Origin of the sequence: Vibrio satsumensis, assembly GCF_050337435.1 — a bacterium.
Classification (GTDB): domain Bacteria; phylum Pseudomonadota; class Gammaproteobacteria; order Enterobacterales; family Vibrionaceae; genus Vibrio; species Vibrio satsumensis.
Genome location: NZ_JAKJSX010000019.1, coordinates 1 through 57,671, shown reverse-complemented (window position 1 = coordinate 57,671; position 57,671 = coordinate 1). Strand labels below are relative to the sequence as shown.

Below are 57,671 nucleotides of genomic sequence, written 5' to 3'. Positions count from 1 at the left end.
TATTCCAAATTATTAGGTTAATAATTTGTTGCATGTTATTCCGTGTGGTGCTAGTTTGTATCGCATGAAAAGGTCGGAGTACCTTGCATTTTCACAAACTTGGGAGAGAAAGCGCATGAAAGATGTACCAGCGCTGGACATAAAGGATCTACACAAAACGTTTGGTCAAAATGAAGTTTTAAAGGGAATTTCACTTTCTGCGCATAAAGGCGATGTAGTATCGATTATCGGATCTTCAGGGTCGGGTAAAAGTACTTTCCTTAGATGTATCAACTTGTTAGAGACACCTACCGCAGGCGAGATTTGGGTTAATGGTGAATTAATTCAAATGAAAAACAACCGCCAGGGTGTTTCTGTGCCTGCCAATGAAAAACAAGTACAGCGAATCCGTTCTCGTCTGGCGATGGTTTTTCAGGGTTTCAATCTGTGGTCTCACCTGACCGTTCTCGAAAATGTTATCGAAGCGCCTGTTCACGTCTTAGGTGTACCTAAAGCACAAGCGATTGAAAATGCAGAGCTACTATTGAAGAAAGTAGGTCTGTATGAGCGTAAAGATTACTACCCGGGTCATTTGTCTGGCGGCCAACAACAGCGTGCTGCGATTGCGCGAGCGCTAGCGGTTGATCCTGAAGTGATGCTGTTTGATGAACCGACATCGGCATTAGACCCTGAGTTAGTAGGCGAAGTGCTTGGTGTAATGCGCGATCTAGCAGAAGAGGGAAGAACCATGCTTGTGGTAACTCACGAAATGGCTTTTGCTCGTGATGTATCTAACCATGTGATGTTCTTGCATCAAGGTCTAGTGGAAGAACAGGGTGATCCAGCTAAACTGTTTACGGAACCTGAATCTGAGCGATTACAGCAATTTATCTCATCGATTTACTAATCAGAATTGAAATACCGTCGCCAAGGTAAACAGTGACGGTGTTAACAATAAAACACAACAAGTAAGTTAATAAGTAACAACAAACACAATATTAAAACTAGCAAAACATAAAAACCTAAATCACAGGAGTAGGGATATGAAAAAGTGGTTATTAGTCGCGGCACTTGCTGCAACTGCTGCAACGGGCGTAGCTCAAGCAAAAGAATGGAAAACAGTACGTTTCGGTATTGAAGGTGCTTACCCTCCATTTAGCTGGACAGAAGCTGACGGTTCACTGAAAGGCTTCGATGTCGATATGGCTAACGCACTTTGTACTGAAATGCAGGTGAAGTGTAAGATCGTTGCACAAGACTGGGATGGCATTATTCCTTCTCTACTTGCTCGTAAATATGATGCGATCATCGCGGCAATGTCTATCACGGAAGAGCGTAAGAAAAAGATCGACTTCACTGGTAAATACGCACTTATCCCGAACAAGTTCATCGCTAAAAAAGGTGCAGGCCTTAATTTTGATGATCTAAGTGGTCAAAAAATTGCCGTTCAACGAGCAACAACTCACGATAAGTACCTAACAGATAACTACGGCGACACAGTAGAGATCGTTCGTTACGGTTCATTTGATGAAGCTTACCTTGATCTAGCTAACGGTCGTGTTGCTGCTGTACTGGGTGATGCATCTGCTCTAGAAGAAGGCGTACTAAACAAAGCTGGTGGTGAAGCTTACGAGTTTGTTGGTCCATCACTAACAGATCCTAAGTGGTTCGGTGAAGGTTTTGGTATTGCTCTACGTAAGCAAGATAAAGATCTGACTAAGCAATTGGATGCTGCAATCCTTTCACTACGTGAAAAAGGCATCTACCAAGATATCGCTGCTAAGTACTTTAACTACGACGTATACGGCCAGTAATCTCTAGCGTCACTTCTTAAGGGAGAGGTTCTCCTCTCCCTGTCTTACCAACTTTTTCGCAGTTCTGTTGGAATTCATTATGTTTGATTTACAAGGATATGAAGCTTCGATCCTGAAAGGGGCGGTGCTTACAATCGAAGTTGCCTTGCTGTCGCTAATTTTAGCTATGGTTCTTGGTATGCTAGGTGCCTTAGCAAAACTAGCGCCTTATCGCTGGGCTCGTGCTATTGCAACCCTCTATACAACTGTTATTCGAGGCATTCCTGATCTTGTCTTGATGATGCTGATTTTCTTTGGTGGACAAATCCTTTTAAACAACAGTTTGTATTCCATCAATGAGTGGCTCAATGAGTGGTTCTCATCCAGTGATCCTAATCACGAATGGACCTCTTACTTACCTGATTATATTGATGTCAGCCCATTTATTGCTGGTGTCTTAACCATTGGCTTTATCTTTGGCGCTTACATGGCTGAAACCTTCCGTGGTGCGATCATGGCAGTTGATAGCGGTGAAATGGAAGCGGCAAAGGCCTATGGCATGGGACCTGTTTTAGCGTTCCGTCGTATTTTATTACCGCAAATGATTCGTCACGCATTGCCAGGCTTTGGTAACAACTGGTTAGTTCTACTTAAGACTACCGCATTGGTTTCGATTATCGGCCTAGAAGACATGGTCCGTGTTAGCGCATTGGCGGCAGGTTCAACCAAAATGCCATTTACCTTCTATATGACGGTGGCACTTATCTTCTTATTCTTCACCAGTGTTTCGACAGGCTTACTTAAGCTGGTTGAACGTAAATTCAGTATCCACGCGAGGTAGTTATGGACTTTTCATTGATAATTGAAAGCCTGCCGATTTACCTTGGTGGTTTATGGACAACAGCTTGGATGGTTTGCGTCGCTTTGATTATTGGCTTATTCGTCGCCATACCATTAGCTATCGCTCGTAACAGTCCAAATATGATGATTAACGCTCCGGCTTGGTCGTTCATCTATTTCTTCCGTGGTACGCCGTTATTGGTGCAGTTGTACCTGATTTATTACGGTATGGATCAATTCTTCCCAGTGAAAGACACACTATGGGAAAACGCTTGGTTCTGTGCTCTGGTGGCATTCATTCTTAACACATCAGCATACACAGCAGAGATCATTCGCGGTGCGATTAACGGGTTACCGAAAGGTGAAGTTGAAGCAGCAAAAGCGTATGGCATGAGTACACCGAAGACTTACCGTCGTATCATTTTACCAAGTGCTTTACGTCGCGCACTACCAGCTTACAGTAATGAAGTCATCTTCATGCTTCACGGTTCAGCGGTAGCGGGTATCGTAACGATTATGGATCTGACGGGTGCAGCACGTTTGGTTAACTCACGTTACTACGCTCCATTTGAGTCTTTCTTAACGGCAGGCCTGTTCTACATGGCGCTAACGTTCATCATCATCGCGATTTTCAAATTCGCAGAGAAACGTTTCCTAGCTTATCTAAGACCGCTTAGCTAATAAGTACACAGCAACAATTTCAGTTAAACAAACGGCGCTTTCATAGCGCCGTTTTTTATATCGTCAAAACTACTGTTCTTTAATTTTTCGGCGGAAGAAAGAGCGCGTTAACTGAGGATTTTTAAAAATAGTTAACTTGCTTCAAATTGCATTCACATATTCATGAGATTAATTGCTTTAGATTTAGCGATAGATAGACTCAGCGAAATTTTGTTGTTGTATGGAATAATGATGAAAAAGAGTAAGTTACTATCCAATTTGGTGCTTTGTGCGATTGCCTTATCACTTTTAGGATGCGGAGGTGGCAGCGGCGGTGGAAGTGCCCAAACTGGTTCTGGTGGTTCTGGTGGTTCTGGTGGTTCTGGTGGTTCTGGTGGTTCTGGTGGTTCTGGTGGTTCTGGTGGTTCTGGTGGTTCTAGTGGTTCTGGTGGGGAAGGTAATGAAGGTGACGGAAATGGTGAGCCTGGCATTACTCCAACTCCACAAACCGCGGTGCAAAAGGCGTTGTCCACAGGTGACGCTTCTTATGTGACTGATTCCAAAGAGTTCATTGATGCAAGCCAAGCGTTAGTCGCTCAATACAACTCGGACTACAATCATATTAAGCAAGCTTTATCCCTAAACGCTGAAGGGGAACCTCTACGTAGTCTTCATTGGGATCCAACACATGATACGGCAATTATCTTACCTACCTATGGTTTTAACGATATCATCTTGAAAACCAATAAAGCGATGCAAGATGGTTATGCCGACCAAGAGCTTGTCATTGGTATTGCGGGTTATACATCAGACGACAGCCGCTATGCCGCATTAGCAAGCAACCCGTTTCGAACTAAGCAGCGCTTTCCAAGTTCTGTCAACGAAGAGATGGATACTTGGTTGAAGAACTTGGTTCGGTGGGCTTCTAGTAATGACTCGCCACAAAATGTTGTGTTAGCTCAGCTTGATCAATCTCATTACTTTCCTGATGACCAAGCGACACGAAACTGGTTAACCGACAATGTTAACGCTTCTATGGTTATCAACGCTGACAATACTTGTGATGGCAGTAAATTAAGCCAATGTCTTGAAGCCAATAACCCTGACTTGCTAGTTTTGTCTCAAAAGTTAAATGATGGCGATGACATTGAAGATGTGATTTCAGGTTTACGCTTGGCGTTCAGTAAAAATATTCCAGTGTTATACCTACATCTTGATGGCGGTATGACGGACTTAGGTAACGCACTATTTGCAGAAATGCACATGACGTACGTTGGCGATAACTATTGGCGCAAGCTAGGTTTGTCGAACTGGAATTCTACACAACTGATTGATCAAATACCGGGTAATATTGTCCAGCAACAAGCGCTTTTACAGCGATTGAAAGACAACAGTTTCACCGTTGACCTGAATTTGTGTGAGGACAAATCTTGCCCTGACGATTCCAATATGGATGAAGAGTTTTATACTGCGGCGAACAGTATTCGTTCACACCTAACGACTCTTGATAGTAAAAAAATAGACCTGTTTGCAACCGATGATTACGAATATGAAAAGTTGTTACTGTTACTTGCGGATCGTTATCGCCAAGATGTTCAGTACCCGATGGGTAAAGGTGTAACGGAGAGAATCGAGTTTCTTCGTTCTTACTATAGTGATTACGCCGCATACAACAGCCGTTTGTATAATGCGGCACAACCAAACTTAGGTAATTTTAGCACCAAGACTTTTGAGGATGCCTCTCTAGTAAGCCAAAATATAACCCTAGAGTCTAAGAGAAGTTTCCGTGCGGCAGGCGTGTATGCTTTGCCTGGTAAGACGATCAAAGTGACTCGTTTGGACAGCAATGAAGTAGCTACATCGATAGCATTTAATACGCTACGTAGTGGAGCTACTCACGAGTTTTCGGGCGATGATGGCTATGCTAGACCAAAGTTTTTAACCTCGGTAGCCTATCCTGTGAACCCGGGAGAGACGATTTATCTCACATCTGCTTATGGTGGGACGTTACAGGTTCATTTTGATACTAATGATATTGATGTGGAGCTGCGTTTTGAGAATGTCGCTCAGCATCCTGTCTGGCGCAGTGAAGCAGACAACGAAAGCTTTGTTGCACAGCTTGAAGAAGGAAAGTTTGATTGGGCTGAGCTCATTACTCCGGGGTTTGAGGTTCATTCTAAGTTGGACAAAATGAAGGAATCTATCAGTGCTGCTGACTGGGCTCAGCCTCATGATATGGCTCTCGCCACAGAGCGTTATGTACATAACTTTCCTCATGCACTTGCAGGCTTTAAAGGGCCGGGTATTGATGAAATTGCTGAAATACATCAATACGGAGAGGCAAAAGGTTGGGAAATTGCGACCATTGATATTGTAAAGCATATGAACGCAGACCAAGCTAACTGTGGCTATGGTTGTTCAGGAAACCCGTATGATGCCTACTGGTCGTTTCATCCATTAGGGCATGGTGATCTTCACGAGTTAGGGCATGGCTTAGAGCGTGGTCGATTTAGGTTTAGCGGTTGGGATGGGCACTCTACAACGAACTACTATTCGTATTTTAGTAAATCAAAATATTATAAAGACACAGGAAAAGTATCGTCTTGCCAAGGCTTAGATTTTAAAGGGCAGTATCAGCTTTTACAGCAGAGTCGGACTCAACCTGATCCAAGTGCTTTTATGGCGGCTCAAAATCAAACTGGTTGGAGTTGGGGAGCTCGTATCTACATTCAAATGATGATGCTTGCAGAGCAGCAGGGTGTATTGAATTCGGGTTGGCATTTATTAGGGCGCTTGCACTTGATTGAGAGAGAGTTTAATCGCTTGAAAGGCGGTGATGAACTTTGGAACGATCGAAAAGGCTCGATTGGTTTTTCAGATTATACGAGACAAGAAGCGGTAGATATTACAAACAATGATTGGTTGCTTATCGCATTGAGTTACGTTGCAGAACGGAATATGACGCAATACTTAGATATGTGGGGATTCAGTTTCAGTGATAAAGCGAAGCAACAAGTCACAGCTCTTAGTCTAAGTAACATGCCTTTGACATATTTTGCATCGTCTAATCAAGGATATTGTTTAGATGAGTTTGCTAAGACGCCGTTAGACGTTGACGGCACGACCATTTGGCCGCTTAACTAGGTATATGACAGATAGAGTCACGAATAAAAAGAGAGGAGATATTATCTCCTCTCTTTCGTTATTAGCTTCTGATCAGCGTTGTGAGTACTATTTGCTTGCTACTTGATCTGGCTAAGTTTTGTTACCTAAAAATGACTATTTAAACGTCGCCCAAATCGGAGCGTGGTCTGATGGTTTTTCGATACCACGTAGTTCGTAGTCGATGCCTGCTTCAGTACACTTATCAGCAAGCTTTTGAGTTGCTAGTACCACGTCAATACGAAGGCCACGGTTGTCCACGAAACCTTTTGAGCGGTAATCAAACCAAGAGTATTGATCGTTTACTTCAGGGTGCAGTAAACGGAAGCTATCCACAAAACCCCAATCCATCAATGTTTTCAACCATTCGCGCTCTTCTGGTTGGAAAGAACACTTACCGGTTTTCAGCCAACGTTTCGCATTAGGTTCACCAATGCCGATGTCAGCATCAATAGGGCTGATATTGATATCGCCCATTACGATCACTTGTTCATCTTTATTGTGGTAATCGTTTAGGTAAGTCATCAAGTCTTTGTAGAACTCACGCTTGTAAGGGTATTTGGTTTCATGTTTGATGTTATCCCCTTGAGGGAAGTAACCATTTAGTACTGTAACCTTTTCACCGTTTTCATCTTCAAACGTTGCCATGATCATACGTTTTTGATGGTCTTCATTGTCGGTTGGAAAACCTTTCTGAACAGAGATTGGCTCTTGCTTACACAGCATAGCCACACCGTAGTGTGCTTTTTGGCCGTGAAAGTAAACCTTATAGCCCATCGCCTCAACATCAGCAATAGGGAAGGCTTCATCGTGTACTTTTATCTCTTGCAGACCAATTACGTCCGGTTGGTGTTTGTCGATAATAGCTTGCAGTTGGTGAAGGCGGGCTCTTAGGCCGTTGATGTTGAAGCTAATTACTTTCATTTATTTTTATACCTCTCGTAAACCTTTGCCTATAGTGCAGCAAAGATTATTTGATTTGGTGAGTTTGATAGTTAATCGTATTTAACCATGCTTAATAATGTATGTCGCCATTTGTAGAGACAAAATGGCGACATAAAACGACGTGACGACTTACGTTGAATCTATTGAGTCTTGAGTAAATCTAAAAAGAACGCGTATTCGAGTGCGTCTTCTTTTAGTCGTTTAAATCTCCCAGATGCACCACCGTGACCAGCTTCCATGTCGGTTTTGAACACCAGTACATTGTTATCTGTTTTCATTTCACGCAGTTTCGCCACCCACTTCATTGGTTCAAAGTATTGTACTTGTGAATCATGTAGGCCTGTTGTCACCAACATGTTCGGGTAGTTTTGTACCTTAATGTTGTCGTACGGTGAGTAACTCAGCATGTAATCGTAGTAGGCTTTATTGTTAGGGTTGCCCCATTCGTCGTATTCGTTAGTCGTAAGAGGGATCGACTCGTCAAGCATGGTTGTTACTACGTCCACAAAAGGAACATGTGCTCCAATACCTTTATACAAATTAGGCGCTTGGTTGATGATCGCTCCCATTAGTAGACCACCAGCTGAACCGCCCACCGCGAATACTTTATCTTTAGCGCCGTAGCCTTCTTCAACTAGGCCCTTAGTTACATCGATAAAGTCATTGAACGTGTTTTGCTTGGTTAGCTTTTTGCCGTCTTCATACCAAGGACGCCCCAGCATTTCTGAACCGCGGATGTGAGTAATCGCAAAAACGAAGCCTCTATCGAGCAGGCTGAGACGAGTCGAGCTGAAGGTCGGCTCAATGGTAGTACCGTAAGATCCATAGCCGTATTGGTAAATTGGGTTAGTGCCGTCTTTCTTGAATAAATCTTTGCGATAGACCAAAGAGACAGGTACTTGCTTACCATCGCGAGCCGTAATCATGATTCGTTCTGATTGGTAGTTATCCGCGTCGAAATCACCTAATACAGGCGTTTGCTTCATGATTTCGAATTCACCTGTACTGAGGTCAAAATCATAGTAAGTGCCTGGAGTCGTTAAGCTGCTGTAATAGACTCGAACTTTTGAGTTATCTAATTCATAGTTACTCGTTAGGTAAGCGGCGAAAGCGGAGTCGTTAAATTCAAGTGGGAGCTCTTTACCTGTTGTGAGTTGGCGAACCTTGACTGTCGACAAGCCATTCGCACGTTGCTCGTAAACAAGATGGTCATCAAACAACTCGAAATCAACAAGCTGAGTGTTATCGTCTGCTGCAATGACATCGACCCATTTTGAGCGGTCATGCATGTCTGCAGCTGAGACTTTCATTAAACGAAAGTTGACCGCTTGGTAGTTGGTGTAGATGTAATACCAATCACCCAATTTAGCAATGCTGTACTCAATTCCAGTCTCTTTTGGGTAGAAAGCTTCGGCTTTAGCCTTTGGGTTGTTGGCATCGATGACTGACACACCACTGGTTTCTGTGCTCGAGTGCCAAATATAGACCTGTTCACCATCTTTGCTTTTACTCAATGAGGTGTAGTAAGCGCTGTCGGTTTCTTCGTAGATTAACTCATCGCTTGTTTGAGGTGTGCCTAAAACGTGGCGGTAAACTTGGTAACCTAGCAGTGTTTGTGGATCTTTCTTGATGTAGTAAAAGGCTTGGTTGTCGTTTTGCCACGCGATAGCACTCGAAGCACCTTCAATTTCGTCGTTTAGGTATTCACCTGTCATGAGGTCTTTAATCTTGATGGTGTAAATGCGGCGACTCAGGGTATCTTCGCCATAGGCCAACAAGTTTTCGTCTGGGCTGATCGTTAAGCCGCCAATACTGAAGAATTCATGTTCTTTTGCTAGTTCATTAACGTCTAAGATGACTTGCTTGTCTGTACCTAAAAAGTCTTTTTCTCGCAAGTGTACTGGGTATTCGTTGTCACCTGTGACTTTATTCGAGTAGTAGTAGCTGCCTTTACGCACCGGTACCGAATTGTCGTCCTTCGCGATTCGGCCTTTGATCTCTTCAAATAACTGTCTTTGTGTTGATTCGGTATGCTTCAGCACGGTCTCTGCGTAGTGGTTCTCTTGCTCAAGATGCTGCAAAATCTCTGGATCTTGGCGTTCATCATCACGCATCCAGTAGTAATTATCGATTCGAGTATCACCATGAATCGTCATTGCATGAGGGACTTTCTTAGCAACAGGAGCTTGTGTCTGCTGAGCGACGAGTTGCGATGGAGAGTAGTGTTTCATGGTTGTTATTCCTTGATTGCTGCATCCGGCGACAAGCGCGGCCGATACGGCTAATGTGGTTAAAGCGAAACGCATCTGTATATCCTTAGTGTGCACCTTACTCGTTTTAATGCCAGCATCCTTTTCTATCAGAGCCTAGGTATCTTGGTTTTCTTCCAGTGATATTATTTATAATTGGATTCTGGATATGCACTTTCAACGTAAGTGTCTGTTATTGTTTTCAAAAAATCAAAGTAATGTTAAATGAAATTGAGGTAGACGTGAGGTGAGGGAAAGCGTGCAACAAAAAAGGGACACACTTTTCAGTATGCCCCTTTTCTGTATTTGGGTAGGATTCGAGTGTTACTTTAGATAACCAGTGGCATTTCGTTTGAGTGGTCAGGCTTGCGATTAACCCAACGTAAACCAAGCATCACGATAAATGACATAGCAATCATCAGGCAACCGAGTGGCAGTTGGTCTTGAGCCGGGAAGAACGATGCCAATAGTGTTGCGATGCCAGCACCTAGGTTTTGCATACCACCTAAGATCGCGCCTCCTGTACCTGCATGGTATGGGAATGGCGATAGTGCCCCTGTTGTTGCTGCTGGGAATAAGATACCAGCACCCAAGAAGTAAATGGTTGCACCGCCAATCAAAGTTAGTGCTGTTGTTTGACCAAACAGACCCGGTATCAGTACCACGGCTGAACCGACTAAGATCGACACCAGGCCTACATTCAGTGCGCGGCGCTCTGAACGACGTTGTGCGATGTAGCTAGACAGGCCTGCACCCACTAAGTAGCCCGGGATAGGCAAAACAAACAACAAGCTTACTGTGGTTGCAGGTAATCCAAGTACGCCGCCAAGCAGTACACCAGCCGCTGCTTCAAATACTGCGACGCCCGCGAATGTTGCCACTAGTACTAGTAGGAAACCTTGGAAGCGTTTGTCAGACAGAACGAATTTGTAGCTGTTTACAACTGATTCGTTTTTGCGTCGCTCTTTTGGCAGAGTTTCCATCATGCTCGTCATCATGGTGATCACAACAGCGATACCAAATAGCGCGAGGAACAAGTAGCTGGAACGCCAACCGAAAGCTTCTGTTAGGTAACCACCTAAAACAGGCGCCATCAGTGGTGAGAAAATCACACACATGCTGATTAAGCTATTTGCACGGTGCAGCTCTGCTCCTTCAAAACAGTCACGAGTCAATGTACGAGACATTGCACCGCCACAACCTATGCCTAAACCTTGGATAAAGCTACCCACTAGGAACCATTGATATTCATGAGCGAACAATGCCACCAAAGTACCGATGATGTAGATGATCAAACCTGCAACGATGATAGGTTTACGACCTAGGCGATCAGAAAGCGGGCCGTAAACAAATTGCGACAGACCATAAGGGATCAAGTAGCACGCCATCACAGCTTGAAGTGAAGACGCAGAAACCAAGAACTCACCCGCCATATGACCGATAGAAGGCACGTACATCGTTTGAGTCATTTGACCTACGGCTGTCAGAATAGCGATTAAAAAGGTAAGTTTCGCTAATGGAAACGAGGCAGACATTTGCGTATCTCTCCAAAAATTAAAGACGTAAAAAGCCTTAGCGCTCCATTAAGGAGTGCCAAAAGAATAAAGTATTCAGGGAATCTAGGCGCGAGATATTAGAGCTTGATTGCCGACTTAGCAATCAAAAAATGTGAAGTTGATCAAGATAAAAATCTATAACTTGGATTAGAAAAAGTAATTCGAAATTACTGTGTTTTAAAGATGTAGGGAGAGTCAGCTTCTTTGAAATATCGATGCTAGATTATACCAAAAATGTTAGAGCAATAGACCTATTGGCAATGATTGTATGAGTAGATTATTTTGAAATCACAGAAGCAACAGGTAAAAGGCATTGCTTGTTAACATTTATGTAAACTTTCGTTTTATATGTAAGCGATTTGTGCTGTAATTATTCGCTAAGCTATTCGTCTAACTCATTTACATTGTGTACAGCAATTTGTTGTCGGTGTGATAGTTACGGTTATGGAAGTCTTTTGGCTTAAATAAGGATATTAAATGCGCTCTCTATCGGTACAGTGGAAAATAACCCTCTTAGCAGGTTGTTGTTTAATCATTACGTCACTGTCTCTTATTGGTTTCTCGATCTACAACGCGACGAGCAATCAACAAGTCATCAAATCTCAAAGCTCAGAATCAGTTATCAATAAAACTCAGCAGTTGTTGGCGTCTGTTTCTCAGCTTAATGCCCAAGAAACTCAACGTTATGTTGACGAAGCCATTTACCGCGCAGAAATGCTTGCGGCTAGCGCTCAGTTCTTAAAGAATAATGCGGATGAAAACTTTACACCAAGTGAAGAACTTCGTACTGCCTTGGATGAAATGATCCGTCGCTCGGTTTTAAACTTCGACTCTATTCAAGGTGCGTATCTAGTTTTCAAACCTGACTTGCTCGATGGGGAAGACGCAAACTATGTCGATGCCGACTATGTTGGTTCTAACGAAAGAGGGCGTTTCGCACCTTACTGGAAGGTGGCAGATAATGGTGAGAATGTACTTTCGAACGTACTTTCAGAATCAACATTGGATGACAACAGTAATAGCGAACGCTTTTACTGTCCTTTATCTTCTGGGCAAACCTGTATCAGCACACCTAGAGTCGTTAATAGTGGTGGTACAGCACTTCTGACATCTTCGATTTCAGTTCCAATTTTAGTTGATGATGTTGCAATTGGTTTTCTTGGGATTGACTTAAGACTCGATGGCTTAACGAGTGTGGTCACTCAATCTGATCAGAGCTTATTTGATGGTGCTGGTAAAGTTTATGTGGTTAGCCTAGATGGTTCAGTCATCGCTTCTGATGATTCAAGTATTGCAGTCGGTTCTACCTTCCAAAGTGATAACACCGACAGCGATCGAATGACCGATTTTATCTTCGGCGGCGAAGTAACAACGCAATGGAGTGAGAATGGCGAGTGGTTACTTGCGTTTGCACCTGTTGTTGCAGCTAATCAAACTTGGGGTGTGTTGTTTGAGATACCGAGAGAAAGTGTCGTCGCTGATGCAAACAAATTGGATTCCATCATTAGCACCAAGCTAAGTGAAGGTATCAGAACAGAAGTGATTGCCGGTATGGTCTTTATCGTTTTTGGTCTAGCCATTATCGCGTTTGCTTCATTGTCTATTGTGAAACCGATTCGTCAGGTAGTGGAGCGACTGAACGATATCGCTTCTGGTGAAGGCGATTTGACTCAGCGCTTAGAAGTGAAATCTCAAGATGAAATCGGCCAGCTAGCGAAAGGCTTTAATCTGTTTCTAGATAAGCTACAACACACGATCAAAGAAGTCATTCATACCACTGAGCAAGTGGCGAGTACGACAAGCCAGGCTAAAGCATCGGCATCAAGCACTCGAGAAAGCAGTGAGTCTCAATTTAAAGAAGTCGATCTGGTAGCAACAGCGGCAGAAGAGATGACTCAAACTGCGGGCTTAGTGGTACAAAATGCAGAAGTGGCCGTTGATGCAGCGTGCGAAGCGAATCGTTCAGCTCAGCAAGGGCAACAAGTTATTGAGCTTTCAGCCGGTGAAATGAGAAAGCTGGTGGAGCGTATGTCGAGCGCTGTACCTATTGTTGAAGAATTGGCTAAAAATAACGGTAACATCACTGAGATCTTAAGTGTTATCGAGGGGATCTCTGAACAGACAAACTTATTAGCGCTAAATGCTGCGATTGAAGCGGCAAGGGCGGGTGAGCAAGGTCGAGGTTTTGCGGTTGTTGCTGATGAAGTAAGAAACCTAGCAAGTCGTACGCAGTCATCAGTTGGTGAAATCAGAGCGGTGATCGATAAGGTCCATGCGGGTACGCAAGACGTGGTGGAAGCGATCCAAGAAGGTAATATTCTTGCCAATGATACAGCGCTACATGTTCAAAAAGCGGTTGAAGATCTGGGTTCGATCTTTACTTCTATTGAGGCGATCAGTGACATGAACAGTCAGATTGTTCGAGCAGCCGAAGAGCAACAATCGGTTTCCGGTGAAGTGAACCAAAGCGTGGTTAACATTCGCGACTTGAGTGCGAGGATCTTAGAGCAAGCTGCCGCTTCTGAACAAGTAGGCACGGAAATAGACCAATTATCCCAACAGCAGCAGAAATTGGTTAATCAGTTCAAGGTTTAGTTATTCAAGCTTATTACCTGTTGAATAGAAAAAGGACAAATGAAGATTTCATTTGTCCTTTTTTATTTTTCTCAAGTTCTAAGTCTCTTAGATTTTCGGGATTGATTATGTCCGACGAAACCTATTAGCGAAGTTAGTCTTCGATGAACCAGTAACCTTTGTTCACTAATTCAGTCACGACCGTTATGCCCGAAGGAGATAGAGCAGTAGCTGAAGTAATTAAGGTCTCATCGCAAAGTATGTTGAGTAGTGATGAATCTGCCTGTTCAACTTTAACGACTTCACCATTTATGTAAGCCGTGTTGCTTTCATTTTCATGGTAGAGCGCTTTTAAGCCAGATACGCGTTGGATTTCGCCCTCAGACTCTAAGTGTTGAGCAATCTCTTCTTCTGTCCATAATGGCTCAGGAGCGACGATATCAAGCTGGTGGCGTGATTGGCTTAGTAGACAACCCATGAATTCACTGATGGTTTCAGGTTGCTCTAGTGCAGATTTCAACATGTCAGTGAGATTGCTTAAATCCGATGAACGAATCTTGCCGTAGCCTTCTTGCGCTTTGAATTCTGGATCATGCAGATGAACGTCACCCATATCATGAGCAAGCACAAAATCGGCAAAGTTGCTGATTAGCTCTTGTTCTTTAGGGGAACGGTAGCCAATAGAGTAGCTCATCGACGGCTCTAATGTGTTCCCTTCATGTGGGAAACCTGGTGGGATATAAAGGATATCTCCTGGCTCTAAGGTTTCATCAATGATTGGCTCAAAGCCTTCTATTTGGCGTAGAGCAGACGCTTGAACGGTCTCTTTGTATTGACCAACATCTTTCGCACCCACTTTCCATTGACGTTTACCTTGGCCTTGAATGATGAATACATCGTATTGATCAATATGTGGGCCTACGCCGCCTTCAGGTGCTGAATAGCAGATCATGAGATCGTCGAATAACCAGTTTGGTAACGTTTGGAACGCCTCAGTCAGCTGATTTGCGCCTTGGTGCCAGTGGTTCGCTGCTTGAACGATCAACTGCCAGTGAGTTTCGGTTAATTCGCCAAATTTTTCTTCAGAGAATGGACCGTGTTCTGCAGTCCACTGATTGTCGAGGTTAGAGACAAAGCGAGAATCCACTTCTTCTTCCATCGATAAACCAGCAAGTTCTTCCGGCGAAATTGGGTCGATGAAGTTTTGGAAGCCACCTTTCAAGATGGTTGGTTTTTTATGCCAGTAGTTTTCAAGAAACTCGGGCATAGAAAAGCTAAGTTGGTACATGTGAATCCTGTATATTTTTATGCTAGATGCTAGATGCTAGATGCTAGATGCTAGATGCTAGTTTGGCTTGTAAATCTTGCTGGACAATTTTGATTGCTTCTAACGCGACTTTTGGATCGATTTCGTTACTTTCGATCAGATAGATCAGGTCGACAGCTAACTTAACTTCTTCTGGTGCGTTATCCAGTGGTGATGGTGTGTTATCAGTGTTCATTTCGCTTAGGGTTCTCTAAGTTAATCAGTCTCTCAATATTTTTCATTGAGTCTTCACAGCGTTCTAATCGTTCTTTTGCTAACTGCCAAGTCTCTTCCGCCTTTTTCTTACTGTGGCGAGGCGCAGAATCAAACGCTAACTTTCGTACTCGTACTAAATCGATTAATCGCTTTTGCCAATCTTGGTGCTGAGCGAGTTCGTTGTATAGGTCGTTAAGGGTTTTCCCTGACTTACTTTTTCGGTCTAAGCGTAAATCATGGTTAGCTAACTCTCTTTGGATTGCTGCAATCTGATTTGTCAGCTTTTCCGTCAGGTAGTTAGCTCTGGACGCGGTCAGTTGATTTGTGGTTTGTTCACGTACAATGGTGCGGTACGTTGCCTGAGTTTCAAGTGCATAAGGAAGCAAAACAGAGGCGCCGCACTTGAATAAGGCTCTATCGAATAGGGCTTGATGATAAGCACATCGGGATTTATCAACCTGAGAGCAATGGCCAATTAAGGTATCAATGACACTTTTGAGTTTTGAAAATTGATTCATTTCACTTCCCGTTGGCTACGGCCTATAAGTTAACAAACCAAGCTTCGTATGCCAGTTTAATTGCAAGTACGCTTACTACAGTAACAAACACAGGTCGTATAAATGTAGCACCAAAACGAATAGCAGAATGAGCACCAACAAACGCTCCGGCCATCAAACAAAGACCCATAGTTAAACCTAGAACCCAATCAATATGACCAAGAATCGCAAAGGTCACCAAAGAGGTAAAGTTACTGGTAAAGTTCATGGCTTTGGATAGACCAGAGGCAAGTAAGATATTTAAGCGATAAAGCGCCATAGAGCTTACCGTCCAAAACGCGCCAGTTCCTGGGCCGGCAACCCCATCATAAAATCCGAGAATGAACCCTTGATACTTTTGCTTTCTCTTAAGTACGGGGCAAGGCTTAGGTGACACGTTGTGATTGGCATTCGGTGTCTTATGAAAAATGGTATAGACCGCTGCGGCAAGAATGACTAACGGCAATACCTTCTCTAACCACTCCGTGCTAATAGCATCAACAGTAAGGGTGCCGATGGTTGCACCGATTAATGTGGCAATGAATGCATTGATCCAACACTCAGGTTTGAACAGCTTCTTACGGTAGTAAGTGAATGCAGCTGTAGATGAAGCGAAAGTCGCTGCAAGCTTGTTAGTGCCTAATGCAATGTGTGGGGGGAGGCCAAGTGACAGCAAAGCTGGAACAGTTAACATCCCCCCGCCACCTGCGACAGCATCAATAAAGCCTGCTGCAAATGCAACCAGAGCAAGTATGACCAACATGGTTGGCTCAATCATTTCCATAAATAGCTAGTGTTCTCGTTATCGGCTGATAGGGCAGCCACATGAAGAATCGATGGATTAGTCATGTTGGGTTGTGAATGCAAGGGCCTAGCGATGACAGGCCCATAACTACCTCAAGGGCAGGGAAATTAGTATTTTATTGTTCTTTTAAAAGGCGGTAGTGAATCGAGTAAGGACTTTCCATATCGCTTCGTTACTATGCGTCTATCAAGGATCGTGACTTTACCAGAATCTCGTTCTTTACGCAGCAGTCTACCCACAGATTGAATAAGCTTTTTACTCGCTTCTGGAACAGTAATCTGCATAAACGGATTACCACCACGTGATTCAATATATTCTGAATGTGCTTGTTCTACAGGAGAGGTAGGAACCCCAAAAGGAATCTTGGTAATAACCAGGTTTTCTAGAAGCTCTCCCGGTAGGTCAAGACCTTCAGAAAAGCTGCCTGTTCCAAAAAGAACGCTGGTTTTACCTTGGTCTATGAGTTTTTTATGTTTTTTTAGGATTTCAGTTCGTGAAGTATCACCTTGAACCTGCAATGCCCATGACTTTTTAACGAAATCTGTTGCTAAAGCCTCTGCAACTTTGTTCATTTGCCAGTAAGAAGAGAATAGAACGAGGTTGGCTTTTTTGTCTTCAATTACCTTAGGCAAAATTTCAATAAGATATTCGGTAAACTGAGGTGCTTGTGGTTCGTACTTCATTGCCGGCACTATCAGCTCAGCTTGCTTCTGGTAATCAAACGGTGATGCTAAAGCCAGAAATTGCACGCCATCTTCTTCTTTTTGACTGATCCCCGCTTGGTGACAGAAAAAGCTGAACGAGTTGAGTGCTCTCATGGTCGCAGAAACAAGCACCGCACCAACACAGCGGCTCCAGATCTGCTGATCCAGTTGCCAACCCACCTCTAGTGGAGAAACATTAACAACGAAATCGCCTTCGCTTTCTTTATTCAGTTCAAGCCAACGAGCCAAAGGAGCCCCTTTCTCGCGCTTAGGTTCGGCCATTAAGCGCCAAACCTGAGCAAGGTTTTCTGTTCTTTGTATATAGAAGCCAATCTCCGCAAGCGCAGGCTCTGCTAGCTTTGCTGAAAGCTCTCCGTCTTTAACTCGCTCTGCAATTAGGTCTGCAATCTTCGCAACGGCTTGGCTCGCCTTTTGTGTGAGTTGCTTGAGATCTTTAGATTCATTCTCTAGCCACTCAGGTAAGTCACCATGTTCGAAGCGGTACAGGCCGTCCTCAAAGTGGTTAGCGTCAAACTGTTTGCACATTTGAGTCAGAGTAGGGATCAGCTGTTGCACTGAGTCTTGCAGTTCATTTCTAAATCGATGGACGCGCTTCTCGTCTGCTAGGCCTGAAAGCTTAGTGATTGATTGATTCAAACGCTCTAACCATGAAGCGGCCCCTTTTAAGCTCGCAGCAGCGGAAGAATGATCTCTCGCGACATGCGGTAAGTGGTGAGCCTCATCGAATATATAGATGCTATTTTCTGGCTCGGGCAGTATTACACCGCCGCCTAGATCAGCATCTGCCATTACCAAACTGTGGTTAGCGATGATAACGTCTGCTTTATCTAGCTCTGAACGTGCCTTTTGGAAAGGGCAATCTCTGTGAGTTGGCATGCTGTTGTTACAACTATGCTTATCACTGACGATCATCTGCCAAATCATATTGTCGATAGGTTTTGGCCACGAATCGCGGTCACCATCCCATTTACCTTGAGTCAAGCTACGGTACATAGTTTGAAGTTGGTCGATATCTTTCTTTTTTGGCTTAGATTCGAACATAGCCATTTGACCACCATCAACTCCACAAGCAGCAGCTAGCTTTTCGGAACAACAATAACGCTGTCTGCCCTTAGCTAATATAAAAGAAAACTCTCTATCAGTCAGTCTTCTATATAGAGGGAGATCTTTGTTAACGAGCTGTTCTTGTAGCGCAACTGTCGCTGTTGAAATTACTATTTTTCGGTTATTGAGCACTGCTACTGGAATAGTAGCCATTAAATAAGCCAGCGATTTTCCAATCCCTGTTCCTGCCTCTGCAACAATCATGCGATTACTTTTGTGGTATTGACCACAAAGTGTCTTCGCTATTTCTGCAACAAGGTAATTTTGAGCACGTCGAGGTACAAAGTTGTCCAACTGATCTTGGAGGTTTTGATAACTGGTGCGAATAGATTTTTGAATTTTAGTAGTTAGCATACTGTGACCTACGTAACGGAGCGAGGATAGTAGCACATATCACTAGTCGGTACATTTACCGCAAAATAGCTTGCTTTTGAATCAAAGGTAGATCTTGTTCACAAAAAAAAACTGAACCATCAGGAACTTAACGTTTTTATTTATGTTGTGAAATATAAATTTTAAAAAACACTGACCTATAGGTGTTAAATTCTACTGATGGGCTGTTGTTTGAGTTGTTTTTGGAGTTTAATTCTATTTGTTACATTTTTTGGATTATTATATTTGCTGATAAAACTAAGGATAAGCTGCTCGTAAAATGATGAAAAAAAATGTAAGTGTTTGATTTTGATTGGTTTGTGTTTTTTTTAGGTTTGTTTTTAGTTTATTTGACACGCAGGATAATCTTTTGCAATCTAGACCTCGAAATTTAGTGACGGTGATTAACCAACAAAGAGTGGTAATGACCAGTCACAATAAATAAAAGGGAACCGGGCAAGGATCTCCCATTCTTAGAAAAGGCAGTGGATTTATTATGAAAAAGACTCTATTAGCGCTAGCTATCGCAGCAGTATCAACTTCTGCATTCGCAGTAGAAACTAGCTCTCAAAACTCTAAACCAGTTTTCGAATTTGAAGATATGCACAAAGACCAGTTCTCTGTGTCTGGTGCTTGGGGTGTTGGTGGTTACTACGATACAGGTACTAAAGCATTCTACGATGATTGGGCTACAGGTCTAACTCTTGCTATTAGCTACAAAAACAACCGTTGGGTAGGTTACTTTGAAACTGACCTAATGCTTAACTACAGCTCTGACGAGCAGAAGAAAGACATTCAGTCTGGCCCAGCAACAGACGTAGATAAAGCATGGTTAGGTTTCACTACTGACGCTGGTGTTATCTCTCTAGGTTGGGAAAACGATACAGCACTTGACAAAGTTGACGGTGCTGGCGACATGACTTACGAATTTGGTGCTTCAGCTGGCGATGCTTCTGATGGCTTCAACGTAGCTAAGTTCCAAGGCGCTACTTCTGGTATTGCTTACGGTATCTCTGTTTTCGATACTAGCGATGACCGTGACGAAGGCGAAATGGGTTACAACGGTTACGTTGGTGTAGAACAAGAAATGTTCAACATTTACGCTGGCTACGAAGCTCGTGAAGACTCTGACTACACAGTAACATCTCTATCTGGTAACGTAACTCTAGATAAACTAAAGCTAGGTCTTAACGCTTGGATTGATGATGGTAAAGTTGGTGTAGAAAAGAACACTACAGATCTTAAACTAACTGGTTTCTACGCTTCAGCTGGTTACGCTCTAACTGAGCAACTTACTCTAGCTGCTGGTTACGCAACTAACACAACTGAGTCTAACGTTGCATCTGATATTGATCAGTCTTACATGAACGTTGCTGCTATGTACACTCTTAGCGAGCGTGTTGACATGGGTATCGATATCAAACAAGAGCTAGACTCTGGTTTTGACAACGTTGATGAAGAAACTCACGTATTCGCAGCTGCTTACTACTACTTCTAATAGTTTAACTTTTAGTTAAGTAACGCTGTAAAAGCCAGTCTTATGACTGGCTTTTTTGTATCTATGATTTATCAGTAGATATAAAAAAGCCGCTCTATTAGCGGCAATTTAGATATTGTAGGCTGTGTGATTTTAGATTTCTTTCCATTCACCAGGCTGTAGCTGACCCACATTCATGTTGCCCATTGAATAGCGGATAAGACGCAGGGTAGGGAAGCCGATATTGGCTGTCATTCGTCTTACTTGGCGGTTACGCCCTTCAATGATTGTGATAGCTAGCCATGTTGTCGGTATCGCGGCTCTGAAGCGGACTGGAGGGTTTCTATCCCACACCTTAGGTTCTGCCATTGACTCCACCTTTGCTGGCAGCGTCATACCGTCTTTTAGCTCAACGCCTTTTCTCAATTTATCTAAATCTTCCTCAGAAGGTGCGCCTTCAACTTGTACCCAGTAAGTCTTTGGGGATTTTGAGTTTGGTTGAGTTAATTTGGCTTGGAAGATGCCATCGTTGGTCAATACCATTAAACCTTCGCTGTCGCGATCAAGTCGACCCGCAGCGTAAACATCTTTTACGGGAATAAAGTCCGCTAACGTTTTTCTCCCTTCACCATCAGTGAACTGGCTGAGAGTATCAAAAGGCTTATTGAACAGAATCACTTTGCGATCTTCGATTGCCACCTTAGGTTTTGTGTTGGTTGATTTACCTTTATATCGGTGCTTACTGGAGTGTTGCTTTATGTGCGAACTGCCAGTGTTATTTTTATCGCTGCTTCGGCTCTGTCTATTACCGCTTTGTTTTAATGTTGCACCAGAACGAGCCGGTTTGTCTGAACGAGATGCGCTGCGTGAGCGAGTAGACATGTTAACTACCTTGCAAAAATGTAAACGAAGTGTGCTGAAAAGTTTTCACTGAAACGGAATTGAGCTATCATTTGCGCGCCTAAATGACACAAAATAGAACAAGTTGATGGACTCTTAAGCTTGATTTGTTTAATTATACCTTCGTGTTTTATTATAACAACGCACTCACGGATTTGGTTCATGCTGTCATCAAGATTGCATGAAAAATAAGATAGAGTACGACTATCGAGTAAGCAGTTTTCACTCTTTGAGTGGCTTACTGGTCAATTTATAACACTCTCACTACTTAAGTGAGCTTGTAAGAACTATAGGGAAATTTCATGCCTACTGAAAAACCAACGATCATCTATACCATTACAGACGAAGCTCCGGCGCTAGCAACTTACTCTCTGCTGCCAATCATTCAATCTTTTACAGCTTCTTCTGGTATTAACGTTGATACTCGCGACATTTCACTTGCAGGGCGCATTATTGCCAACTTCCCTGATTATTTGAACGAAGAGCAACGCATTGGTGATGCATTAGCAGAACTAGGTGAATTGGCTAAGACACCAGAAGCGAACATTATCAAGCTTCCAAACATCTCTGCATCTGTGCCTCAGTTGCAAGCAACAATCAAAGAACTACAGTCAAAAGGCTACGCACTTCCAAACTACCCAGAAGAAGCAAACACCGACGAAGAGAAAGCCGTTAAAGCGACTTACGATAAAATCAAAGGCAGTGCAGTAAACCCTGTACTACGTGAAGGTAACTCGGATCGCCGCGCTCCACTTTCAGTAAAAAACTATGCGAAGAAAAACCCACATTCAATGGGTGCATGGTCTGCAGATTCTAAGTCGCACGTTTCAAGTATGGACGACAAAGACTTCTTCGGTAGCGAAAAATCAGTAACCATTGAAGGTGCTACGGAAGTTAGCATTGAATTCGTTGGCAAAGATGGCGCGAAGAAAACATTGAAGCCAGCTTTTGCACTGCAAGATAAAGAGATCATTGATGCGTCAGTGATGAACAAGGCCGCTTTGGTTGCGTTTTTCGAGAAAGAAATAGCGTCGGCTAAAGAGCAAGGTGTACTGCTTTCTCTTCATATGAAAGCGACGATGATGAAAGTATCTGACCCTGTGATCTTTGGTCATGCGGTTAAGGTTTACTATAAAGACGTATTCACTAAACACGGTCAGCTATTTGAAGAGCTTGGTGTGGATGTTAACAACGGCATCGGTGATGTATACGCGAAGATTGCATCGCTTCCTCAAGAGCAAAAACAGGCAATCGAAGCTGATCTACAAGCGGTATACGAGACTCAACCACCACTAGCGATGGTTGACTCGGATCGTGGTATTACTAACCTACACGTTCCAAGCGATATCATTGTTGATGCTTCTATGCCTGCAATGCTGCGTTCTTCTGGTCAAATGTGGGATCCAGAAGGTAAGCAAAAAGATACCAAAGCTATGATCCCAGATCGCAGCTACGCGAGCATTTACCAAGCGGTTATTGATTTCTGTAAAGAGAACGGCGCGTTCGATCCAACAACGATGGGTAGCGTACCAAACGTTGGCTTGATGGCTCAAAAAGCTGAAGAGTACGGTTCTCACGATAAGACTTTTATCCTTGAAGCTGCTGGTCAGGTTCAAGTTGTTGACGCTTCAGGCTCTGTGCTTCTAGAGCAAGACGTAGAGGAAGGCGACATCTTCCGTATGTGTCAGGTTAAAGATGCACCAATCCAAGACTGGGTTAAGCTTGCGGTAACTCGTGCTCGTGCATCGGGTGTCCCTGCGGTATTTTGGCTAGATGCGTCACGCGCGCATGATGCTCAGCTTATTAAGAAAGTTGAAGCGTACCTTCCTGAATACGATACTGATGGTCTTGAAATTAAGATCCTTGCTCCACTTGAAGCGACTCAATACTCACTGGTTCGTATCAAAGAAGGTCTAGATACTATTTCGGTTACAGGTAACGTATTACGTGATTACCTAACTGATTTGTTCCCAATTCTAGAGCTTGGTACGTCAGCTAAAATGCTGTCGATTGTTCCACTAATGAATGGCGGCGGTCTGTTTGAAACAGGTGCTGGCGGTTCAGCGCCTAAGCACGTGCAACAAGTAGAGAAAGAAAACCATCTGCGTTGGGATTCTTTAGGTGAATTCTTGGCATTAGCGGCATCTCTTGAGCACCTGAGCGTAGTAACGGGTAACGCTAAGGCACAAGTTCTAGCGGACGCGCTTGATAAAGCAACGGGTGAATTCCTAGACAACAACAAGTCCCCTTCACGCCGAGTAGGAGAGCTTGATAACCGTGGTAGCCACTACTACCTAGCGGCATACTGGGCTAAGGCGCTTGCTGAGCAAACGGCTGATGCTGATCTTGCTGCTGAGTTCGCAGGTGTGGCAAGTCAACTGGCTGAAAGTGAAGAAGCTATTGTTGCAGAGCTAAACAACGCTCAAGGTGTCGCTGGCGACTTAGGTGGTTACTACCTACTTGATGATGCACTGGTTTCAACACTAATGCGTCCAAGCTCAACACTAAACGCATTTATTGATGCATAGTGATTGGACTCATCGTTAGTCAGCCATGAACGTGATTTGCTAACGAGTTACTTGGCCTAACAGCTAAGTCATAGATAAAGTCAAAATGAAAGATGCTTTAACGATAACGTTAAAGCATCTTTTTTTCTTTCTAATACTTCCTAAGACCTAGTTTAATAGAATAGATTCTCGCACTGATTGTCCAGTGAGCAACTTTAGAGATCCCGGAACGAAAAAACCGCTCACGTAATCCTGTATTACAGGCATTAAATGAGCGGTTTCAATATTCTGTTTACCTGTCAGCCGTTAATGACGATTGATGGAGGTTAACATGAGTTGGCTTCGCCTATTTTGCGGCGCTGCCTTCTACAGGAACAACGGAGCTAGCGTGCGAGCCTTTAGGACCACTTTCTACTTCATAGTCGACCTGCTGACCAGCCTTTAGGGTTCGATAGCCTTCCATTTGTATTGTGGAGTAGTGCGCGAAAATATCGCCGTCTTCACCTTCTGGACAAATAAAGCCAAACCCTTTGGCATTGTTAAACCATTTTACTGTACCTGTAGCCATGCTATACATCCCTCATGCATTTTGTTACTAACGTTGTTATATCAATAGTTGTAAGTTCAATTGATATCATTCTTACCAGCTAAAGAATTTCAGCTGATAGCTTGAATCTCATACATTGCTTACGGAAATTAACGCTACCCTGCGTAATTATTCCTTATTGTTAATTTTTAAAGCGTGTTACTGGTTTTAAATCATGTTGCAAAAATGTATTAAAAAACCTTTTAGCTCCAATGTAGCTAATGATTGAGCACAGTCAATAGCAAATTGGTATAAAATTGATCAATTTTAATAACAAATCACATTCGAGATTAACTGCAAACTATTAACTAAATAGTAACTTAGCGGTGATCTTATCGTCAGTATCAATAGTTATGGTGTCTTTTTAATCAATCACATATGTTAATCCTGTTAATCGAGATCTTTTATTTGCAGCGATGGAAATGGTGGATTAGGCTCAGTATAGAGGAATATTTTTTGGTACTGTTTCTCGGTGCAGTTTCTTAGTACACCGTAAAGCGTGAATGTGGTAAATTTAAGTTAGGTAAACACTCACGACTTCCGAAAAATAACCCTTAGCAAAGCGATATGAGCAGAAACTTTGAATGGGCATCTCCAGGCTCAGATTTACTGGAGAAAGAAGCGACAAAAGTAAAGCCACCGGCAATGTATAACGTTGTATTAAATAACGATGATTACACGCCTATGGACTTTGTAATCGAGATCCTAGAGCGATTCTTCTCACTAGATATCGAAAAAGCAACGGAAGTGATGCTCAAGGTTCATTATGAAGGTAAAGCTATATGCGGTACGTACAGTGCTGAAATAGCGGAAACAAAGGTAGCGCAGGTCACGATGTACTCAAAGGAAAATGAGCATCCGCTACTATGTACAATGGAGCAAGTATAAATTGCTCGAACAACACTGTTGTTCCCTTAGGAGGTACTTATGCTAAATAAAGAATTAGAGACGAGTTTAAATGGCGCATTTGCTCGTGCGCGAGACAAGCGACATGAATTCATGACTGTCGAACACCTCCTACTAGCATTATTAGAAAATGATGCGGCCAAGGAAGCGCTCCAAGCTTGTCAGGCTGATCTCGATGCTCTTCGCAATGAGCTCGATATTTTTATCGATCAAACGACTCCACTTATCCCTGAAAGCGACGAGACTCGTGAAACCCAGCCTACGCTGAGTTTTCAACGAGTACTTCAGCGTGCTGTTTTTCATGTTCAATCTTCAGGTCGCAGCGAAGTAACAGGTGCTAACGTACTTGTGGCTATTTTTAGTGAGCAAGAATCTCACGCGGCATATCTTCTTAAGAAAAATGACATTAGCCGCTTAGATATTGTTAACTTCATCTCACACGGTATTACCAAAGCCAGCAATGAAGGAGACAGTCCTTCATCATCTGATTCATTTGGTGGTGCAGAAAATGCTGAAGAAGCGAATTCCGAAGACCGTTTAGAAAACTTTGCTACTAACCTTAACGAAGTAGCGAAGCAGGGCAATATTGACCCACTAATCGGTCGTGACAAAGAGCTAGAACGTACTATCCAAGTTCTGTGTCGTCGTCGTAAGAACAACCCTCTGTTAGTGGGTGAAGCGGGTGTAGGTAAAACTGCCATTGCGGAAGGCTTAGCATGGCGTATCGTTGAAGGGCAAGTGCCTGAAATCATTCAGAGCAGCGTGATTTATTCTCTGGATATTGGTTCGCTGCTAGCAGGAACGAAGTATCGTGGTGATTTTGAGAAACGTTTTAAAGCGATTCTTAAGCAACTAGAGAAAGAAGAAGATGCGATTCTGTTCATCGATGAGATCCACACCATTATTGGTGCTGGCGCTGCCTCTGGTGGTCAGGTTGATGCGGCAAACTTAATTAAACCACTACTAAGCAGTGGTAAATTACGTTGCATCGGCTCAACAACGTACCAAGAGTACAGCAGTATTTTTGAGAAGGAGCGTGCGCTAGCTCGTCGCTTCCAGAAAATCGATATTATTGAACCATCGCTAGATGACACTACCAAGATTCTGATTGGCTTGAAGCCAAAATACGAAGCTCACCACGAAGTGCGCTATACCAACAAAGCGTTGCGTGCAGCGGTGGAACTGTCAGCTAAATACATTAATGAACGTCACCTTCCCGATAAGGCCATTGACGTAATCGATGAAGCGGGCGCTCGTAGCCGTTTGGCACCAGCAAGCCGTCGTAAGAAGACGGTTAGCGTGGCGGACATTGAGTCAATGGTTGCGAAAATGGCTCGTATTCCAGAGAAGTCAGTATCGTCTTCAGACAAAGATACGCTACAGAAACTGGATGACCGCATGAAAATGTTGGTATTCGGACAAGATCCTGCAATCGATGTGTTGAGTGAAGCGATAAAGCTGACCCGTGCCGGATTGGGCGCAGACAATAAACCAGTTGGTTCATTCTTGTTTGCTGGTCCTACTGGCGTAGGTAAAACCGAGGTGACAGTTCAACTGTCTAAATTGATGGGCATTGAGCTTCTACGCTTTGATATGTCTGAGTACGGTGAGCGCCACTCTGTGAGCCGCTTGATTGGTGCTCCTCCTGGTTATGTTGGTTACGATCAAGGTGGTCTGCTAACTGACGCCGTAATCAAGAACCCGCACTCTGTTGTGTTACTTGATGAGATCGAAAAAGCTCACCCAGATATCTTTAACTTGTTGCTACAGGTTATGGATAACGGCACGCTAACTGATAACAATGGTCGTAAAGCGGATTTCCGTAACGTGATCTTAGTGATGACGACTAACGCTGGTGTAGCTGAAACGGAGAAGAAATCGATTGGCCTGATCCAACAAGATCATGCGCCAGATGCGATGGGCGAAATCAAGAAGGTATTTACTCCTGAGTTCCGTAACCGTCTCGATAATATCATTTGGTTCAACAGCCTTGATCCAACTGTGATTAGCCAAGTTGTTGATAAGTTTATTGTCGAGCTTCAGGTTCAACTGGATGCTCGTGGCGTATCTTTAGAGGTTTCTGAAGATGCTCGCCATTGGTTAGCAGACAAAGGTTACGATAAGACCATGGGTGCTCGTCCGATGGGACGTGTTATTCAAGACAAGCTTAAGAAGCCACTGGCAAATGAGTTATTGTTTGGTAGTTTAGTCGACGGAGGTACTGTGAAGGTATCCCTGAAGAAAGACGACCTAGACTTTGTTTATGTCGGTGCTAAAGAAGAGGTTATGCACTAACGAAGTGATTGATAACTCAAAAGTTTAAATATAAAACGCATGACTTCGGTTGTGCGTTTTTTTATGCTTGCGAGAGATGCGAGAGATGCGAGAGATGCGAGAGATGCGAGAGATGCGAGAGATGCGAGAGATGCGAGAGATGCGAGAGATGCGAGAGATGTTGGCGTGGTAAAAAATTTAGGCGATAAAAAACGGAGCATTAAGCTCCGCTTCTTATCGTAGTCGATAATTAAAAATTAACGAGCACGGAAGACGATGCGGCCTTTAGAAAGGTCGTATGGAGTCATCTCAACAGTTACTTTATCACCAGTAAGAATACGGATGTAGTTCTTACGCATTTTACCAGAGATGTGTGCTGTCACTACGTGACCGTTTTCAAGCTCAACACGGAACATTGTGTTTGGTAGAGTATCAAGGACAGTGCCTTGCATCTCGATTACGTCTTCTTTAGCCATCTAATCCTCTTTCGAAATTTGGCGGTTTTCAACGGCTTGATTGTGCCGTTAAAATCAAAATATGTAAAGTTGTCGCGTATTCTACCCTTGCCACCGCTGATTTACTAGCCTTTGATGACGTTGAAATCGTACTTTATAGTTCATCGCAGGGCATTCATCGATTTGATAACCCAAATATAACCATTGTTTTTGTTCTTTCTGGGCATGTTGGATCTGAAATAGAACGCCAAGTGTTCCCATCGAAATGTCGATATCAGGATCGAAGAAGGTATAAAATGCGCTTGTACAGTGAGTCATGATGTCGGTTACGGCGATAGCAACCAACTTGTTCTCATCATAGATATGCATGAACTTTGTAGTAAGCCACTCATTTTTAGAGAACTGTAGAAACTCTTCTTTCTTTGGTGGATACATGGTTCCCGAACGGTGACGAGCGGTGATATACCGACTGTATAAATCAAACCAGTTGTCATCCATCTCATCTTTCAGTTCCCAACGCAGTGATTTTCCCTTGTTAAGGATTCGTCGTTGGCTTTTGGAAAGCTTTACCTCAGGAATAGAAAGCCGAATCGCTTGGCATGCTGAGCAATTATCGCAATGTGGCTTATAAATGGTTGCTCCACTGCGGCGAAATCCATTCGCAAGCAGAACTTCATAGTTATCTGAGGTGTGCATGTGTTCATCAAGCGTGACCGCCACTCTCTCTTCGAGGTGAGATAAGTAGCTGCAAGCGTGATTGTCTGTTAATCCAATTCTGATTTGTTGTAAATCTGGATTCATTAAGGCATTTCCTTTAGCCATTGGGTTTTAAAGCATGCATCGTTAACGGAGAATTCTTTGAGTAATTGTAGGGAACCTAGGAATTCATCCCTATCAACCTCGATAGCGCCTAAGGATTCCAAGTGAGGGTTCATGACTTGGCAATCAATCATTTGTCCGCCGAATTGTGTAAAGTGTTCACAAAAGTACCACAGCGCAATTTTAGAGGCATTGCTCTTTAGGCTGAACATCGATTCACCGCAAAAGACTTGGCCTCTTTGTAAGCCATAAAGTCCGCCGATTAGCTCATCATCTTGCCAAACCTCAACCGAGTGGCAGAAACCTAATGAAGCGAGTTTGCGGTAGGCTGACTGCATGTCACTGTTTAGCCAGGTTTCTTCTTCGGGTCTTAGTGAAGAGCAATACCCAATTACTCTGTCCGTCGCTTGGTTGATGCTGACACGGTAATTGTGCTTTCTTTGAAACTTTTTAAGACTTTTTGACGGTTCGAATGTCTTAGGATTAAATACCGCTCGCGGTGCAGGGCTCCACCAAAGTATAGGCTCACCTGGGCCATACCATGGAAATATACCTTGGCTATAAGCGTTTAAAATTCGCATTGGTGATAAATCACCACCGAAGGCGAGCAGACCGTTGGGTTCATCAAGCGCGTCGAAAGGCGAAGGAAACTCTATACTAGTAGTATCAAGTTCGGTTAGGTATATAGTCATAAGTACCGCATTACAGATTAATCACTGACCAAGAGGTCTTTAGGAGTTTTACCATGAAGAAGTTGCTTTGGATTTTACTTGTTTTGCCCATGTTGGCAAATGCAGCTTACAACAGAAACCAAGCTCGACCAGTAAACGAGGTGGTTTATGGTGAGATTGATACGGTTAGATACATCACTCAGCAAGAGATCGTTGAATCGAAAGCGAATGGTTGGGAAACCTTGTTAGGTGCGGCGATTGGTGGCTTGATTGGTAACCAGTTTGGCGGCGGCACCGGTAAAGAAGTAGCGACAGCTGTCGGTGCAGTAGCAGGTGCGGGTATTGCTCGTAACCGCGGTAACACACAATATAAAGTAGAGTACAAACTGGTCGAGTTATTGGTCAAAACTAAAGACGATAAGTTGGTCAACATCATCCAAGATGTCGATAACTCGATGCTGTTTAACCGAGGCGATGATGTACGAATTCTCTATTTTTCAGATGGTGTTCGAGTTGATCTAGTGTACTAGTATATAAATACGATTGATTGGCTAATTAATCACCTGATTGAGTGGGATTAGCTCTGGAGTTCGTTGGAAAAGTTCGTTAGTCTGCAAGTACGAAGAATTATTCATCACCCGAAAATAAATACGCGCCAGTGACTTCGGGTGGTACAAGGACTATAAGATTTAATGGAAAGCCTTACGTTACAACCAATTCAAAAAGTGAACGGGGAAGTTAACCTACCTGGTTCAAAAAGCGTTTCCAACCGTGCACTTCTTTTGGCTGCACTTTCAACGGGAACCACTCGCCTAACAAACTTGCTAGACAGTGATGACATTCGCCATATGTTGAATGCCTTGACTCAACTAGGTGTTAATTATCAGCTGTCTGCAGACAAAACTGTTTGTGAAGTAACGGGTGTTGGTGGTGTATTCTCAAGTGATAAAGCCCTAGAGCTTTTTTTAGGTAACGCGGGTACGGCGATGCGTCCTCTGGCGGCTGCACTATGTTTAGGTCGCGGTGAATACGTTCTTACTGGTGAGCCGCGCATGAAAGAGCGCCCAATTGGCCATTTAGTAACTGCACTGCGAGCTGCTGGTGCCGACGTTGAATACTTAGAAAACGAAAACTACCCACCATTGAAGATCACAGGTACAGGTTTGAAGAGCGGTACGGTTTCTATCGACGGTTCTATCTCTAGCCAGTTTTTGACGGCATTTTTGATGGCTGCGCCCTTAGCTGAAGGTGAAGTGACCATTAAAATTGAAGGTGAATTAGTTTCTAAACCTTACATCGATATTACGCTGCACATCATGAAGCAATTTGGTGTGGACGTGATCAATAATGATTACCAAGAGTTTGTTATTCCCACTGGGCAATCTTACTCGGCACCGGGTGATTTCTTGGTTGAAGGTGATGCATCATCTGCGTCATATTTCCTTGCTGCGGCTGCGATTAAAGGTGGTGAGATTAAGGTTACTGGTATTGGTAAAAACAGTATCCAAGGTGATATCCAATTCGCTGATGCGCTTGAGAAAATGGGTGCCGAAATCGAATGGGGTGACGACTATGTTATTTCTCGTTGTGGTGAGCTGAAAGGCATTGATATGGACTATAACCATATTCCAGATGCTGCGATGACTATCGCGACGACCGCGTTGTTTGCTAAAGGTACAACGGCAATCCGTAATGTCTACAACTGGCGTGTGAAAGAGACAGACCGCTTGGCTGCAATGGCTACAGAGCTACGCAAAGTTGGTGCTGAAGTGGAAGAGGGTGAAGATTACATCATTGTTAACCCTGTAGCAGAACTGACTCACGCGGCGATTGATACTTACGATGATCACCGTATGGCGATGTGTTTCTCACTGGTTGCTTTGAGCGATACGCCTGTGACGATTAACGATCCAGGTTGTACGTCAAAGACATTCCCTGATTACTTCGATAAGTTGAAAATGCTGAGCCAGTAAAGGTTCAGGAACTGAAAAAGCTTGCCTAAATGGCAAGCTTTTTAATTATTGCTGAATTGTAAATTCTTTCGAAAGGTGGTGCGCTAAGTATTTAAACATGTTAAATACCGCGGTTGTATTCTCGGTCGGCATTCCATTGCTGTCTAAGAAGTATTCACCTTTGAAGACGAGTACATCGTCTTTTTCTACTACGCTGTTTGCGCGCATGCCTTCAATGTAGTCATCATGTGATTGGATAATTTGGTTTGCGATAAGCAGTAAATCAAATTCTGCTATTACTTTCTTTGTCATGAGTTTATCTCTGATAACTGAATATAACGTTGAGTTTATGGTGTCGAACTAGAAATTCAATGATTTCACAACCGATTAAGAGAGTCTTTTCAAACATCCACAATTTATTTTGTGATTTACGGCAAAAATAATTGAATGGGGCTCGCGTTAGATTCGCGGACAAGCTTAGTATGAGCCCGTTTAGACGTAATGCCTGATGAATAGGCTCTTGCAAGTATTCTTCGTGAGTACTTTATAGCTTCTTTATATTGTGACCCTTTTATCTGTGAGTCGTCGAATTGTCGAGCGATCAGATCCAATTTTGAAAAAAGCGGTTGATCTTCTAGTAATCTCGCACAATAGTAAAAAAAGAAGCAATGAATTTAGAATATCATGCGTAAAAGCCCACAAGCTAAATTGTTGGTGCTGAAGCATCGTGATTAAGGACGTTAGAGTCAATATGGGTAAATCGCTCGTTATAGTGGAGTCGCCAGCCAAGGCTAAAACTATCAATAAATATCTTGGCAAAGACTTTGTCGTTAAGTCGAGTGTAGGTCACGTACGTGATTTACCAACGGCGGGTCAAAGTACTGGTCAAAAGGCTGCAGCAGTTTCAACCAAGGGTATGAGCCCAGAAGATAAAGCTCGTATCAAGAAAGAAAAAGATCGCAAAGCTCTTATCAAAAAGATGGGTATCAACCCGTATAAAGAGTGGGAAGCGAACTACCAAATCCTACCTGGTAAAGAGAAAGTCGTCGCTGAATTGCAAAAACTGGCTGAGAACGCAGACCATGTTTATCTCGCAACCGATTTGGACCGCGAAGGAGAAGCTATCGCATGGCACCTTCGTGAGATCATCGGTGGCGATGAAACGCGATACAAGCGAGTGGTTTTTAACGAAATCACCAAGAATGCTATTCAACAAGCTTTCGAAACTCCAGGTGAGCTAAACATTGATGGCGTAAACGCACAACAAGCACGGCGTTTTATGGACCGTGTTGTTGGCTTTATGGTGTCACCTCTGCTTTGGAAAAAAGTAGCACGAGGCCTGTCCGCTGGCCGTGTTCAATCAGTAGCGGTAAAACTGCTGGTAGAGCGTGAGCGCGAGATCAACGCCTTTATCCCTGAAGAGTTCTGGGATGTGCATGCTGATACTAAAACAGCAGAGAAAACCGACTTTAGACTGCAAGTAGCGCAGAAAGACGGTGTTGCGTTTAAACCTGAAAATGAAGCGCAAACACAAGCTGCTGTTAGCGTTTTAGAAAAAGCGCAATATGAAGTATGTAAACGTGAAGACCGCCCAACAAAGAGTAAGCCGTCTGCACCTTACATCACGTCGACGCTGCAGCAAGCGGCGAGTACGCGTCTTGGTTATGGCGTAAAGAAAACCATGATGTTGGCTCAACGTCTGTATGAAGCGGGTTACATCACTTATATGCGTACTGACTCAACCAACTTGAGTTCAGAAGCTGTAGAAGCCGCTCGTGAATACATTGGTTCTGAGTACGGCGCGCAATACCTTCCACCTAAAGCACTTGTATACGGCAGCAAAGAGGGCGCTCAAGAGGCCCACGAAGCGATTCGTCCTTCAAGTGTAGATGTTAAGTCGGAAGATCTAAACGGCGTAGACGCAGACGCACACAAGCTTTATTCACTGATTTGGAATCAGTTCGTTGCGTGTCAAATGACACCAGCTCAATACGATTCAACGACAGTAAGCGTTAAAGCAGATGAGTACACGTTAAAAGCGAAAGGGCGTATTCTTAAATTTGATGGTTGGACTCGTGTTCAGCGTCCAATGGGTAAGAACGAAGATACAATCCTTCCAGCAGTTCAGATCGGCGATAAGCTTGATTTGATCGCCCTGGACCCTAAACAGCACTTTACTAAGCCACCTGCTCGTTTCACTGAAGCGGCGCTAGTTAAAGAGCTTGAGAAGCGTGGTATTGGTCGTCCTTCAACATACGCATCAATCATCTCGACGATTCAAGATCGTGGTTATGTAAAAGTTGAACAGCGTCGTTTCTATGCTGAGAAGATGGGTGAAATTGTTACTGACCGTCTAGACGGCAGCTTCAATGACCTAATGAACTACGACTTCACTGCTCGTATGGAGCAGAAGTTGGACCAAATCGCAGAAGGCGAAGCAAGCTGGAAAGGCGTGCTAGATAACTTCTTCGAAGACTTTACTGGCGATTTGGAAAAAGCAGATTTAGACGAAGACGCTGGTGGGATGAAGCCAAATCATATCGTGGAAACCGATATTGAGTGTCCGACTTGTAGCCGTAAAATGGGTATTCGTACTGCTTCGACAGGCGTATTCCTTGGTTGTTCTGGCTATGCACTTCCACCAAAAGAGCGTTGTAAGACAACAATCAACCTTGGTGATGAAGAGGGCATTATCAACGTGCTTGAAGAAGACGTTGAAACAGCAGCACTTCGAGCTAAAAAGCGTTGTCCTATTTGTGAAACGGCAATGGATGCTTATCTAATCGATGATAAGCGTAAGATGCACGTATGTGGTAACAACCCGAACTGTGAAGGTTATGTGGTTGAGCACGGCGAATTTAAAGTGAAAGGCTACGATGGTCCACTTGTTGAGTGTGACAAGTGTGGTTCTGACATGGTTCTGAAGAACGGTCGTTTTGGTAAATACATGGACTGTACGAGTGAAGACTGTAAGAACACTCGTAAGATTCTGAAAAATGGCGAAGTTGCGCCACCGAAAGAAGACCCGGTGCATTTCCCTGAACTTCCATGTGAAAATTCAGACGCGTACTTTGTTCTTCGTGATGGTGCTTCTGGTCTATTTATGGCTGCGAGCAACTTCCCTAAATCACGTGAAACGCGTGCACCATTAGTGGAAGAGCTGGTTCGTTTTAAAGACCGTATCTCACCTAAGTTCCAATACCTAGCATCAGCGCCAGTTGCTGACCCTGATGGTAAGCCGACAGTGGTTCGTTTTAGTCGTAAGACCAAAGAAAACTACGTTCGTACTGAAGTAGATGGAAAACCGTCCGGTTGGACTGCGTTGTACATCGACGGTAAGTGGGAAGTTACGGATAAGCGTAAAAAGCCTAAAGAGAAGTAACTGAACGTTATTGATGAAAAAGCAGCCATTAGGCTGCTTTTTTTGATCTCAATATGACTAAATATGCAACTTATTGATTTGGTGTTTCGTCTGCGAGAATTTATTAAATTCACACTGCAAAATAAATAACAGAAATTAATCACATCTTCTTATGCAACTTTAACGAGAATGTAACTTAATTAAAATATTGTAACTCACAGATCAGCGTTTAGTTGTATACCTGATGTGTGTCGGGTGTTAATGTAATGTTTCGTCTGGACGATGTAGTGTGAGCTGCTTTAAGTCTTAGGAAAGCAATCAGCTTACGTACCACAGAATGGCGTATTAAAAATTGAATTCGGCCGAAAAGTCGATAACGTATATAAAACCAAGTGCAAAGAATAGTGCACACATAACAACGTTTGGCTTAGGATATTGTCACTGTATGTGAATGGATATTCGCTAAATACCGAAATAAGTGTTGGTGCTCATCCCCCAGAGGAAGATACCTCTACGAGTACTAACATCGACAAGCTATAGATATATGGAGAATAAAATGGCTGGTGTATTGGGAATGATTCTTGCTGGTGGTGAAGGCTCTCGCTTAAGACCTTTAACTGAATCTCGCAGCAAACCCTCGGTTCCTTTCGGTGGTAGTTACCGCTTAATTGATTTCGCTTTGAACAACTTCGTTAATGCTGATCTAATGAAGATCTACGTATTAACACAATTTAAGTCACAGTCACTGTTCCACCATATGAAAAAAGGCTGGAATATCAGTGGTATAACAGACCGTTTCATCGACCCAATTCCTGCACAAATGCGTAAAGGAAAGCGTTGGTATGAAGGCACAGCAGATGCTATCTACCAAAACATGGGCTTTATGGAGTTGGAAGAACCTGATCAAGTCTGTATTTTTGGTTCAGACCATATCTATAAGATGGACATCAAACAGATGCTTGATTTCCATAAAGAGAAGAAAGCGGCTCTAACAGTATCAGCATTGCGCATGCCGCTTGCTGAAGCATCAGAATTCGGTGTTATTGAGGTTGATGCTGATGGCCGTATGATTGGCTTTGAAGAGAAACCTGCAAATCCGAAGTCGATCCCGGGCGATCCAGAATCAGCGCTCGTTTCAATGGGCAATTACGTGTTCGAAGCGAAAGAGCTTTTTGCTGAACTAACGGAAGATGCTGATAGAGAAGGTTCGACACACGATTTCGGCAAAGACATTATTCCAAACATGTTCCCACGTGGTGATGTGTTTGTTTATGATTTCAGCACCAATCGTATTACTGGTGAGAAAGAAGAAGTTTACTGGCGCGATGTAGGTACGATTGACGCGTACTGGCAAGCGCATATGGACCTTCTTAAGAAAGATGCGCCATTCTCGCTATACAACCGTAAATGGCCTCTACACACTTATTACCCGCCACTACCACCTGCTACGTTTACTGATTCGGCAAATGGTCGAATTCAGATCATTGATAGTCTTGTTTGTAGCGGTAGTTACGTACGTGGTTCGCGTATTGAAAAGAGTGTACTGGGTTTCCGCAGCAATATCGCATCAGCGTGTGATATTAGCGAAAGTATCTTACTCGGTGATGTAAAAGTGGGTGAGGGTTGTATCCTGCGCCGCGTTATCATTGATAAAGATGCAGATATCGCACCGGGTACACAGATTGGTGTAAATCTGACAGAAGACAAAAAGCATTACCACGTATCTGACGATGGTGTCGTAGTGATTTCTAAAGGAGCACGAGTTGGTTACTAAGACTCTCTCGGTACTTTTTGTAGCGTCTGAAGTTGAAGGCTTGATTAAAAGTGGTGGCTTGGCTGATGTAGCCAAGGCACTACCGAAAGCGTTGCAAACACTCGAACAGGACGTTCGAGTGACTATCCCCGCCTATAGAAATATTCCAAACATTGATTCAGCAGAAGTTGTTTTATCGACTGAACTCGATCATTGGCCTCATACGGCTTACCAAGTGAAAAAACTGAGCGTAGAAGGCGTTCCAGTTTTTGGTATTGAATGTGCCAAGTATTTCGACCGCCCGGAAATGTACGCAGAAAACAATCAAGCTTATGCTGATAACGGAGAGCGCTTCTCGTTCTTTAGTGCAGCCTGTCTTGATATGCTTCCTAAACTTGGTTTTCAACCGGATATCATTCATGCAAATGACTGGCATACAGGTTTCGTTCCTTTCTTGCTTAAATCGCGTTACCAACAACACGATTTCTTTGAAAATACACGCAGTGTTATCTCGATTCACAATGCGGTATTCAAAGGTGTGTTCGCATACGATGAATTACAATTCCTGCCAGAGATGCACAGTTATCATGTGCCAGAAGCTTCAGTGAGTGACACTCATGTCACTATGCTAAGAGCTGGCGTGATGTGCGCTGATAAAGTGAACGCTGTAAGTCCTACCTATGCAGAAGAGTTGAAAACGGAATTAGGTAGCCACGGTATGGCTGCAGAATTCCAACACAGATCAGCTGATCTGTTCGGCATTTTGAATGGTTGCGATTACGGAGCTTGGAACCCGGAAACAGACGCTTTCCTTCCTCGTAAATACAAAGCGACTAAGCACAGCATGGCTCGCGGAAAATCAGCTTGTAAGCAAAAGCTGCAACAAGACGTGGGTTTACCCGTTGCCGATTGCGCGGTTTATGGCATGGTTTGTCGCCTGACGAATCAAAAAGGCGTTCACTACTTACTGCCTATCATCGATCAGTTCTTGAAAAACGACCTTCAGATTGTGATTGTCGGTACAGGTGATCCGGTTTTGGCGAGTCAGTTGAAAGAGCTATCAGCACTTCACTCAGACAAGTTCTCATTCGTAGAAGCCTACAATAATGAACTAGCGCACTTGGTTGAAGCTGGCTCTGATTTCTTTTTGATGCCTTCTGAATTTGAACCTTGTGGTTTAAATCAAATCTATAGTATGGCTTATGGTACTTTGCCTATTGTTCGCTCTGTAGGCGGCTTAAAAGACAGTGTGAATGATTACGATCAGGATCCTGAGGTAGCGACAGGGTTTGCTTTTGAAGAGCCAACACCGCAAGCGCTACTGGCAGTATTGCATCGTTCATTGCTGCTTTATGCTCAAAATTCATCTGAAATTAAGCGTGTTCAGCTTTATGCAATGCAGCAAGATTTTAGTTGGGAAGATGCGGCAAAAGAATACCTTGTGATGTACCACTCTGCATTTTAACTTGCTGACTTAGCTTAAAAAGTTGGTTTGTGAACAATTGCAGTTCTTAATAGAAGAAGGCACTCTGATAGCAGAGTGCCTTCTTGTTTTCTGGTCAGAGCACATCTCGTTTGCGAAGACAAAGCTTGCAAACTCATTTTAGTCATGTAGAAAAGGCAGGATAGGTATTCACATGACTAATGTTAGGTTTGACACTATTATCACTTAAAGTTCTTAATAGCGTGATATCCTTGGTCATCGCCTTGTGATGAGGCAGAGCTCCACTCCAATAATTAAAGCGATAGGTATGTCTGAGAGTTTACTATTTCATAAAACATTTACTCACCCTACGAGTGATGAGTGGGTTGTATTTGTGCATGGCGCAGGAGGCAGTTCCTCCATTTGGTTCAAGCAGATCAAAGCGTATAAGCAGCACTTCAATTTGCTTCTCATCGACCTCAGAGGGCATGGTAAATCAGACAACATACTTAAAGAACTGATTTCGAATCGTTATACGTTCAAATCGGTGACGCTTGATATTCTTAAAGTGTTAGACCATCTCAAAATCCGCTCTGCGCACTTCGTGGGTATGTCTTTGGGCACGATTATCGTTCGCAACGTGGCTGAATTGGCTGCGAGCAGAGTGCGCTCTATGGTGCTTGGTGGTGCGGTTACTAAACTTAACACTCGCTCTCAAGTATTAATCAAATTAGGAAACCTGAGTAAGCACATTATTCCTTATATGTGGTTATACAGCTTATTTGCTTATGTTGTGATGCCGCAAAAAAGTCAGAAAGAGTCACGTCACTTGTTTATCCGCGAAGCTAAAAAGCTGTGCCAAAAAGAGTTTAAACGTTGGTTTATCCTCACAGCTGACGTAAATCCATTGATGAAGTACTTCAAAGACAGAGAGTTGCCGATTCCAACTTTGTATTTGATGGGTGAACGCGATTATATGTTCATCAAGCCTGTTAAAGAAATGGTGGAAGCGCATGAGTCGAGTGAGTTGGTAGAAATCGCTAACTGTGGGCATGTATGTAATGTCGAAAACCCTGAAGAATTCAATCAACAATCTATCGCTTTTATTCAAAAGCAAATTCAGTGATTATCTAGGTTCTTTATCAGAACCGATGTTTGAATAGAATTAAAATAAAAACGGGAAGCTAATTTTAGCTTCCCGTTTTTATTTGGAGGTTGTCTTTTACAGAATCATTTTCTGTAATAATGGAAACTCTGCTATTCAGGTGAAGCAGCGCCGCACTGCCAGCATGAACCAAATTGAGCTTCGTTAACTTCATGACATTTACTACAACGCCACTCTTCATAGATAATAGAATCTTGCTGTTTTTGGTAGTCATTAACAATCGTGCGGGCTTTACTGGCCAATTCTGGCTCATATAACCATACGTAAGGGTCAGTTTCTTCTGTGAATGGGATTTCACCTTTCAAACCAAACAAACCCTCCCCACGGACTTCACACGCAATATTCTCACTTTCTAGTAATCCACAGATGATGTGGGCTTCTGTCGGATTCGATGCACTGAAGATCTTCATTGAAATAGAACCTTATCTGGCTATATGCGTTATTTAGCTATATACGTTATTCAGCCACTGGTGTTGAGCGAAACTTCCCCATCAACCACTTAGCAATAATTGGGAATATACCCAGTAATGCAAATGACAATAGTACTGAAGGCGACACGATGCCCGAAAGTGAATCAATTTCTGCGAGTTGAGTACCTGCATTCAAGAAAACAGCAGTACCCGGCAACATCCCGATTTGACTCGTAATGTAGTAACGACTCACCGACATAGGAGTTAGACCCATCAACAGGTTGATAAGGAAGAATGGGAATACAGGAATTAGACGCAGAGAAAACAAGTAAAATGCGCCGTCTTTTTCAACGCCCTTGTTAATTGTCGCTAACTTGTCACCAAACTTGGTTTGAATCCAGTCACGTAACAGATAGCGGCTACTTAGAAAAGCGAGGGTAGCACCAATTGCACTTGCGAAAGATACCAGCAGTAAACTATTCCAGAAGCCAAATAGAGCAGCTCCAAGCAGGGTAACAACAGCGGCGCCAGGAATTGAGAAAGCAGTGATCATTACATACGCAACAAAATAGATAGCGGCGGCGGCAATAAAGTTGCTGTCAATGTAGTCATTTAAAACGGCTTGTTGGGCCTTGGCATTTTCAAGCGTGAGGTATTGGCCAAAATTGACGCCTAACAAGACGATGATTACTACCAATATAATACCCAATATCATTTTCTTACTCATTGATACTTCCTCTAAATTTTCAATGCATACCGATAGTATAGATAGACAGGCAAAGCTTAGATTAACTTTCAGTAGATATAAAAAAAGCCGCAAAAATGCGGCTTAGTTATGTAGATAGTTTGCACTGACAATGCTAATTGACGCGATTGATAAGCTCTTCACGACGCTGCTGCGGTATAACTGACCAATGTGTACCATTGATCGCACCTTCTAGCGCCCAAAGTAGTTCAATACTGACAGAAGACGCATGCGATTCCTTGATGGCGTTAAATGCGTTTACAGAGCCTGATTCATATAAACGTTCTACGGAATCGATCCCTGCTTTTTTCAACATGCGTTCAGTAGCGAGTCGAAGGTTAGGCAGATCTTTGAGTCGAGTAGGCTTAGCAGAAGACTGCTCGGCTTTTTCTTCTTTAGCAAAACCTAGAGACGTGGTTGCAAGCTGCAAGATTTTTTCTTGGTCTTGCCACAGGCCTTCAGGTAAAGCGAAATATTTAGTAACGACAGGGAAACCACGTTTTTTGTAGACGTACGGTTGAAACCCTTGTTGTTCGAATTGTTTTGTTGTGCATTTTTCTGCTCGTATGTGCAGCTGGTCATTTACAACCAGAGCAAACATAGTGTCATCAGCAAAAAGACCGAAGCCACCAAACATTGAGCGTGATTTTATTTTTCCTAGGGGCTCAAATAACTTCATTGAGTCCTTTAGTATCGGTTTATCCATGTTATTTATCTCGGTGTATTTGAACTACGCCACCAAATAAGCAGGTCCGAGAGATTAGCAAAATGTTGCAATTAAATTGTCAATAAGCCGTAAATTACTAAATTATTAGTACTTACTGCATTTTGCCATCGGTAACCCCGCTACCATACCAACGAGTGGTTTAGGCCGGAAGCTTTGCGTCTCACTTTTTCAAGTGGTTTGCCCTGTGCGTGACTGATTGAATAGAATAAAGTTTTTGTTGAATGAGGCTCACACTTGATATTTCAAAATGTGATGTTGCTTCAATTAATGATCTTTCCGTTGTGCATATGAGTTCATTATAGCTGTTGATAAAAAAAGCGCACCTAAAGGTGCGCTTGATGCAATTAAACTCGAGTTGTCAATTAATTTAACGTTTTAACTGTACTTCGCTCAACAATTTCAGGGTGCATTTCGAAGACGCGTTTTTCATGATCTTTATCTTTTATGCGCTCTAACAGAATTTCGAATGCATTCTTACCAACACGACGCTTAGGTTGGTGAACCGTAGTTAACGGTGGAGAGAAGTATTCAGCCAGTTCGATGTTGTCGTAACCAATCACGGAAATATCTTCAGGAATGCGAATTCCTTTCTCTTGCAGGCGGCTCATTAGGCCTAGTGCCATTGTGTCATTAAAACAGAATACTGCGGTTGGACGATCTTCCATCTCTACGATTTGCTCTGCAGCAAGAACAGCCGTATCACACTCGAAGTTACCTTCAATGATCATATCATCATCGGCAGTAATCTTTGCTTCATTGAGTGCACGCTTGTAACCAGCGATACGCTCAACACATGCTGCTTTGTCTAAGTGGCCACTTAAACAAGCAATCTTAGAGTGACCGCGTTCAATGAGGTATTTGGTTGCTAGATAGCCACCTTCTTCAGAGTTATCGATGATCTTATCAGCTTGAGAACTCTCTGGACCCCAGTCCATTATTACTTTAGGGATGTCAGCGTGACGGTCTAACATCTCTCTCAGTTCTTCAGTTAGGTCAGAACACATCACTAAGATGCCATCTACACGTTTCTCAGCAAGCATTCGAATGTAATCACGTTGCTTCTCATAGATACCGCCCGTATTACACAGGATCAAAGTGTAACCTTGACGGTAACAGTAGCTCTCAACACCATCGATAACTTCAGAGAAGAATAGGTTAGTTGATTGAGTAACTAGCATGCCGATAGTGCGTGTTGTATTGCACTTCAAACTACGAGCAACTGCACTTGGCGCATAGTTAAGTTCATCTACTGCTTTGTTAACTTTTTCTTGAGTCGCTTCAGCAACAAAGCGAGTTTTGTTGATTACGTGAGAAACGGTTGTTGTTGATACGCCGGCTAAGCGAGCGACATCTTTGATAGTGGCCATGGTTTTATCCTATTAGAAGCTACTTTCCCAAAGTACGGAATGAAGTAGCCGTTAAGCTACCTAACTAAGAGCTTAAATTTGTAGGGCTCTTTGGGTACTAAAGTGCTAAAAAACAAAAAACCGCTATTGAGCGGCTTGTCTTAACACCGAAATGCTCTGAACTTTAATAAGCATAGCATTTCGTGAATGTTTCATATTTTATCGTTTGCGGTCACAATTTTAGACTGACTAGAAATTACTCGCAATAAAATTCACCCAGAAATCCGGGTGAATTGTCACATTCTGCTGAATTTGTTTACCAAATCATCCAATAAACTTATTCACCAGCGAGGTATTGAGTGTCTAATGTGCAGAATGCCAGTAGCAGAGCTGAGACTGAAGCGTAGAAACCGAATTCGTCAACGTCATGACATTTTACGTTGAACCTTGGTACCCAAGTAAGCAGTTGTTGTTCGATAAATTGCTGTTGAACGGCGAACGATTTTTCGAATTCTTCTTCAAGATCCGTTTCATTAGAACGGATGATCAAGTTACCAAGAAAATCGAGTTCGATAGCGATGTGGTCTGCTGGCTCTTTTAAGTCTTGGTTCACGACTAAGTTGTGCTTAGCCATGATCTCTTCCATATCTCTTGCAGGCTTATCATTTAAAAGGCCAGTTTCGCCGATATACATGGAAGCGTAAGGAAGAGCGCCGTGTTTGTCTGTCTTTAAGAAAAGATCGCAAAAGTCTGCAGACAGTTCTAGTTGGGCATCTTCACGTGTTTGGAGACGGTTCAGTGCATCGACTAAGCGATCAATCGCAGGCTTTAGTGTTTCATTTTCGCCTAAACCAGTTAGGAAAGAACGAATCTCAACAGAGTGGTAGTGATCGAGTTCTTCTTGGGTGAGCTCTTTGGCGAATAAGCTTGATAGCCACCAGTATATTTCGGCTCTTTGCTCGTTGAATGCTTTCGTTTCTTTCATTTGATTAATCCTAATATCGTCTTTCGTAATACCTAGGGTACGAAGGCTGAATAACAAGGTTATTTGCGAAACGCAAAGTTACTCGTTAGTAGTAATGCCTATATTGAATTGCGATGGAAGATAAATAGCAAGGTTTAAGATTGTCTTGTATCAAAAAAAATCCATGTTTCTGGCTTTTATCTCGTGTACTACTAGAATTGTTACGAGTTATGAATAGAATAGTCACTGAAACTATTAAATAAGAAAAGTGGTGTAGATGAGCTATCACGTATTAGTCGTAGAAGATGATGTGGTAACCCGCAGTAAACTGGTTGGATACTTCCAGAACGAAGGTTACACAGTTAGCGAAGCCGAAAGCGGCGCTCAAATGAGAGGCGTGTTAGAAGAAAACAACGTTGACCTCATTATGCTGGACATCAACTTACCAGGCGAAGATGGATTGATGCTAACTCGCGAATTACGCAGTCAATCAGACATTGGAATTATTTTAGTTACTGGACGCACGGATAGCATCGACAAAATTGTAGGCCTTGAAATGGGCGCTGACGATTATGTTACTAAACCCTTCGAACTTCGCGAGTTATTGGTTCGAGTTAAAAACCTACTTTGGCGTATTTCTGCCGCTCGTAAAACGGCAGCAGGTGTGGCTGAAGAACCAGAAGATGAATCAGTGGTTCGTTTTGGTGAGTGGACATTTGATATCCCTCGTCGTGCGTTAAGCAAAAACGGTGAACCGGTTAAACTGACGAAAGCTGAATACGAATTATTGGTTGCACTGTCTTCTTACCCAAATCAGGTGTTAAGCCGTGAGCGTATTCTCAATATGATTAGCCACCGTGTGGATGCGCCTAATGACCGTACCATCGACGTACTAATCCGTCGTATGCGTGCAAAAATGGAGTTCGATCCTAAGAACCCACAAATTTTTGTGACGGTTCACGGTGAAGGTTACATGTTTGCTGGTGACTAATTCCCGTTGAGTGTATGAGGATATTTGAATGTTAAAAAGCCGAGGCATCTTTGATGTCTCGGCTTTTTTTTACTGAATATTTTATGCAATCTGCTTATTGAGACTGTGCTGCAGAAACGTCACTGCCACCTTCAACAAGGTTGGATGCTTCGGGAACAACAATAGGCTCTTCGACCGGGTCATTACTTGTATCAAGCCAATCACGCAGGCTTTGCCAAACCAACCCCATGGTTTCGTGCCAGTAACGCTCAGTCTGCTCAAGGTAGAGAGCTTTTGGCATATACTTATTCCAAGGCTCAACAATCCCTTCTTGTGCAAGGTAGTTAGTTGGTGCTGGTAGAGGTTTCATGCCGGCAGCATTGAATTCATTCAGTGCGCGAGTCATATGGCTAGCTGAAGTCACTAGCACCATTCTTTTATTCTTAACAAACGCAGCAGCTTGGCGGGCTTCTTCCCAGGTGTCTTTTGCTGTTTCAAGCAGAATGATATCAGGTTTTGCTACGCCTAGTGCTAATGCAACTTTAGCCATCATTCTTGCGTTACTTACTTCAGTGCCCGCGCCATAGCCAGACAAAATAAGTTTTGCACCAGGGTAAAGGCGTAGAATACGAATCCCTTCACTTAAGCGCATCAGGCCGGTGCGACTAAGTTCTGATGTCGGTGGAATTTGGTCATCTACGACGTGACCACTTCCGAGAACCATCACGTAATCGACGGTTTCATCGACAGGTAAAAAAGCGGTGTGTTGCCTTTCCATTGGCATTAAAAGTTGACTAGAAACTGGCTGGAAAGCGATTAGGAAAATACCACATAGGGCTGAAAGGGTGATTAGGCAACCAGTCTTCCTTTTGGTAGTAAACATCACTAGGGCTAAACCCAGAAAAGCGAGAATTAACATTGCTGGCAGTGGCATCAATAGCGAAGACACTACTTTTTTCAGCTCAAACATATCCGAATAGTCCGAAAAAACATCACTTAGTAGTAAAAAGAGACATCGCCTCTTTATTCCTGAAATTCCTGTGACAGAATAGCAGGCACGATAGGACATAATAACTCAAGTAGCCGTGACTGAAGACCGTAATTTCGACGATATTGCCCACAAATTTGCAAAAAATATTTACGGTTCTGACAAAGGAGAGATCCGTCAGATCATCGTATGGGAAGATTTAGAACAAGCTTTGAGCAAATTTGAACAATCAGCTTCGCCACTGCATGTGCTTGATGCTGGAGGCGGACTTGCACAGATGTCGCAAAAAATTGCGTCGCTTGGGCATAACGTTTCTCTGTGTGACCTCTCTTCTGAAATGCTGAAGCTCGCAGAAGAAAGTATCAGCGAAGCGGGTTTGTTAGAGCAATATCGATTTATTCATTCACCGGTACAAAAAGTCGCAGAACATCTCGATGGAAAAGTCGATTTTGTGATGTTTCATGCCGTAATGGAATGGTTAGCCGATCCTAAAGAGGCGCTTGATTTATTGCTTGAACAAGTTAAACCGGGTGGCGTTGCCTCGATAATGTTTTACAACCACCACGGATTAGTCCTGAAAAATGTGATTTGTGGCAATATTCCTCATGTATTGAATGGGATGCCACATCGAAAACGGTTTAAGCTGCAACCACAAAAAGGCTTGAAGCCGGAAGAGGTTTACCAATGGATAGAAGACGCTGGTCTAGAAATCTGTGGTAAATCAGGCATTCGCTCTTTCAGTGACTACATAGGTAATATGGAGTACATGGGCGATTACCAATTTGAAGATGTATTGGAACTGGAAAAACAGCTATGTCGCCAAGAGCCATATCTGTCACTAGGCCGTTATATTCACGTTTGGGCTCAAAAACCTGCGCAATAACAGCGCTGAATGTGGTAAAAGAAGCCACAACATGCGCTATGCCATCGTAAGAAGCCCGCGTCATAAAGAAATAGGCGTCATATCTAATACATTCGATATGACGAAGAACAGTAACAGGAACCACAATGAGTGAAATGACTCAAACTGCCGAAGAGCAGCCAATTGATGAGTTGGTGGGCTGGGTCAAGCAGCATGATTTTTCATTAAACTTGCCACCAGAGCGCTTAGCATTTTTGATTGCTATCGCAGTACTAAGCAATGAAAGGTTCGATGAAGAGTTGGGCGAGGGGGAACTGCACGATGCATTTACCATCGTCACTCGACTGTTTGAAGATACTGGCGAAGCGTCCGCGTTTCGTGCCAACAATGCCATCAACGAGTTAGTTAAACAAAAGTTGATTAGCCGCTTTACTAGCGAAATCACCGATGGTGCGAGTATTTATCGCTTATCACCATTGGCGATTGGTATTTCAGATTATTACTTACGCCACCGTCAGTTCTCTAAGTTGAAACTGTCTATCCAGCTTTCAATGGTTGCGGACGAGATGGCAAAAGCCATTGAAGCAGCACAAAAAGGCGGAACTCCAGGACATTGGAGAAAGAATGTTTACGGCGTGCTCAAGTATTCTGTTGGTGAAATTTTCGATCAAATTGATCTTAACCAACGTGTTATGGATGAGCAGCAGCAAACAGTTAAGCAGCAAATTGCTGACCTTTTAAACAAAGATTGGCGAGAGGCGATTAACAACTGTGAAACCTTGCTTTCAGAAACCTCGTCCACGCTAAAAGAGTTGCAAGACACCTTGCAAGCGGCGGGTGATGAACTGCAAACACAGATCCTCGATATTCAAGAAATTGTTTACGGTGACGATGAACTCGAGTTCGTTGGCGAAACCCTGTTCGGCTTGCAGATGAAGCTAGACCGAATCACCAGTTGGGGCCAACAAGCCATCGATTTATGGATCGGCTACGACCGCCATGTTCACAAGTTTATTCGTACCGCGATTGATATGGATAAAAACCGAGCCTTTAGCCAGCGCTTGCGTCAGTCAGTCACTGACTACTTTGATGCACCTTGGTTATTGACTTACGCTGACGCTGAGAAGCTGACGGATCTTCGTGATGAAGCGCTTGTGCTTCGTGATGACGAAGTGATGGGACAAGCACCAATCGACGTAGAGTACGAAGAATTTGAGCAAGTGAATGACCTGCTTTCCGATCGAATTGCAGAGATGTTAAAAGCTCACAAACAGCAAGGCGCGCCAATTGATCTTGGCCTTGTGTTACGCGATTACCTCGCTGCACACCCTCGCACACACCATTTTGATTTAGCCAGAATTGTTGTCGACCAAGCCGTACGCTTAGGTTACTCAGAGTCTGACTATCAGGCTATTCAGCCAGATTGGCAGGCAATCAACGATTTCGGTGCAAAGGTACAAGCAAATGTCATTAACAAGTACTGATGATTACATGCCAGAGAAACTGGTAAAAGCGATAGCGAACCCACTGTTCCCTGCGCTAGACAGCATGCTGCGTTCAGGTAAGCATGTTTCAACAGAAGACCTAGATAACCACGCGTTACTGTCTGATTTTGAAGTTGAGCTTCAGCATTTCTATCAACGCTACAATACGGAACTGGTAAAAGCACCGGAAGGTTTCTTCTACCTGCGTCCGCGTTCTACGTCTCTAATTGGTCGTAGTGTGTTGTCTGAGCTAGACATGTTGGTTGGCAAGGTGTTGTGTTTCTTATACCTAAGCCCAGAACGTCTGGCTCATGAAGGTATCTTCACCAACCAAGAACTGTTTGATGAATTGATGTCGTTAGCGGATGAGAAAAAACTCATGAAGCTTGCAACCAACCGTGCGTCTGGTTCTGACCTAGATAAAGAAAAGCTCTTCGAAAAAGTACGTACTTCTTTACGTCGTTTGCGCCGTATCGGCATGTTGATTGCGATTGGTGAAACCGGCAAGTTCCGTATCAGCGAAGCGGTATTCCGCTTTGGCGCTGACGTTCGTGTTGGTGACGATATGAAAGAAGCGCAATTACGTCTTATCCGTGATGGTGAAGCTGTAGTTCATACCCAAGAGCCTAACCAAGGTAGCTTGTTGAATGAAGAACAGGCGGAAGCCGTATCAGAAGTAGACGTGGACGAAAACGGTCAACAAGACATTTTTAACGATCAAGCTGACTTTGACCTTGAGTCAAACGATGGCGAACAAACAAAAGTAGAAGGTGAAGCATGATTGAAAGAGGTAAGTATCAATCATTAACCATGGTCAACTGGAACGGCTTCTTTGCGCGTACTTTTGATATTGATGGATTGGTTACAACGCTTTCTGGCGGTAACGGTGCAGGTAAGTCGACCACTATGGCGGCATTCATCACAGCGCTGATTCCTGACCAAAGCCTTCTGCATTTCCGTAACACAACGGAAGCGGGTAGCTCACAGTCATCTCGTGATAAAGGCCTTTACGGTAAGCTTCAACCTGGCGCATGTTATGCTGCACTAGATGTTGTGAACTCTCGGAATCAACGCCTATTGTTTGCAGTAAAACTGCAGCAAGTTGCCGGTCGTGACAAGAAAGTAGACATCAAACCGTTCGTAATCCAAGGCCTTCCAAGCCATGTGAAACCAACGGATGTGTTGATTCAGAATGTTTCAGACAGCCACGCTCGCGTATGTCAGTTGAATGATGTGAAAGCGGCGGTAGCGCAATACGAAGGCGCTCATTTTAAAGCCTTCTCTTCGATTGTTGATTACCACTCGCAAATGTTTGAATACGGTGTGGTACCTAAGAAACTGCGTAACAGCAGCGACCGCTCTAAGTTCTACCGTTTGATCGAAGCATCGCTTTACGGCGGTATTTCTAGTGCGATTACGCGTTCTCTGCGCGATTATCTTCTACCGCAAAACGGTGGTGTGAAGAAAGCATTCCAAGACATGGAATCAGCACTGCGTGAGAACCGCATGACGCTAGAAGCGATCAAGACAACTCAGTCGGACCGTGACCTGTTCAAACACTTGATCACTGAATCGACGAACTACGTGGCAGCAGATTACATGCGCCATGCCAACGACCGTCGTAACAAGCTTGATCAAACCATGAAGTTCCGTGGTGAACTGTTTGGTTCGCGTGAAACCTTGCATGATCAAAACAACTTGTTGAATCGTGTTCAAGAAGAACTCGAACTGCTGGTCGATCAAGAATCAGCGCTAGAGCAAGATTACCAAGCGGCTTCGGATCATCTTCAATTGGTTCAAACTGCACTTCGCCAGCAAGAGAAAATTGCACGTTACAGCGAAGATCTAGAAGAGCTAAATGAGCGTCTAGAAGAGCAGATGATGGTAGTGGAAGAAGCCCAAGAACGAGTGCTTCTTGCTGAAGAGCAGGCGACCATTACTGAAGAAGAAGTGGATAGCCTGAAAACTCAGCTCGCTGACTACCAACAAGCGTTGGATGTTCAGCAGACTCGTGCACTTCAATACCAGCAAGCGGTTCAAGCATTAGAGAAAACCAAGCAGTTGCTAGGTGATGAATCGATTACTGCAGAAAGCGCGTTAACCTTGGTTTCTGAGCTAAAAGCACAAGAAGAGTCAAGCACGCAGGCGCTACTGGCTACTAAGCACAAGCTAGATATGTCTTCTGCAGCTTCAGCACAGTTCGACAAAGCACTGTCTTTAGTTAAGAGCATCGTTGGTGACGTTGAACGTAAAGAAGCGTCTCACTGCGCTAAGCAAGCTCTAGAAAAAGGTCGTAACGCAAAACACGTTGTTGAGAACGAACAGCAATGGCGTGCTCAGCACCGCGACATGGCTCGTGATGTAGCACAGCAGCGTCAAGCAAAAGAGCTGGCGACTGAATACCAAAAGCAACACAACATTTCACTGACTGACGAAGCGGTCTTCGACGAAGAGCGCGAACGTCATGCCATGCAAATCGAAACGCTTGAGTATGCTCAAGAAGAGCTGCGTGAAGCGAAAAGTGAACAACGTCGTGTACAACAAAACCACGATCAAGAGATTCAAAAACTTGAGTCAATTGCTCCTGCGTGGATCACGGCAAACGATGCACTTGAAGCTTTAAGAGATCAAACAGACGCTGAGCTAGAAGATAGCCAAGCGGTAATGACTCAAATGCAGCAAGTACTTGAAGATGAGAAATCTCAAGCGGTAGCAAAAGATCAGTTGGCAACGCGCCGAGCTGAACTTGAGCAAGAGATTGAGCGTTTAGCTTCGCCAGGTGGTTCTAACGATCCTCGCCTGAAAGGTCTAGCGGACACGCTGGGTGGCGTGCTGCTTTCTGAGATCTACGATGACATCACGATTGGTGATGCGCCGTACTTTAGTGCGATGTACGGCCCAGCTCGTCACGCGATTGTGGTTTCGGATCTTGATGGTATTAAAGAGAAGCTGGTGGATCTTGATGATTGTCCAGAAGACCTTTACATCCTAGAAGGCGATGTAGACGCATTTGATGACAGCTCGTTTAATGCCGATGAGCTTGAAGGCGCGGTGTGTGTTCAGCTGAACGATCGCCAAATGCGTTACTCTCGTTTTCCTGAGATCCCACTGTTTGGTCGCGCAGCTCGTGAACAACGCCTTGAGAAATTGCGTGAAGAGCGTGACGTTGTCGTTGAGAGCCACGCGAAAGCAGCGTTTGATTCTCAAAAACTGAATCGCTTATACCAAGCATTCAACAGCTTTGTTGCGAAGCACCTACACGTTGCGTTTAACGCAGACCCAGAACAAGCACTTACTGCGATTCGTGATAAGCGCAATCAAATTGTTCGTTCTCTGGCTGAGCTTAACTCTAAAGAGCAGCAGCAACGTAGCCAGCTTCTACAAAGCAAGCAGGCACTTGGTGCATTAGATAAATTAGCGCCAATGGTTCGTATTCTTGAAGACGAAACATTGGCTGAGCGCTTAGCTGAATTAGAAGCACAACTAGAGCGTTTAAGTGAAGCTAAGTCTTACTTGAATAGTCATGGCAAAGCGCTTACTTCTCTAGAGCAAATCGTATCTGCACTAGATGCTGATCCAGAGCAGTTCGAAGCCTTGGAAGCCGAATATCGTCAAGCCGATTACGCACTACAAACCCTAAAAGGCAAAGTGTTCGCTCTGTCTGATTTGATTGAGCGTCGTCACTACTTTGCTTACGCGGACTCTGTTGATTTGCTAAACAAGAGCAGTGAACTGAGCGAGCAATTAAAAGCGAAATTGGTTCAAGCAGAGCAAGCAAGAACCAAAGGCCGTGATGGCTTGAAGCAAGCTCGTGAACAGATGAACCAATATAACCAAGTATTGGCGGCACTGAAGAGCTCACATCAAGCGAAGCAAGAGACGGTTCAAGAGTTCAAACAAGAGCTACAAGAGTTTGGCGTAAACGCTGATGAAGGCGCTGAAGAGCGTGCTGTACGTCGTCGTGACGAGCTTCAAGAGCGTTTACACACATCTCGCAGCCGCAAGAGCGAATACGAGCGTACGATTACGTCAACAGAACTTGAGATGAAAGCCTTGGCTAAGCGTCTTAAGAAAGTACAGAAAGAGTACACAGAACTTCGTACCTTCGTGGTTGCAGCAAAAGCAGGTTGGTGCTCAGTACTTCGTTTAGCTCGTGAAAATGATGTTGAACGTCGTCTACACAAGCGTGAACTGGCTTACCTAACGGCGGGAGAACTTCGCTCAATGTCGGATAAATCATTGGGTGCGCTACGTCTGGCTGTAGCTGACAATGACGACTTACGTGATTCGCTGCGTCTATCGGAAGACAACGCACATCCAGAGCGTAAAGTTCTGTTCTACATTGCGGTTTACCAACATCTTCGCGAGCGTATTCGCCAAGACATCATTCATACGGATGATCCGGTTGAAGCAATCGAAGAGATGGAAGTTGAGCTCGCTCGACTAACAGAAGAATTGACACAGCGTGAAAACCGCTTGGCGATTAGCTCTGAGTCGGTAGCAAGCATTATCAAGAAAACGATTCAGCGCGAGCAGAACCGTATTCGAATGCTGAACCAAGGCTTGTCTAATATTTACTTTGGTCAGGTTAAGGGCGTTCGTCTGAACGTTAAGATCCGTGAAAGCCACGAAATCTTGCTGTCAGGCTTAGCGACTCAGCAAGAGCAGCACAAAGACTTGTTTGAATCAACGCGCTTCACCTTCTCAGAAGCAATGGCGAAATTGTTCCAACGTGTGAACCCACATATCGATATGGGTCAACGTTCTCCGCAAGTTCTGGGTGAAGAGCTACTGGATTATCGTAACTACCTAGAACTCAGTGTTGAAGTTAACCGTGGTTCAGACGGTTGGTTACAAGCGGAATCTGGCGCATTGTCTACGGGTGAAGCGATCGGTACCGGTCAGTCTATCCTACTGATGGTTGTTCAGAGCTGGGAAGAAGAGTCACGTCGACTTCGTAGTAAAGACATCGTTCCATGTCGTTTGTTGTTCCTTGATGAAGCGGCACGTCTGGATGCGAAATCTATTTCAACGCTATTTGAACTGTGTGACCGTTTAGGAATGCAACTTCTGATCGCGGCGCCAGAGAACATAAGTCCAGAGAAAGGCACAACTTACAAACTGGTTCGTAAGGTATTTAAAGACCACGAACATGTACACGTTGTTGGTTTGCGCGGTTTTGCTCAAAACAAGCCAGCATCTCCAGTGCAAGAGCTTATCGAAGAAACTGAGCAATAAGCTCGATAGCGATTCAACGATACTGATTCATAGCCCCTAATCATTAGGGGCTTTTTAGTACCTAAATCTAGCGTTCTGCAATTGTTCTAACCCCCTTTGAACTACTGATATGACCACTCATACATTAGGGCTAATCTCAATAGAACTTGTTTGAAGTCACACGCACAAAACCACAATTAATGTATGGTAATGGTATGGCAGTAGTGACTACACACGACTGAACGACTAATTAATATTTTTGAGCGTGGCTATTACGCAAACTAGAAGGCAGGACTCAATATGATTCAAATCGTTATTGATGGGAAATTTCGAATCGTCGAACAAGGACAAACCGTACTTGAAGCGGCAAAAACATGTGGTTTAGAGATCCCATCTCTATGTGGTTTGAACAAAACAACAGATAAGATTCCATGCGATTTATGTGTCGTCGAGGTTGATGGCTTAGGTATGAAGCGCTCGTGCGAGCTTGAAGTGTCTAATGGGTTGAATATTACGACTCAGTCAAAGCCGTTGACCAACCATCGACAAGAAGCGTTGAACCGCATAATGACAGACCATTACGCAGATTGTGAGGCACCATGCCAAACTGCGTGTCCTGCAGGGGTCGATATTCAATCTTATCTGCATCATATTGCTCAAAATGATCACATCAAAGCGATTGAGGTGATCAAAAAGACATTACCAATGCCGCTTTCGATTGGTCGTGTATGTCCTGCATTTTGTGAAACTGAATGCCGTCGAAACTTGGTTGATGAATCCATTGCGATACGCCAACTCAAGCGACACGCAGCCGATGCAGATTTAGCGGCGCAAGAAAGCTATATACCAGTTCAGAAACCAAATAAAGGTAAGAGTATAGCGATTGTTGGTAGTGGCCCCGGTGGTCTTACTGCTGGTTATTATCTATCCAACGAAGGCTATGATGTAGTTGTTTATGAGTCGATGCCTAAAGCTGGTGGTTGGCTGCGTTACGGTATCCCAGAGTATCGCTTACCGAAGTCGATTTTGGATAAAGAAATCGAGCTGATGTGTCGTAACGGGATGTCGGTAGAGTGTGAAAAAAAACTTGGTGTTGATTTTACACTGTCTGATTTGAGTAACGATTTTGATGCTGTTTGTTTAGCGGTTGGTGCATCGCAAGCGGTTGAAATGAACTATCCGGGTAGCGAGCTTAGCGGTTGTTACCTAGGCGTCGATTACCTTAAAGATTACGTGACCGATCAGCAGTATGTCACAGGTAAAAAGGTTGCAGTGATCGGTGGCGGTAACACCGCGATTGACTGTGCTCGAACTGCGGTGCGTGATGGTGCGGATACCACGTTGATTTATCGTCGAACTCGAGATGAGATGCCTGCAGAAGATTACGAAATTGAAGAAGCTGAGCATGAAGGTGTGAAGTTCCACTTCTTAACTAACCCGGCAGAAAACATAGCCGATGAAAACGGCCATGTAACAGAAATACGATTAGAACGCATGGCACTTGGTCCTGCGGATGCTTCTGGTCGTCGTAGCCCAAAACCAACGGGTGAGTTCTTTGTTGAAGCGTTCGATACGGTTATCGCTGCGGTGTCGCAAAAGCCTGATCTGAGCTTTATGGACAACGAATCGATTGATATTCCACTGACTCGTTGGAATACCGCTGATGCTGAGCCGCAAACCATGCATACCGGTACTGGCAATATCTTTAGTATTGGTGATTTTCGACGCGGCCCTGCTACGGCTGTCGAAGCCGTTGGCGATGGACGTATTGCAGCGCAAGCGATCGATCGTTTCTTTCACGGCGATATGGATAACATTCCGGTCAAACCGTTTAACTCAAGAAAGCACAAACAGCTCAAAGCGGTGGATCCTGAGCAGTACAAGTCCATTCAGCGAATGGCGCGTAAGATCATGCCAGAGCTAACCCCCGAGCAGCGCGAGCAAAGTTTTGAGGAAGTAGAAACAGGCTTTGATAATGCAGATGCAATCGCGGAAGCAGCAAGATGTTTAGAATGCGGCTGCCAAGCTAATACAAACTGCGACCTAAGAGACTATTCGACCGAATACAAGGCCACTCAAACATATCCAGAATACAAAATCGATGTGGCTTCAAATGAAAGTTGGCAGGCGATTCGCGCAGAAGAAGCGAAGGTCGGTTTAACAAGACAAAAATTTGCCGTTGATGACAGCTCTGAATTCATAATCTTTGATGCTAACCGCTGTATCAGTTGCGGTCAGTGTATCCAAGCATGTCGCGAGCAGAATGTTCATGGCGTTCTTAGCTTCATGAGCCAAGCCGATGGTAAGCCAGCATCAAGGCCTGAATGTCGCCCTAACTTTGGGTCGGACAAAACATTAATGGGCGACTCAAACTGTGTTCAATGTGGCTCTTGCATTCAGGCGTGTCCAACCGGTGCGATGGTGGATGCTCGTGATAGAAAGCAAGGAGACACAGACGTACTCAAGAAAGTCGATACCATCTGCACCTATTGTGGTGTGGGCTGTAAACTAACCATGCATATCGATGAGCACAAAAATAAAATCCGTTATATCGAAGGTGGGGACTCTCCGGTCAATGAAGGCATGTTGTGTGTTAAGGGGCGATTTGGTTTCGATTTCGTTGGCAGCGATGCGCGTTTAACCACACCATTAATTCGTAAAGATGGCTGGTTACAACCTGCAAGTTGGGATGAAGCGATTAAGCTCGTTGCCGAGAAGTTTACAGCGATTAAGCAAGGCTTTGGCAGTAACGCTTTGGCGGGGTTCTCGTCGGCGAAAACCACCAACGAGGATAACTATGCGTTCCAAAAATTCATTCGTCGTGAACTAGGTACCAATAACGTCGATCACTGTGCACGTCTTTGTCATGCCTCAACGGTGACTGGGCTTGAAGCTTCGCTAGGCAGTGGAGCTATGACCAATGATATTCCAAGTATCAAGCACTCTGATGTGATCTTTATTATTGGTTCGGACACCACATCGGCACATCCAATTATCGGCTCACACATCAAACAGGCGGTAAGACATAACGGTGCTCGCTTGATCGTCGCTGATCCTAAGAGAATCGATATTGCCGACCATGCTGAACTTTACCTAGCTCACCGACCGGGTACAGACGTGATGCTGATTAATGGCGTGATGCAGCAGATCATCAAACACGGTTGGTATGACCAAGAGTATATCGAAGATCGTGTGGACGGCTTTGATACCTTGTTACAAGAGGTCATGTCACCAAGCTACTCCTTAGACAAAGTGGAATTGGTGACAGGCGTTAAAGCGGAAGACATCTTCGCTATGGCGCGCTTGATCGGTACTGCAGAGCGTACCGCGGTGTACTACTCGATGGGTATTACGCAACACACTACTGGTCACGATAATGTTCGCTCTATCGCAAACCTTCAACTCTTGTGCGGCAACATTGGTATTGAAGGCGGTGGTATAAACCCATTACGTGGTCAATCTAATGTACAAGGCGCGTGTGACATGGGCGCATTGCCAAACAACCTTCCGGGCTACCAAAAAGTGTATAACCCAATGGTTCGTCAAAAATTCGCGATGGAGTGGGGCGTTACTGATTTACCAGCTGAAACGGGCTTAACACTGACCGAGATTATTGATGGCGCGTGTCATCGAGATGTGCGTGGTCTGTACGTTATGGGCGAGAACCCAGTGCTGAGTGACCCGAATCAAGCACATGTGATTGAAGGGCTTGAAGCGTTAGATTTCCTAGTGGTTCAAGATATTTTCTTAACTGAAACCGCCCAGTATGCCGATGTGGTTCTGCCGTCTTGCTCGTTCGCTGAGAAGTCTGGTCACTTTACTAATACCGAGCGTCGTGTTCAGCGCATTAACCCGGCGGTATTACCTCCAGGTGAAGCGAAAGAAGATTGGGTGATTATCCAAATGCTAGCCAACGCAATGGGCGGTGGTTGGGACTATAAAACCGTTGCTGATATCACCAATGAGATAGCACGTGTAACGCCACAGTATGGTGGTTTACGTTGGGAGAATATTACGGTGAACGGCGTGCAATGGCCAAGTAATAAGAATAACCCTGATGGCACTCGTATCATGCACCAGACCCAATTTACGCGTGGGCGTGGTCAAATGGAGGCGATTCCGTTTAGATACGCTGCTGAGTTACCGGACGCGGAATACCCGCTAGTATTAACGACAGGCCGCATTTTAGAACAGTTCCATACTGGAACCATGACACGTAAAACAAAAGGGTTGGATAACTTAGCAGGGCCGCGTGCCATGGTGAGTGTTCATGATGCTGAAGCATTGGGTATCTCGAATGGTCAGATGCTCAAAGTATCAACACGTCGTGGTGAAATAGAAATCGCGGCGTTTGTGACTAAGCGAATGCAAAAGGGTGTGGTGTTCATTCCATTCCATTTCGTTGAATCACCGGTTAACCGTTTGACGACTACTGCGACGGATCCACATGCGAAGATCCCTGAGTTTAAGGTAGCGGCGGTTCGTATTGACCCCATTCGTGAGTCTGAAACGGAAACAACAGAAGCTTAGTTCCGAGCGTTAAGCGAATTAGCGACAGACATTAAAAAGCCGCGTAACTCTCAGAGTTATGAAGTGACCCCGTAAAGTTGGACATTTCTGTTAAGCGGCTTTCAAGGCCTGAGTTCGATATTCTATCGGAGTCAGGCCTTTTAGTTTCACTTTTATACGTTTGGTATTGTAGTACTCGATGTATTCTTTAATTTGCTCTATCAGAGCATCTGCATCTTCAAAGCTTTGGTTGTGATACATCTCTGTTTTGAGTAAAGCAAAAAAGTTTTCAGCAACCGCATTATCCAAGCAGTTACCTTTTCTCGACATGCTTTGTGTTAACCCACTCTCCGCTACCTTTTTTTGATACTGTCGATG

The 57,671-nt window shown here is 43.8% G+C and carries 43 protein-coding genes and 1 riboswitch; of the genes, 22 read left to right on the top strand and 21 right to left on the bottom strand.

What is annotated here, in order from left to right; all coding sequences use genetic code 11:
* Window positions 1-115 precede the first annotated feature (115 nt).
* From L4C44_RS21265 to L4C44_RS21245, 5 genes are all read left to right on the top strand, one after another.
* Window positions 116-886, top strand: coding sequence for an ABC transporter ATP-binding protein (locus L4C44_RS21265; RefSeq protein ID WP_004736532.1), 771 nt, complete (start codon window positions 116-118; stop codon window positions 884-886).
* Window positions 887-1,022: 136 nt separating this feature from the next.
* The gene (locus tag L4C44_RS21260; protein WP_048659693.1) at window positions 1,023-1,793 is read left to right on the top strand and encodes an ABC transporter substrate-binding protein; all 771 of its coding nucleotides are present in this window, start codon (window positions 1,023-1,025) and stop codon (window positions 1,791-1,793) included.
* A gap of 79 nt (window positions 1,794-1,872) precedes the next feature.
* Complete coding sequence (locus L4C44_RS21255) at window positions 1,873-2,613, top strand: ABC transporter permease (protein WP_146492202.1); 741 nt, start codon at window positions 1,873-1,875, stop codon at window positions 2,611-2,613.
* 2 nt (window positions 2,614-2,615) lie between these two features.
* The gene (locus L4C44_RS21250; RefSeq protein ID WP_060982332.1) at window positions 2,616-3,293 is read left to right on the top strand and encodes an ABC transporter permease; all 678 of its coding nucleotides are present in this window, start codon (window positions 2,616-2,618) and stop codon (window positions 3,291-3,293) included.
* A gap of 231 nt (window positions 3,294-3,524) precedes the next feature.
* On the top strand, window positions 3,525-6,416 hold the full coding sequence (locus tag L4C44_RS21245) for an ImpA family metalloprotease (protein ID WP_428805674.1): 2,892 nt from the start codon (window positions 3,525-3,527) through the stop codon (window positions 6,414-6,416).
* Between the two features lie 135 nt (window positions 6,417-6,551).
* Here the strand turns inward: L4C44_RS21245 and xthA are convergent, their stop codons facing one another.
* The 3 genes from xthA to emrD form a co-directional block, all read right to left on the bottom strand.
* Window positions 6,552-7,358 carry an exodeoxyribonuclease III gene (xthA, locus tag L4C44_RS21240; protein ID WP_428805673.1) on the bottom strand — a complete coding sequence of 269 codons (807 nt, stop codon included), beginning with the start codon at window positions 7,356-7,358 and terminating at the stop codon, window positions 6,552-6,554.
* A 161-nt stretch (window positions 7,359-7,519) separates the two neighbouring features.
* Window positions 7,520-9,610, bottom strand: coding sequence for a S9 family peptidase (locus L4C44_RS21235; RefSeq protein ID WP_428805677.1), 2,091 nt, complete (start codon window positions 9,608-9,610; stop codon window positions 7,520-7,522).
* Window positions 9,611-9,957: 347 nt separating this feature from the next.
* Window positions 9,958-11,163, bottom strand: coding sequence for a multidrug efflux MFS transporter EmrD (gene emrD, locus L4C44_RS21230; RefSeq protein ID WP_285953227.1), 1,206 nt, complete (start codon window positions 11,161-11,163; stop codon window positions 9,958-9,960).
* Between the two features lie 498 nt (window positions 11,164-11,661).
* Here emrD and L4C44_RS21225 point away from each other — a divergent pair, with 498 nt between their 5' ends.
* Entirely contained in the window at window positions 11,662-13,779 is a 2,118-nt protein-coding gene (locus L4C44_RS21225) for a methyl-accepting chemotaxis protein (RefSeq protein WP_428805672.1), read from the top strand.
* A 133-nt stretch (window positions 13,780-13,912) separates the two neighbouring features.
* On the opposite strand, the gene L4C44_RS21220 is transcribed toward L4C44_RS21225, so the two are convergent.
* The 5 genes from L4C44_RS21220 to dinG form a co-directional block, all read right to left on the bottom strand.
* Window positions 13,913-15,046, bottom strand: coding sequence for a ribosomal protein uL16 3-hydroxylase (locus L4C44_RS21220; RefSeq protein WP_146492197.1), 1,134 nt, complete (start codon window positions 15,044-15,046; stop codon window positions 13,913-13,915).
* Window positions 15,047-15,089: 43 nt separating this feature from the next.
* Window positions 15,090-15,260 (bottom strand): pleiotropic regulatory protein RsmS, encoded by a 171-nt coding sequence (gene rsmS, locus L4C44_RS21215; RefSeq protein ID WP_146492196.1) that lies wholly within the window; start codon window positions 15,258-15,260, stop codon window positions 15,090-15,092.
* Entirely contained in the window at window positions 15,250-15,798 is a 549-nt protein-coding gene (locus tag L4C44_RS21210) for a primosomal replication protein (protein ID WP_428805671.1), read from the bottom strand. Before L4C44_RS21210 ends, rsmS begins: the two co-directional genes overlap by 11 nt.
* 22 nt (window positions 15,799-15,820) lie before the next feature.
* Entirely contained in the window at window positions 15,821-16,600 is a 780-nt protein-coding gene (locus tag L4C44_RS21205) for a sulfite exporter TauE/SafE family protein (protein WP_146492194.1), read from the bottom strand.
* A 128-nt stretch (window positions 16,601-16,728) separates the two neighbouring features.
* Window positions 16,729-18,804 carry an ATP-dependent DNA helicase DinG gene (gene dinG, locus L4C44_RS21200; protein ID WP_428805670.1) on the bottom strand — a complete coding sequence of 692 codons (2,076 nt, stop codon included), beginning with the start codon at window positions 18,802-18,804 and terminating at the stop codon, window positions 16,729-16,731.
* A 514-nt stretch (window positions 18,805-19,318) separates the two neighbouring features.
* Here dinG and L4C44_RS21195 point away from each other — a divergent pair.
* Window positions 19,319-20,320 (top strand): porin family protein, encoded by a 1,002-nt coding sequence (locus tag L4C44_RS21195; RefSeq protein ID WP_146492192.1) that lies wholly within the window; start codon window positions 19,319-19,321, stop codon window positions 20,318-20,320.
* 132 nt (window positions 20,321-20,452) lie between these two features.
* Here L4C44_RS21195 and L4C44_RS21190 read toward each other — a convergent pair whose 3' ends face one another.
* Entirely contained in the window at window positions 20,453-21,181 is a 729-nt protein-coding gene (locus tag L4C44_RS21190; RefSeq protein WP_372383984.1) for a pseudouridine synthase, read from the bottom strand.
* Window positions 21,182-21,501: 320 nt separating this feature from the next.
* Between L4C44_RS21190 and L4C44_RS21185 the strand changes: the two genes are divergently transcribed.
* Window positions 21,502-23,727: an NADP-dependent isocitrate dehydrogenase gene (locus L4C44_RS21185; RefSeq protein ID WP_285953233.1), complete on the top strand. Its 2,226-nt coding sequence runs from the start codon at window positions 21,502-21,504 to the stop codon at window positions 23,725-23,727.
* A gap of 325 nt (window positions 23,728-24,052) precedes the next feature.
* On the opposite strand, the gene cspD is transcribed toward L4C44_RS21185, so the two are convergent.
* A complete protein-coding gene (gene cspD / locus L4C44_RS21180) occupies window positions 24,053-24,274 on the bottom strand; it encodes a cold shock domain-containing protein CspD (RefSeq protein WP_004736548.1) in 222 nt (73 codons plus the stop codon).
* Between the two features lie 585 nt (window positions 24,275-24,859).
* Between cspD and clpS the strand changes: the two genes are divergently transcribed.
* On the top strand, window positions 24,860-25,180 hold the full coding sequence (clpS, locus tag L4C44_RS21175; protein ID WP_004737430.1) for an ATP-dependent Clp protease adapter ClpS: 321 nt from the start codon (window positions 24,860-24,862) through the stop codon (window positions 25,178-25,180).
* A 39-nt stretch (window positions 25,181-25,219) separates the two neighbouring features.
* The gene (gene clpA, locus L4C44_RS21170) at window positions 25,220-27,493 is read left to right on the top strand and encodes an ATP-dependent Clp protease ATP-binding subunit ClpA (protein WP_019824423.1); all 2,274 of its coding nucleotides are present in this window, start codon (window positions 25,220-25,222) and stop codon (window positions 27,491-27,493) included.
* A gap of 236 nt (window positions 27,494-27,729) precedes the next feature.
* Here the strand turns inward: clpA and infA are convergent, their stop codons facing one another.
* The 3 genes from infA to aat all read right to left on the bottom strand — a co-directional run bounded on the left by infA (window position 27,730) and on the right by aat (window position 29,438).
* Window positions 27,730-27,948 carry a translation initiation factor IF-1 gene (gene infA, locus L4C44_RS21165; protein ID WP_001040192.1) on the bottom strand — a complete coding sequence of 73 codons (219 nt, stop codon included), beginning with the start codon at window positions 27,946-27,948 and terminating at the stop codon, window positions 27,730-27,732.
* Window positions 27,949-28,029: 81 nt separating this feature from the next.
* Window positions 28,030-28,728 (bottom strand): arginyltransferase, encoded by a 699-nt coding sequence (locus L4C44_RS21160; protein ID WP_029405336.1) that lies wholly within the window; start codon window positions 28,726-28,728, stop codon window positions 28,030-28,032.
* Complete coding sequence (gene aat, locus L4C44_RS21155; protein WP_019820980.1) at window positions 28,728-29,438, bottom strand: leucyl/phenylalanyl-tRNA--protein transferase; 711 nt, start codon at window positions 29,436-29,438, stop codon at window positions 28,728-28,730. The genes L4C44_RS21160 and aat overlap by 1 nt, the downstream gene beginning before the upstream one ends.
* 53 nt (window positions 29,439-29,491) lie before the next feature.
* Here aat and L4C44_RS21150 point away from each other — a divergent pair, with 53 nt between their 5' ends.
* Together L4C44_RS21150 and aroA are read left to right on the top strand one after the other, a co-directional pair.
* Complete coding sequence (locus L4C44_RS21150) at window positions 29,492-29,947, top strand: outer membrane lipoprotein (protein WP_004736438.1); 456 nt, start codon at window positions 29,492-29,494, stop codon at window positions 29,945-29,947.
* Between the two features lie 162 nt (window positions 29,948-30,109).
* Window positions 30,110-31,390, top strand: coding sequence for a 3-phosphoshikimate 1-carboxyvinyltransferase (gene aroA / locus L4C44_RS21145; RefSeq protein WP_146492188.1), 1,281 nt, complete (start codon window positions 30,110-30,112; stop codon window positions 31,388-31,390).
* A gap of 45 nt (window positions 31,391-31,435) precedes the next feature.
* Here the strand turns inward: aroA and L4C44_RS21140 are convergent, their stop codons facing one another.
* Window positions 31,436-31,681, bottom strand: coding sequence for a YciN family protein (locus tag L4C44_RS21140; protein ID WP_017062104.1), 246 nt, complete (start codon window positions 31,679-31,681; stop codon window positions 31,436-31,438).
* A gap of 439 nt (window positions 31,682-32,120) precedes the next feature.
* Between L4C44_RS21140 and topA the strand changes: the two genes are divergently transcribed.
* From topA to L4C44_RS21120, 4 genes are all read left to right on the top strand, one after another.
* Window positions 32,121-34,751 (top strand): type I DNA topoisomerase, encoded by a 2,631-nt coding sequence (gene topA / locus L4C44_RS21135; RefSeq protein ID WP_017062103.1) that lies wholly within the window; start codon window positions 32,121-32,123, stop codon window positions 34,749-34,751.
* Window positions 34,752-35,274: 523 nt separating this feature from the next.
* Complete coding sequence (gene glgC / locus L4C44_RS21130; protein WP_080582251.1) at window positions 35,275-36,504, top strand: glucose-1-phosphate adenylyltransferase; 1,230 nt, start codon at window positions 35,275-35,277, stop codon at window positions 36,502-36,504.
* On the top strand, window positions 36,494-37,948 hold the full coding sequence (gene glgA, locus L4C44_RS21125) for a glycogen synthase GlgA (protein WP_146492187.1): 1,455 nt from the start codon (window positions 36,494-36,496) through the stop codon (window positions 37,946-37,948). The genes glgC and glgA overlap by 11 nt, the downstream gene beginning before the upstream one ends.
* 286 nt (window positions 37,949-38,234) lie before the next feature.
* Window positions 38,235-39,032 (top strand): alpha/beta fold hydrolase, encoded by a 798-nt coding sequence (locus L4C44_RS21120; RefSeq protein WP_146492186.1) that lies wholly within the window; start codon window positions 38,235-38,237, stop codon window positions 39,030-39,032.
* A gap of 131 nt (window positions 39,033-39,163) precedes the next feature.
* On the opposite strand, the gene L4C44_RS21115 is transcribed toward L4C44_RS21120, so the two are convergent.
* The 5 genes from L4C44_RS21115 to torD all read right to left on the bottom strand — a co-directional run bounded on the left by L4C44_RS21115 (window position 39,164) and on the right by torD (window position 43,284).
* The gene (locus L4C44_RS21115; protein WP_061018452.1) at window positions 39,164-39,481 is read right to left on the bottom strand and encodes a putative signal transducing protein; all 318 of its coding nucleotides are present in this window, start codon (window positions 39,479-39,481) and stop codon (window positions 39,164-39,166) included.
* Between the two features lie 46 nt (window positions 39,482-39,527).
* Window positions 39,528-40,208, bottom strand: a complete 681-nt coding sequence (locus tag L4C44_RS21110) for a TVP38/TMEM64 family protein (RefSeq protein ID WP_285953235.1) — start codon at window positions 40,206-40,208, stop codon at window positions 39,528-39,530.
* Window positions 40,209-40,341: 133 nt separating this feature from the next.
* Window positions 40,342-40,932 (bottom strand): TfoX/Sxy family DNA transformation protein, encoded by a 591-nt coding sequence (locus L4C44_RS21105; protein WP_081090099.1) that lies wholly within the window; start codon window positions 40,930-40,932, stop codon window positions 40,342-40,344.
* Between the two features lie 127 nt (window positions 40,933-41,059).
* A riboswitch (cyclic di-GMP riboswitch) is annotated at window positions 41,060-41,145 on the bottom strand.
* A 170-nt stretch (window positions 41,146-41,315) separates the two neighbouring features.
* Entirely contained in the window at window positions 41,316-42,320 is a 1,005-nt protein-coding gene (gene purR, locus L4C44_RS21100; RefSeq protein ID WP_060982357.1) for an HTH-type transcriptional repressor PurR, read from the bottom strand.
* Between the two features lie 316 nt (window positions 42,321-42,636).
* Window positions 42,637-43,284: a molecular chaperone TorD gene (gene torD / locus L4C44_RS21095; protein WP_428805669.1), complete on the bottom strand. Its 648-nt coding sequence runs from the start codon at window positions 43,282-43,284 to the stop codon at window positions 42,637-42,639.
* 256 nt (window positions 43,285-43,540) lie between these two features.
* Here torD and torR point away from each other — a divergent pair, with 256 nt between their 5' ends.
* Window positions 43,541-44,254, top strand: coding sequence for a two-component system response regulator TorR (torR, locus tag L4C44_RS21090; RefSeq protein WP_428805668.1), 714 nt, complete (start codon window positions 43,541-43,543; stop codon window positions 44,252-44,254).
* A gap of 94 nt (window positions 44,255-44,348) precedes the next feature.
* Here torR and elyC read toward each other — a convergent pair whose 3' ends face one another.
* On the bottom strand, window positions 44,349-45,203 hold the full coding sequence (gene elyC / locus L4C44_RS21085; RefSeq protein WP_146492182.1) for an envelope biogenesis factor ElyC: 855 nt from the start codon (window positions 45,201-45,203) through the stop codon (window positions 44,349-44,351).
* Between the two features lie 115 nt (window positions 45,204-45,318).
* Between elyC and cmoM the strand changes: the two genes are divergently transcribed.
* The 5 genes from cmoM to fdhF all read left to right on the top strand — a co-directional run bounded on the left by cmoM (window position 45,319) and on the right by fdhF (window position 57,314).
* On the top strand, window positions 45,319-46,104 hold the full coding sequence (gene cmoM / locus L4C44_RS21080) for a tRNA uridine 5-oxyacetic acid(34) methyltransferase CmoM (protein ID WP_146492181.1): 786 nt from the start codon (window positions 45,319-45,321) through the stop codon (window positions 46,102-46,104).
* Between the two features lie 125 nt (window positions 46,105-46,229).
* The gene (mukF, locus tag L4C44_RS21075; RefSeq protein WP_017055049.1) at window positions 46,230-47,567 is read left to right on the top strand and encodes a chromosome partition protein MukF; all 1,338 of its coding nucleotides are present in this window, start codon (window positions 46,230-46,232) and stop codon (window positions 47,565-47,567) included.
* Window positions 47,548-48,348, top strand: a complete 801-nt coding sequence (gene mukE, locus L4C44_RS21070; protein WP_061018447.1) for a chromosome partition protein MukE — start codon at window positions 47,548-47,550, stop codon at window positions 48,346-48,348. The genes mukF and mukE overlap by 20 nt, the downstream gene beginning before the upstream one ends.
* Window positions 48,345-52,805 carry a chromosome partition protein MukB gene (gene mukB / locus L4C44_RS21065; protein ID WP_428805667.1) on the top strand — a complete coding sequence of 1,487 codons (4,461 nt, stop codon included), beginning with the start codon at window positions 48,345-48,347 and terminating at the stop codon, window positions 52,803-52,805. Before mukE ends, mukB begins: the two co-directional genes overlap by 4 nt.
* A 279-nt stretch (window positions 52,806-53,084) precedes the next feature.
* Window positions 53,085-57,314, top strand: coding sequence for a formate dehydrogenase subunit alpha (fdhF, locus tag L4C44_RS21060; protein WP_428805666.1), 4,230 nt, complete (start codon window positions 53,085-53,087; stop codon window positions 57,312-57,314).
* Window positions 57,315-57,404: 90 nt separating this feature from the next.
* On the opposite strand, the gene L4C44_RS21055 is transcribed toward fdhF, so the two are convergent.
* On the bottom strand, window positions 57,405-57,671 hold a 267-nt coding region (locus L4C44_RS21055; protein WP_372271563.1), incomplete at its 5' end, for an IS3 family transposase.

Coding starts and splice junctions, on each gene's coding strand:
- L4C44_RS21265 (WP_004736532.1), top strand. CDS start 116: ATGAAAGATGTACCAGCGCTGGACATAAAGGATCTACACAAAACGTTT.
- L4C44_RS21260 (WP_048659693.1), top strand. CDS start 1,023: ATGAAAAAGTGGTTATTAGTCGCGGCACTTGCTGCAACTGCTGCAACG.
- L4C44_RS21255 (WP_146492202.1), top strand. CDS start 1,873: ATGTTTGATTTACAAGGATATGAAGCTTCGATCCTGAAAGGGGCGGTG.
- L4C44_RS21250 (WP_060982332.1), top strand. CDS start 2,616: ATGGACTTTTCATTGATAATTGAAAGCCTGCCGATTTACCTTGGTGGT.
- L4C44_RS21245 (WP_428805674.1), top strand. CDS start 3,525: ATGAAAAAGAGTAAGTTACTATCCAATTTGGTGCTTTGTGCGATTGCC.
- xthA (WP_428805673.1), bottom strand. CDS start 7,358: ATGAAAGTAATTAGCTTCAACATCAACGGCCTAAGAGCCCGCCTTCAC.
- L4C44_RS21235 (WP_428805677.1), bottom strand. CDS start 9,610: ATGAAACACTACTCTCCATCGCAACTCGTCGCTCAGCAGACACAAGCT.
- emrD (WP_285953227.1), bottom strand. CDS start 11,163: ATGTCTGCCTCGTTTCCATTAGCGAAACTTACCTTTTTAATCGCTATT.
- L4C44_RS21225 (WP_428805672.1), top strand. CDS start 11,662: ATGCGCTCTCTATCGGTACAGTGGAAAATAACCCTCTTAGCAGGTTGT.
- L4C44_RS21220 (WP_146492197.1), bottom strand. CDS start 15,046: ATGTACCAACTTAGCTTTTCTATGCCCGAGTTTCTTGAAAACTACTGG.
- rsmS (WP_146492196.1), bottom strand. CDS start 15,260: ATGAACACTGATAACACACCATCACCACTGGATAACGCACCAGAAGAA.
- L4C44_RS21210 (WP_428805671.1), bottom strand. CDS start 15,798: ATGAATCAATTTTCAAAACTCAAAAGTGTCATTGATACCTTAATTGGC.
- L4C44_RS21205 (WP_146492194.1), bottom strand. CDS start 16,600: ATGGAAATGATTGAGCCAACCATGTTGGTCATACTTGCTCTGGTTGCA.
- dinG (WP_428805670.1), bottom strand. CDS start 18,804: ATGCTAACTACTAAAATTCAAAAATCTATTCGCACCAGTTATCAAAAC.
- L4C44_RS21195 (WP_146492192.1), top strand. CDS start 19,319: ATGAAAAAGACTCTATTAGCGCTAGCTATCGCAGCAGTATCAACTTCT.
- L4C44_RS21190 (WP_372383984.1), bottom strand. CDS start 21,181: ATGTCTACTCGCTCACGCAGCGCATCTCGTTCAGACAAACCGGCTCGT.
- L4C44_RS21185 (WP_285953233.1), top strand. CDS start 21,502: ATGCCTACTGAAAAACCAACGATCATCTATACCATTACAGACGAAGCT.
- cspD (WP_004736548.1), bottom strand. CDS start 24,274: ATGGCTACAGGTACAGTAAAATGGTTTAACAATGCCAAAGGGTTTGGC.
- clpS (WP_004737430.1), top strand. CDS start 24,860: ATGAGCAGAAACTTTGAATGGGCATCTCCAGGCTCAGATTTACTGGAG.
- clpA (WP_019824423.1), top strand. CDS start 25,220: ATGCTAAATAAAGAATTAGAGACGAGTTTAAATGGCGCATTTGCTCGT.
- infA (WP_001040192.1), bottom strand. CDS start 27,948: ATGGCTAAAGAAGACGTAATCGAGATGCAAGGCACTGTCCTTGATACT.
- L4C44_RS21160 (WP_029405336.1), bottom strand. CDS start 28,728: ATGAATCCAGATTTACAACAAATCAGAATTGGATTAACAGACAATCAC.
- aat (WP_019820980.1), bottom strand. CDS start 29,438: ATGACTATATACCTAACCGAACTTGATACTACTAGTATAGAGTTTCCT.
- L4C44_RS21150 (WP_004736438.1), top strand. CDS start 29,492: ATGAAGAAGTTGCTTTGGATTTTACTTGTTTTGCCCATGTTGGCAAAT.
- aroA (WP_146492188.1), top strand. CDS start 30,110: ATGGAAAGCCTTACGTTACAACCAATTCAAAAAGTGAACGGGGAAGTT.
- L4C44_RS21140 (WP_017062104.1), bottom strand. CDS start 31,681: ATGACAAAGAAAGTAATAGCAGAATTTGATTTACTGCTTATCGCAAAC.
- topA (WP_017062103.1), top strand. CDS start 32,121: ATGGGTAAATCGCTCGTTATAGTGGAGTCGCCAGCCAAGGCTAAAACT.
- glgC (WP_080582251.1), top strand. CDS start 35,275: ATGGAGAATAAAATGGCTGGTGTATTGGGAATGATTCTTGCTGGTGGT.
- L4C44_RS21120 (WP_146492186.1), top strand. CDS start 38,235: ATGTCTGAGAGTTTACTATTTCATAAAACATTTACTCACCCTACGAGT.
- L4C44_RS21115 (WP_061018452.1), bottom strand. CDS start 39,481: ATGAAGATCTTCAGTGCATCGAATCCGACAGAAGCCCACATCATCTGT.
- L4C44_RS21110 (WP_285953235.1), bottom strand. CDS start 40,208: ATGAGTAAGAAAATGATATTGGGTATTATATTGGTAGTAATCATCGTC.
- L4C44_RS21105 (WP_081090099.1), bottom strand. CDS start 40,932: ATGGATAAACCGATACTAAAGGACTCAATGAAGTTATTTGAGCCCCTA.
- purR (WP_060982357.1), bottom strand. CDS start 42,320: ATGGCCACTATCAAAGATGTCGCTCGCTTAGCCGGCGTATCAACAACA.
- torD (WP_428805669.1), bottom strand. CDS start 43,284: ATGAAAGAAACGAAAGCATTCAACGAGCAAAGAGCCGAAATATACTGG.
- torR (WP_428805668.1), top strand. CDS start 43,541: ATGAGCTATCACGTATTAGTCGTAGAAGATGATGTGGTAACCCGCAGT.
- elyC (WP_146492182.1), bottom strand. CDS start 45,203: ATGTTTGAGCTGAAAAAAGTAGTGTCTTCGCTATTGATGCCACTGCCA.
- mukF (WP_017055049.1), top strand. CDS start 46,230: ATGAGTGAAATGACTCAAACTGCCGAAGAGCAGCCAATTGATGAGTTG.
- mukE (WP_061018447.1), top strand. CDS start 47,548: ATGTCATTAACAAGTACTGATGATTACATGCCAGAGAAACTGGTAAAA.
- mukB (WP_428805667.1), top strand. CDS start 48,345: ATGATTGAAAGAGGTAAGTATCAATCATTAACCATGGTCAACTGGAAC.
- fdhF (WP_428805666.1), top strand. CDS start 53,085: ATGATTCAAATCGTTATTGATGGGAAATTTCGAATCGTCGAACAAGGA.